At 71.4% G+C, this 57,671-nt stretch carries 45 protein-coding genes and 1 pseudogene (1 of these 46 running past the window's edge); 23 read left to right on the top strand and 23 right to left on the bottom strand.

What is annotated here, in order from left to right:
• The 3 genes from ACFVWD_RS18755 to fxsA all read left to right on the top strand — a co-directional run.
• Positions 1–1,518, top strand: partial view of an amidohydrolase gene (locus ACFVWD_RS18755; RefSeq protein ID WP_389597373.1) — the 3' portion only. It extends 99 nt beyond the left edge of the window; 1,518 of the gene's 1,617 nt are visible here — the last part of the coding sequence; its start codon lies beyond the left edge, outside the window; its stop codon occupies positions 1,516–1,518.
• A 539-nt stretch (positions 1,519–2,057) separates the two neighbouring features.
• Complete coding sequence (locus ACFVWD_RS18750; RefSeq protein ID WP_168489981.1) at positions 2,058–2,852, top strand: polyprenol monophosphomannose synthase; 795 nt, start codon at positions 2,058–2,060, stop codon at positions 2,850–2,852.
• Between the two features lie 129 nt (positions 2,853–2,981).
• Positions 2,982–3,551, top strand: a complete 570-nt coding sequence (gene fxsA, locus ACFVWD_RS18745; RefSeq protein ID WP_389597371.1) for an FxsA family membrane protein — start codon at positions 2,982–2,984, stop codon at positions 3,549–3,551.
• Positions 3,552–3,746: 195 nt separating this feature from the next.
• Here fxsA and ACFVWD_RS18740 read toward each other — a convergent pair whose 3' ends face one another.
• From ACFVWD_RS18740 to ACFVWD_RS18725, 4 genes are all read right to left on the bottom strand, one after another.
• Positions 3,747–4,121, bottom strand: coding sequence for an RNA polymerase-binding protein RbpA (locus ACFVWD_RS18740; protein WP_003977404.1), 375 nt, complete (start codon positions 4,119–4,121; stop codon positions 3,747–3,749).
• 255 nt (positions 4,122–4,376) lie between these two features.
• Complete coding sequence (locus ACFVWD_RS18735; protein WP_389597369.1) at positions 4,377–5,726, bottom strand: MFS transporter; 1,350 nt, start codon at positions 5,724–5,726, stop codon at positions 4,377–4,379.
• A gap of 42 nt (positions 5,727–5,768) precedes the next feature.
• Positions 5,769–6,536: a glycerophosphodiester phosphodiesterase gene (locus ACFVWD_RS18730; protein ID WP_389597367.1), complete on the bottom strand. Its 768-nt coding sequence runs from the start codon at positions 6,534–6,536 to the stop codon at positions 5,769–5,771.
• Entirely contained in the window at positions 6,533–7,222 is a 690-nt protein-coding gene (locus ACFVWD_RS18725; protein ID WP_389597366.1) for a YitT family protein, read from the bottom strand. Before ACFVWD_RS18725 ends, ACFVWD_RS18730 begins: the two co-directional genes overlap by 4 nt.
• Positions 7,223–7,357: 135 nt before the next feature.
• On the opposite strand from ACFVWD_RS18725, the gene ACFVWD_RS18720 reads away from it, so the two are divergent.
• Positions 7,358–8,857: a PLP-dependent aminotransferase family protein gene (locus tag ACFVWD_RS18720; protein ID WP_389597364.1), complete on the top strand. Its 1,500-nt coding sequence runs from the start codon at positions 7,358–7,360 to the stop codon at positions 8,855–8,857.
• A gap of 138 nt (positions 8,858–8,995) precedes the next feature.
• Here the strand turns inward: ACFVWD_RS18720 and ACFVWD_RS18715 are convergent, their stop codons facing one another.
• Positions 8,996–10,555: a hypothetical protein gene (locus tag ACFVWD_RS18715; protein ID WP_389597362.1), complete on the bottom strand. Its 1,560-nt coding sequence runs from the start codon at positions 10,553–10,555 to the stop codon at positions 8,996–8,998.
• Between the two features lie 37 nt (positions 10,556–10,592).
• A complete protein-coding gene (locus ACFVWD_RS18710) occupies positions 10,593–10,787 on the bottom strand; it encodes a hypothetical protein (protein ID WP_235455802.1) in 195 nt (64 codons plus the stop codon).
• Between the two features lie 358 nt (positions 10,788–11,145).
• Between ACFVWD_RS18710 and ACFVWD_RS18705 the strand changes: the two genes are divergently transcribed.
• The 5 genes from ACFVWD_RS18705 (at position 11,146) to ACFVWD_RS18685 (ending at position 16,526) form a co-directional block, all read left to right on the top strand.
• Positions 11,146–11,538 (top strand): ankyrin repeat domain-containing protein, encoded by a 393-nt coding sequence (locus ACFVWD_RS18705; protein WP_168507170.1) that lies wholly within the window; start codon positions 11,146–11,148, stop codon positions 11,536–11,538.
• Positions 11,539–11,838: 300 nt separating this feature from the next.
• Complete coding sequence (locus ACFVWD_RS18700) at positions 11,839–13,257, top strand: HEAT repeat domain-containing protein (RefSeq protein WP_389597360.1); 1,419 nt, start codon at positions 11,839–11,841, stop codon at positions 13,255–13,257.
• A 139-nt stretch (positions 13,258–13,396) separates the two neighbouring features.
• Positions 13,397–14,521: a glycosyltransferase family 4 protein gene (locus ACFVWD_RS18695; RefSeq protein ID WP_385369981.1), complete on the top strand. Its 1,125-nt coding sequence runs from the start codon at positions 13,397–13,399 to the stop codon at positions 14,519–14,521.
• Positions 14,518–15,672: a glycosyltransferase gene (locus tag ACFVWD_RS18690; RefSeq protein WP_389597358.1), complete on the top strand. Its 1,155-nt coding sequence runs from the start codon at positions 14,518–14,520 to the stop codon at positions 15,670–15,672. Before ACFVWD_RS18695 ends, ACFVWD_RS18690 begins: the two co-directional genes overlap by 4 nt.
• Positions 15,669–16,526, top strand: a complete 858-nt coding sequence (locus ACFVWD_RS18685) for an SGNH/GDSL hydrolase family protein (protein ID WP_389597356.1) — start codon at positions 15,669–15,671, stop codon at positions 16,524–16,526. Before ACFVWD_RS18690 ends, ACFVWD_RS18685 begins: the two co-directional genes overlap by 4 nt.
• 27 nt (positions 16,527–16,553) lie before the next feature.
• On the opposite strand, the gene ACFVWD_RS18680 is transcribed toward ACFVWD_RS18685, so the two are convergent.
• The 5 genes from ACFVWD_RS18680 to ACFVWD_RS18660 are packed head-to-tail and all read right to left on the bottom strand — an operon-like array spanning position 16,554 to position 21,038.
• Complete coding sequence (locus ACFVWD_RS18680; protein WP_389597354.1) at positions 16,554–17,423, bottom strand: biotin-dependent carboxyltransferase family protein; 870 nt, start codon at positions 17,421–17,423, stop codon at positions 16,554–16,556.
• Positions 17,420–18,079 (bottom strand): 5-oxoprolinase subunit PxpB, encoded by a 660-nt coding sequence (gene pxpB, locus ACFVWD_RS18675; protein WP_389597452.1) that lies wholly within the window; start codon positions 18,077–18,079, stop codon positions 17,420–17,422. The genes ACFVWD_RS18680 and pxpB overlap by 4 nt, the downstream gene beginning before the upstream one ends.
• Before the next feature lie 23 nt (positions 18,080–18,102).
• On the bottom strand, positions 18,103–18,861 hold the full coding sequence (locus ACFVWD_RS18670) for a LamB/YcsF family protein (RefSeq protein ID WP_389597352.1): 759 nt from the start codon (positions 18,859–18,861) through the stop codon (positions 18,103–18,105).
• 30 nt (positions 18,862–18,891) lie between these two features.
• On the bottom strand, positions 18,892–19,722 hold the full coding sequence (locus ACFVWD_RS18665; protein ID WP_389597350.1) for a putative hydro-lyase: 831 nt from the start codon (positions 19,720–19,722) through the stop codon (positions 18,892–18,894).
• Positions 19,719–21,038, bottom strand: a complete 1,320-nt coding sequence (locus tag ACFVWD_RS18660) for an MFS transporter (protein WP_389597348.1) — start codon at positions 21,036–21,038, stop codon at positions 19,719–19,721. Before ACFVWD_RS18660 ends, ACFVWD_RS18665 begins: the two co-directional genes overlap by 4 nt.
• 172 nt (positions 21,039–21,210) lie before the next feature.
• Between ACFVWD_RS18660 and ACFVWD_RS18655 the strand changes: the two genes are divergently transcribed.
• From ACFVWD_RS18655 to ACFVWD_RS18640, 4 genes are all read left to right on the top strand, one after another.
• Complete coding sequence (locus ACFVWD_RS18655; RefSeq protein ID WP_389597346.1) at positions 21,211–21,915, top strand: GntR family transcriptional regulator; 705 nt, start codon at positions 21,211–21,213, stop codon at positions 21,913–21,915.
• 223 nt (positions 21,916–22,138) lie between these two features.
• Positions 22,139–23,656 carry a hypothetical protein gene (locus tag ACFVWD_RS18650; RefSeq protein WP_168489966.1) on the top strand — a complete coding sequence of 506 codons (1,518 nt, stop codon included), beginning with the start codon at positions 22,139–22,141 and terminating at the stop codon, positions 23,654–23,656.
• 37 nt (positions 23,657–23,693) lie between these two features.
• On the top strand, positions 23,694–24,575 hold the full coding sequence (locus ACFVWD_RS18645; protein ID WP_389597344.1) for a hypothetical protein: 882 nt from the start codon (positions 23,694–23,696) through the stop codon (positions 24,573–24,575).
• A 53-nt stretch (positions 24,576–24,628) separates the two neighbouring features.
• Positions 24,629–29,326 (top strand): hypothetical protein, encoded by a 4,698-nt coding sequence (locus ACFVWD_RS18640; protein ID WP_389597342.1) that lies wholly within the window; start codon positions 24,629–24,631, stop codon positions 29,324–29,326.
• Here ACFVWD_RS18640 and ACFVWD_RS18635 read toward each other — a convergent pair.
• Together ACFVWD_RS18635 and ACFVWD_RS18630 are read right to left on the bottom strand one after the other, a co-directional pair.
• Positions 29,323–29,439 (bottom strand): annotated as a pseudogene (locus ACFVWD_RS18635) (GMC oxidoreductase); the annotation flags it as partial. The gene ACFVWD_RS18640 and the pseudogene ACFVWD_RS18635 overlap by 4 nt on opposite strands.
• Before the next feature lie 68 nt (positions 29,440–29,507).
• Complete coding sequence (locus tag ACFVWD_RS18630; protein ID WP_389597450.1) at positions 29,508–30,071, bottom strand: hypothetical protein; 564 nt, start codon at positions 30,069–30,071, stop codon at positions 29,508–29,510.
• A 637-nt stretch (positions 30,072–30,708) separates the two neighbouring features.
• Between ACFVWD_RS18630 and ACFVWD_RS18625 the strand changes: the two genes are divergently transcribed.
• From ACFVWD_RS18625 to ACFVWD_RS18605, 5 genes are read left to right on the top strand one after another with little or no spacing between them, the layout of a single operon-like run.
• Entirely contained in the window at positions 30,709–33,594 is a 2,886-nt protein-coding gene (locus ACFVWD_RS18625; RefSeq protein WP_389597341.1) for a nitrate- and nitrite sensing domain-containing protein, read from the top strand.
• Positions 33,591–34,031, top strand: coding sequence for a roadblock/LC7 domain-containing protein (locus ACFVWD_RS18620; protein WP_054237190.1), 441 nt, complete (start codon positions 33,591–33,593; stop codon positions 34,029–34,031). Before ACFVWD_RS18625 ends, ACFVWD_RS18620 begins: the two co-directional genes overlap by 4 nt.
• Positions 34,032–34,040: 9 nt before the next feature.
• A complete protein-coding gene (locus ACFVWD_RS18615; protein WP_054237191.1) occupies positions 34,041–34,436 on the top strand; it encodes a DUF742 domain-containing protein in 396 nt (131 codons plus the stop codon).
• Positions 34,437–34,460: 24 nt separating this feature from the next.
• Positions 34,461–38,090 carry a hydantoinase B/oxoprolinase family protein gene (locus ACFVWD_RS18610; RefSeq protein WP_389597339.1) on the top strand — a complete coding sequence of 1,210 codons (3,630 nt, stop codon included), beginning with the start codon at positions 34,461–34,463 and terminating at the stop codon, positions 38,088–38,090.
• Positions 38,071–38,676, top strand: a complete 606-nt coding sequence (locus ACFVWD_RS18605) for an ATP/GTP-binding protein (protein ID WP_389597337.1) — start codon at positions 38,071–38,073, stop codon at positions 38,674–38,676. The genes ACFVWD_RS18610 and ACFVWD_RS18605 overlap by 20 nt, the downstream gene beginning before the upstream one ends.
• Before the next feature lie 118 nt (positions 38,677–38,794).
• Here ACFVWD_RS18605 and glpK read toward each other — a convergent pair whose 3' ends face one another.
• The 5 genes from glpK to ACFVWD_RS18580 all read right to left on the bottom strand — a co-directional run bounded on the left by glpK (position 38,795) and on the right by ACFVWD_RS18580 (position 44,978).
• Positions 38,795–40,315 carry a glycerol kinase GlpK gene (gene glpK, locus ACFVWD_RS18600; RefSeq protein ID WP_389597335.1) on the bottom strand — a complete coding sequence of 507 codons (1,521 nt, stop codon included), beginning with the start codon at positions 40,313–40,315 and terminating at the stop codon, positions 38,795–38,797.
• A 55-nt stretch (positions 40,316–40,370) separates the two neighbouring features.
• Complete coding sequence (locus ACFVWD_RS18595; protein ID WP_389597333.1) at positions 40,371–41,111, bottom strand: MIP/aquaporin family protein; 741 nt, start codon at positions 41,109–41,111, stop codon at positions 40,371–40,373.
• A 424-nt stretch (positions 41,112–41,535) separates the two neighbouring features.
• Positions 41,536–43,161: an EAL domain-containing protein gene (locus tag ACFVWD_RS18590; RefSeq protein WP_389597331.1), complete on the bottom strand. Its 1,626-nt coding sequence runs from the start codon at positions 43,159–43,161 to the stop codon at positions 41,536–41,538.
• A gap of 172 nt (positions 43,162–43,333) precedes the next feature.
• Positions 43,334–44,524 (bottom strand): lipid-transfer protein, encoded by a 1,191-nt coding sequence (locus tag ACFVWD_RS18585; RefSeq protein WP_389597330.1) that lies wholly within the window; start codon positions 44,522–44,524, stop codon positions 43,334–43,336.
• A gap of 28 nt (positions 44,525–44,552) precedes the next feature.
• Positions 44,553–44,978, bottom strand: coding sequence for a Zn-ribbon domain-containing OB-fold protein (locus ACFVWD_RS18580; protein WP_389597448.1), 426 nt, complete (start codon positions 44,976–44,978; stop codon positions 44,553–44,555).
• A gap of 289 nt (positions 44,979–45,267) precedes the next feature.
• Between ACFVWD_RS18580 and ACFVWD_RS18575 the strand changes: the two genes are divergently transcribed.
• Both ACFVWD_RS18575 and ACFVWD_RS18570 read left to right on the top strand, forming a co-directional pair.
• Positions 45,268–46,077, top strand: a complete 810-nt coding sequence (locus ACFVWD_RS18575; RefSeq protein WP_389597328.1) for a M15 family metallopeptidase — start codon at positions 45,268–45,270, stop codon at positions 46,075–46,077.
• 127 nt (positions 46,078–46,204) lie between these two features.
• Positions 46,205–46,741, top strand: a complete 537-nt coding sequence (locus ACFVWD_RS18570) for an NUDIX domain-containing protein (RefSeq protein WP_389597326.1) — start codon at positions 46,205–46,207, stop codon at positions 46,739–46,741.
• 41 nt (positions 46,742–46,782) lie between these two features.
• On the opposite strand, the gene ACFVWD_RS18565 is transcribed toward ACFVWD_RS18570, so the two are convergent.
• Positions 46,783–49,149, bottom strand: coding sequence for a glycoside hydrolase family 31 protein (locus ACFVWD_RS18565; RefSeq protein ID WP_389597324.1), 2,367 nt, complete (start codon positions 49,147–49,149; stop codon positions 46,783–46,785).
• 204 nt (positions 49,150–49,353) lie between these two features.
• Between ACFVWD_RS18565 and ACFVWD_RS18560 the strand changes: the two genes are divergently transcribed.
• Positions 49,354–51,321, top strand: coding sequence for an acetoacetate--CoA ligase (locus tag ACFVWD_RS18560; protein WP_389597322.1), 1,968 nt, complete (start codon positions 49,354–49,356; stop codon positions 51,319–51,321).
• On the opposite strand, the gene ACFVWD_RS18555 is transcribed toward ACFVWD_RS18560, so the two are convergent.
• Positions 51,322–52,641, bottom strand: a complete 1,320-nt coding sequence (locus ACFVWD_RS18555; protein WP_389597320.1) for an aminotransferase class I/II-fold pyridoxal phosphate-dependent enzyme — start codon at positions 52,639–52,641, stop codon at positions 51,322–51,324.
• A gap of 111 nt (positions 52,642–52,752) precedes the next feature.
• Here ACFVWD_RS18555 and ACFVWD_RS18550 point away from each other — a divergent pair, with 111 nt between their 5' ends.
• Both ACFVWD_RS18550 and ACFVWD_RS18545 read left to right on the top strand, forming a co-directional pair.
• A complete protein-coding gene (locus ACFVWD_RS18550) occupies positions 52,753–53,961 on the top strand; it encodes an MFS transporter (protein ID WP_389597318.1) in 1,209 nt (402 codons plus the stop codon).
• Between the two features lie 22 nt (positions 53,962–53,983).
• Complete coding sequence (locus ACFVWD_RS18545) at positions 53,984–54,877, top strand: hypothetical protein (protein ID WP_389597316.1); 894 nt, start codon at positions 53,984–53,986, stop codon at positions 54,875–54,877.
• Between the two features lie 68 nt (positions 54,878–54,945).
• Here the strand turns inward: ACFVWD_RS18545 and ptsP are convergent, their stop codons facing one another.
• The 3 genes from ptsP to ACFVWD_RS18530 form a co-directional block, all read right to left on the bottom strand.
• Positions 54,946–56,616, bottom strand: a complete 1,671-nt coding sequence (gene ptsP / locus ACFVWD_RS18540) for a phosphoenolpyruvate--protein phosphotransferase (protein ID WP_389597314.1) — start codon at positions 56,614–56,616, stop codon at positions 54,946–54,948.
• A gap of 83 nt (positions 56,617–56,699) precedes the next feature.
• Positions 56,700–57,149: a PTS glucose transporter subunit IIA gene (locus ACFVWD_RS18535; RefSeq protein WP_389597313.1), complete on the bottom strand. Its 450-nt coding sequence runs from the start codon at positions 57,147–57,149 to the stop codon at positions 56,700–56,702.
• Between the two features lie 242 nt (positions 57,150–57,391).
• Positions 57,392–57,671 (bottom strand): hypothetical protein (locus ACFVWD_RS18530; protein ID WP_389597311.1); only part of this gene is annotated, 280 nt, incomplete at its 5' end.

Raw genomic sequence — 57,671 nt, 5'->3', positions numbered from 1 at the left:
GGACAGATCGCCTGGGTCGGCTCGGAAGGCGCAGCCGACGCCTTCGCCGACGGGGTCGCCGAGGTCGTGGACCTGGAAGGCGCACTGGTCACCCCGGCGTTCACCGACGCCCACGTCCACACCACCTCCACCGGGCTCGCGCTCACCGGCCTCGACCTGTCCGACGCGCCCTCCCTGGACGCCGCCCTCGCCCTCGTACGCGAGTTCGCCGCCGCCCGCCCCGCCGACCGGGTGCTGCTCGGCCATGGCTGGGACGCGGCCCGCTGGTCCGGCGGCCGCCCCCCGACGCGCGCCGAACTCGACGAGGCGGCAGGCGGCCGTCCGCTCTACCTCTCCCGCATCGACGTGCACTCCGCCGTGGTCACCACCGCGCTCCTGGACCTGGTCCCGGGGGTCACCGCACGAGCGGGGTACGCCGCCGACGGCCCCCTGACCCGGGATGCCCACCACGCCGTGCGCGCCGCCGCGCTCGGCGCCGTCACGCCGGCCCAGCGCACCGAGGCCCAGCGCGCCGCGCTCGCCCACGCCGCCTCGCTCGGCATCGGATCCGTGCACGAGTGCGCGGGCCCGGAGATCTCCTCCGAGGACGACTTCACCGGACTGCTGCGCCTCGCCGCCGAGGAAGTCGGCCCCCGGGTCGTCGGCTACTGGGCCGAACAGGATGTCGAAAAGGCCCGGGCGCTGGGCGCGATCGGCGCCGCGGGCGACCTCTTCGTCGACGGGTCCCTGGGTTCGTACACCGCCTGCCTGCACCAGCCGTACGCCGACGCCGACCACACCGGCACCGCCTACCTGGACGCCGCCGCCGTCTGCGCGCATGTGGTCGCCTGCACCGAGGTGGGCCTCCAGGCGGGCTTCCACGCCATCGGGGACGCCGCCGTGACCGCCGTGGTCGAGGGAGTACGCGCAGCCGCCGAGAAGGTCGGCCTGGCCCGCGTGCGCGCCGCCCGGCACCGCGTCGAGCATGCCGAGATGCTCACCCCGGAGACCATCGCCGGCTTCGCCGAACTCGGCCTCACCGCCTCCGTGCAGCCCGCCTTCGACGCGCTGTGGGGCGGCGAGGACGGCATGTACGCCCAGCGCCTGGGCGCCGAGCGGGCCCGCGCCCTCAACCCGTTCGCGGCCCTGCTGCGCACCGGTGTGCCGCTGGCCTTCGGTTCCGACAGCCCCGTCACCCCCCTCGACCCGTGGGGCACCGTGCGCGCCGCCGCGTTCCACCGCACGCCGGAGCACCGGGTCTCCGTGCGCGCCGCGTTCACGGCGCATACGCGCGGCGGGTGGCGGGCGATCGGACGGGACGACGCGGGAGTCCTGGTGCCGGGTGCGCCCGCCGACTACGCCGTGTGGCGCACCGAGGAACTGGTCGTGCAGGCCCCCGACGACCGCGTCGCCCGCTGGTCGACCGACCCTCGTTCGGGTACTCCTGGACTGCCCGATCTGAGCCCCGGCGGCGACCTGCCGGTGTGCCTGCGCACGGTCGTCGGCGGGCGGCCGGTCTTCGTACGGCCGGGCGAGTGATCTCCCGGGGTGGCGCTGCGGTGATCATCCGTCGCCGCCCCGTCGCGCGACCTGCGCATCCTCCGCGCTGACCAGGCAATTGAGGGAAAACCAGCAGGTCAGACGAGTGTTGACAGCTGGCCTCGGGGGGCCGGTAGGTTCGGCCGGGTCCACCACCGGACGTCCGACCGGAGAACTTCCACGCAGTCGCCGGAGCGCCGCTGGGTCAGGGGTGGTGTGCCGCACCGGCGCACCACCACTGGGAGCCAGGCTCAGCGCCAGTGCGACGGCGAGGGAACGTTCATGCCTGTCGGAAGGGTGTGACCCGGGTGGGGCCCGGACGTCCAGTAGACAACGGCTTTCGGTCGACCCGCAGCCAGCGGGTCCCAGGTCGGCCCGAAGGGCGCCGGGCCCCGATCCGCAGTACGGTGCTCCGGCGCGGCGGGCTCTCTCTTACCCGGCTCTTGCCGAATCGACACCCCCGTACTAACGCGCCGACGCGTCAGTGCAGGCTGCGGCCACTATGGTGGACCCCTGCGTACGGACATGAAGGGGCAGTAGTGAACGACGGCGACGGGACCCTCGCGGCAGGAGCCAAGGGGAGGCAGTTCGGCCCGCTCGGCACGGCCTTGGTGATCATCCCGACCTATAACGAGGCGGAGAACATCAAGAAGATCGTCGGCCGGGTACGAGCCTCGGTGCCCGATGCACACGTTCTCGTGGCGGACGACAACAGCCCGGACGGCACGGGCAAGCTCGCCGACGAGCTGGCCGCCGAGGACGACCATGTCCAGGTGCTGCACCGCAAGGGCAAGGAAGGCCTGGGCGCCGCGTATCTCGCGGGCTTCGCCTGGGGCATGGAGCACGGCTACGGCGTCCTCGTGGAGATGGACGCGGACGGCTCGCACCAGCCCGAGGAACTGCCCCGGCTGCTGACCGCGCTCAAGGGCGCCGACCTCGTGCTGGGGTCGCGCTGGGTGCCGGGCGGGCGGGTCGTGAACTGGCCCAAGTCCCGCGAGTTCATCTCGCGCGGCGGCAGCATGTACTCCCGGCTCATGCTCGACGTGCCGATCCGGGACGTCACCGGAGGCTTCCGCGCCTTCCGCCGCGAGACGCTCGAAGGTCTCGGACTCGGTGAAGTCGCGTCCCAGGGGTACTGCTTTCAGGTGGACCTGGCCCGGCGCGCGGTCAAGTCCGGTTTCCACGTCGTCGAGGTGCCCATCACCTTCGTCGAGCGCGAGCTCGGCGACTCCAAGATGAGCCGCGACATCCTCGTGGAGGCACTGTGGCGGGTCACCACGTGGGGCGTGGGGGAGCGGGTCGGCCGGATCACCGGCCGGAAGCGCACGTCGTAGGAGCACCTCGTGGAGTGGGGGCGGCCCGGGTGGGTCGCCCCCACTCGCACTTCGCCCTCACTTCACCCCACAGCTACGGCTGATCATCCGCTTATCCCATACTGAGCTGTGCCCAGGCACACTGGGTGCATGACGACTGGCGCACCGACTCCCACATACCCCGCGCGGCCGCGGCGATCCCGGCTGCGCACCTACCTGCCGCTCGGCATCGCCGTCTGGCTGGTGCTGGAGATCTGGCTCCTGACCGTGGTCGCGGGCGCGGCGAGCGGTTTCGCGGTCTTCCTGCTGCTGGTCGCCGGTTTCGTCCTCGGTTCCGTGGTCATCAAGCGGGCCGGCCGTCGTGCCTTCCGCAACCTCACCGAGACGCTGCAACAGCAGCAGAGCGGTGTGGCCCCCACGAGCGGGGGCGGCAACGGCAACGGGCTGATGATGCTCGGCGGTCTGCTCCTGATGATCCCCGGGCTCATCTCCGACGCGCTGGGCCTGCTCCTGCTGATCCCGCCCGTCCAGAAGGCCCTGAGCCGTTACGCCGAGCGCACCATCGACCGCAAGATCCGCGAGGCCTCGCCGGGCAGCGTCGGTGACGCCTTCCAGCAGGCCCGCATCCATCGCCCCGACGGCAAGGTCGTCCAGGGCGAGGTCATCAGGGAAGAGAACCCGGCGGCGGACCCGGGCCCGTATCCGCCACTGAACCGCTAACCGGCGCCGGCCATCGCGCCCCTTCAGGGGCGCGGGGAACTGCGCGACCAGCCCCCACCGGCCCGCGGGTGGAAACCCACGGGCTCGGGCCGGGGGCACCGCCACGCGCACAACGCACAGAGCCGCGGGCCCCGTACGACTTGCGTACGGCGCTCGCGGCTGAGTGCGTGGTATGCCGCCCAACCCCCGGAGGGGCTACGCGGACTTGCGGCTGTCCCGCGGATGCACCGCGATGTTCATCGCGCCGGAGCGCAGAACGGCCAGGCGCTCCTCGAGGACCTCTTCGAGCTCCTCTCGGGTGCGCCGCTCCATCAGCATGTCCCAATGCGTACGCGCGGGCTTGGCCTTCTTTTCCTCAGGGCCGTCGCCGTCCACCAGGAGTGCCTGGGCCCCGCAGACCTTGCACTCCCACTCCGGCGGAATCTCCGCCTCGACCGAGAAGGGCATCTCAAACCGATGCCCCTTCTCGCATGCGTACTCCACGGCCTGGCGCGGGGCCAGGTCGATGCCGCGGTCCGTCTCGTAGCTGGTCACCACGAGGCGCGTGCCGCGAAGAGCTCGCTCACTCATGAATCGTGCCTCCCGGGCTTGTCGCCCACAGGACAGGTGTCGCTGTCGTCGTCATCCGGTCAACGTCCGGTCGGCGGTAAAGATTCCCGTTCCGGGTCATGCGTCGCCGTCGTAGCCGCCCCTTGTTGTACCCACCGGCGCCCGGTTTGTCACATCTGGCAGCAGATGTCACCCAACGCTTCAGTATCTTTGACGCGCAGTAACGGTACGCCTGGCAGGCCAAACGCGTACACTACCGGCCTTTGGCCTCAGGTGCTAAATCGTGTCCGGTACGGGATTACCCGCGTCGTGCACGGCCTGCCGCACCGGAACCCTCGCCAGCAGCACGAATCCGATGACGAAGAAGGCCACGAGCGAGATGATCGCGTCCCGATAACTTCCCGTCAGCTGGTAGGTCAAACCGAACAGAAGCGGGCCGAGCCAGCTCATCCCCCGGTCGCTCATCTCGTACGCGGAGAAGTACTCGGCCTCCTTCCCGCTCGGAACCAGATGGGAGAACAGTGAGCGCGAGAGCGCCTGGCTGCCGCCCAGGACCAGGCCGATGCCGGCGGCCAGGACGAAGAACCAGACAGGCGCGCCCGCCGGCAGGAAGTACCCGGCGCCCAGCGTCACGGTCCAGGCGACGAGCGAGCCGAGGATCGTGCGCTTCGCGCCGTACGTCCGTGCGAGCCGTCCCATCCCCAGGGCGCCCCCGACCGCGAGCACCTGCACCAGCAGCACGGCGACGATCAGGGTGGACTGGCTCAGGCCCAGCTCCTCCGATCCGTACACCGACGCCTGCGAGATGACCGTCTGGATGCCGTCGTTGTAGACGAGGTAGGCGAACAGGAAGGCGAGGGTGAGTGGTTTGCCCCGCATGTCGCGAACGGTGGCCGCCAGTTGCCGCCATCCGTGTCCCGACGCCTGACCCGCGGATGCCGTGGGCCGGTCGCGCAGCCGCTTCAGCGGCACGAGGGTGAAGGCACCCCACCAGACGCCCGCCGAGGCCAGACAGATGCGGACGGCCGTCGACTCGGAGACACCGAAGGAGTCGTGGGCCGAGTACAGGACCAGGTTCACGACCAGCATGAGCGAGCCGGCCGCGTAGCCGAAGGCCCAGCCGCGGGACGAGACCGCGTCACGTTCCTCGGGCGGGGCGATCTGCGGCAGGTAGGAGTTGTACAGCACCATCGACACGGCCACCGAGGCATTGGCGACGATCAGCAGCAGACCGCCGAGCAGATAGCGGTCGCCGTCCAGGAAGAACATGCCCGTGGTGGCCGTGGCGCCGAGATAGGCGCAGAGCGCGAGCAGGGGCTTCTTGCGGCCGGTGCGGTCGGCGGCCGCGCCCGCCATCGGCATCACGAAGATCGACAGAATGACGGACGCCGAGACCGAGTAGGCGAAGAAGGAGCCGGCGCGGACCGGGATGCCCAGCGGATGGACGAAGCCGTCCGCGTCCGCCGCGTGTTTGGCGACGGACGTGAGATAGGGGCCCAGGAACACGGTGAGCACGGTCGTCGAGTAGACGGAGCACGCCCAGTCGTAGAAGTACCAGCCGCGCTGCTCGCGCCGCCGTTCGGTGACCTCGTCGGTCTCCTGTGCCCGCACGGTTTCGGTGCCCACCCGTGCCCCTCGCTTCCCGCTGAACGGACCGCGCGAGAGGGCTCAGACCCAGGTGCCCCGGTCCTCCAGGACCCTGCGCAGCGTGTCGATGTGATCGGTCATGATGCCATCGACGCCCAGGTCCAGGAGCCGGTGCATCCGATCGGGTTCGTTGACCGTCCACACGTGGACCTGCAGGCCGCGCGCGTGGGCGGCGCGCACGAAGCGCCGGTCGACCACCGGCACGCCCGACTGGGACTCGGGTACCTGGGCGGCGATCGCCGAGTCGCGGAGCGCGGCCGGGATGCCGTACGAGCGTAGCCGCAGCCCCAGGACCCCCTTGGTGCCGTACGAGGTCGCCAGACGAGGTCCGGCCAGACGCTGGGCGCGGAAGACCCGCGCCTCGGAGAACGAGCCGACACAGACGCGGTCCCAGGCGTCCAGGCGGCCGATGAGGTTCAGCAGGGGGTGGAGGGCGGGCTCGGCCTTGACGTCGACGTTCCAGCGGACGTCGGGGAAGGTTTCGAGGAGTTCCTCGAAGAGGGGGACCGGTTCCTTGCCCGCCACGCGCGCGTGGCGCACGTCCTCCCAGGGGAGGTCCGCGATCCGGCCCGCGCCGTCCGTCACCCGGTCCAGGGTCACGTCGTGGAAGGCGACGAGCTTGCCGTCCGACGTCGCGTGCACATCCGTCTCGATGTAGCGGTAGCCCGCTTCCACCGCGCGGCGGAACTGGGCGACGGTGTTCTCCAGGCCGTCCGCCGCGCCGCCCCGGTGGGCGAAGGGGATCGGACCGGGGTGGTCGAGGTACGGGTGGCGTATGCGCGGGCTCACCCTGGAAGTATCGCTCGCTCCGGTTGACCGGCGGCAACGACGGTGCTGCCGCCCGGTGCCGGGCGGACGGCGAACACACGCAGGAAGAGCTGGGCGAGCGGCCCGATCGCCACGGCGTACAGCACCGTGCCGATGCCGACCGTGCCGCCGAGCGCGAATCCGGTCGCGACGACCGCCACCTCCAGGACCGTGCGCACCAGCCGCACCGAGCGCCCGGTACGCCGGTGCAGGCCCGTCATCAGACCGTCACGGGGACCAGGGCCGAAGCTGGCCGAGATGTAGAGGCCCGTCGCCACGCCGTTCAGCACGATGCCCGCCACGAGCAGCGGAATCCGTACGGCCAAGGTGTGGGCGTCCGGCACCAGGGCGAGGGTGCCGTCCATGGCGATACCGACCACGAACACGTTGGAGACCGTGCCGAGGCCCGGGCGCTGGCGCAGCGGGATCCACAGGAGCAGCACCGCCGCGCCCACGAAGATCGACACCACGCCGATCGTCAGACCCGTCAGTTCGGCGAGCCCCTGGTGCAGCACGTTCCAGGGCTCCAGGCCGAGGCCCGACTCCACCAGCAGGGCCGAACTCGCGCCGTACAGCGCGAGGCCCACGTACAGCTGGGCGAGACGACGAGGAAGCCGTCGCCCGGATCCCTTGTGTTCCCGGTGTGGGGAGTCGGCGTGTGTGGACAAGAGGTGCCCCCTGTGGTGATGACCTGTGATGGCCCGTGATGACCCGCGGTGGTGATAGTGGCCTGGCTCGTGACATTCTGTGGCCTGAAGGAAGGCGCCATCCAAGGCCAATCCGAGGAAGGTGGACTGGGAATCATGACGCAGTGGACTTCGGCGATGGGTGCCGCGCAGCTCGCCCGGCTGCTCAACTCCCAGCAGGAGCGCCCCGCGGGGCCCGGCACCCGCCGTCCGCCCGCCTATCGCGCACTCGCCGACGGCATCCGGCTGCTCGTCCTCGAAGGCCGGGTTCCGGTCGCCGCGCGGCTGCCCGCCGAGCGGGAGCTCGCGCTGTCCCTCTCTGTCAGCCGTACGACGGTCGCCGCGGCCTACGAGGCGCTGCGCGGCGAAGGGTTCCTGGAGTCCCGCAGGGGAGCGGGCAGTTGGACCGCCGTCCCCGCCGGGAACCCGCTGCCCGCGCGCGGCCTCGAACCGCTGCCGCCCGAGGCCCTCGGCTCCATGATCGACCTCGGCTGCGCGTCACTCCCCGCCCCGGAGCCCTGGCTCACCCGTGCCGTGCAGGGCGCCCTGGAGGAGCTGCCACCGTACGCGCACACGCACGGCGACTATCCGGCGGGGCTGCCCGCGCTGCGCGCGATGATTGCCGAGGGGTATACCGCGCGCGGCATTCCGACCATGCCCGAGCAGATCATGGTGACGACCGGCGCGATGGGGGCCATCGACGCCATCTGTCATCTCTTCGCCGGGCGCGGCGAACGCATCGCCGTCGAGTCCCCCTCCTACGCCAACATCCTCCAGCTGATGCGGGAGGCGGGCGCCCGGCTCGTCCCCGTCGCCATGGCCGAGGGGCTCGCCGGATGGGACGTGGAGCGTTGGCGCCAGGTCCTGCGCGACGCCGCGCCCCGGCTCGCATACGTCGTCGCCGACTTCCACAACCCGACGGGAGCCCTCGCGGACGAGGACCAGCGGCGCCGCCTGGTGGACGCGGCGCGGTCCGCGGGGACCGTACTGGTGGTCGACGAAACGATGAGCGAGCTGTATTTGGAGGAGGGGCTGTCGATGCCCCGCCCCGTGTGCGGCTTCGACCCCTCCGGGTCCACGGTCATCACCGTGGGGTCGGCCAGCAAGGCGTTCTGGGCGGGGATGCGGATCGGGTGGGTCCGTGCGGCCCCCGATGTCATCCGCAGCCTCGTCGCCGCGCGTGCGTACGCCGACCTCGGAACGCCGGTGCTGGAGCAGTTGGCCGTGAACTGGCTGTTCAGCACCGGGGGATGGGAGCGGGCGGTGGAGATCCGGCGTGCGCAGGCCCGGGAGAACCGGGACGCGCTCGTCGCCGCGGTGCGCCGTGAGCTGCCGGACTGGGAGTTCGTCGTTCCGCGGGGCGGGCTGACGCTGTGGGTGCGCACCGGCGGGCTGTCCGGCTCGCGGATCGCCGAGGTGGGCGAACGGGTGGGGGTACGGGTGCCCTCCGGGCCGCGGTTCGGGGTCGACGGCGCCTTCGAAGGGTATGTGCGGCTGCCGTTCACCGTGGGGGGTGCGGTGGCCGAGGAGGCGGCGGTCCGGTTGGCCGCGGCGGCGCACTTGGTGAAAGCGGGCGCGACCGGGGGCAACGAAACCCCCCGCACGTTCGTGGCCTAGCAGCCGACCGGACCCCGGGTGGGTTCGTCGGCCGCGGGCCGGTGGGGGCCCGTGCCGCCGCCCCCGCCCAGGGGTGCGGGGAACTGCGCGACCAGCCCCCACTCACCCGCAGCCGAACTCCACAACCGGGGAGCCCGCTCAGCCCTCCGCCACCGCGGCCTCCACAGGGACCGGGTCCGCCTCCGCCGGAGTCGTGCGTTCCGGCAGCAGGTCGAGGACGGCGCGTCGATGGGTCTCGCTGGTGGCGTCGTCGTAGGGGTCCGGCGTAGCCGGAACCTGGAGGCGCAGGACGGGACCCGTGCCCAGCCGGGCGTACCCGCGGCCGGGGGGCACATCCCGCGTAGGAGTGGTGTGCGGCGGCGCGCCGAGGACGGCTTCCAGCTGGACCGGAGACGCCGGACCGAGGACCACGCGCGCGCGGGTGTGCTGCTGCACGGCCTCGCTGAGCGCCTCTAGATCCTCGAACTGCTCGGCGATGACGACCGTGACGCCCGCCGCGCGCCCGTGCCGGAGCGGGACCTGAAGGAGTGCCTGGGGATCGTTGCGGCCGTCGGCGGCGGCGAAGTGGCCGAGCGCGCTCGGCCGGTCGAGCAGGATCCACAGGGGGTTCTTGGTGTCGTCGGGGGCGGGGTGCCCCGCCTGCCGCGCACGGTTGGCGGAGATCAGCCGCCGCTCCGTCTCGTTCGCGGCCCACTCCAGACTCGCGAGCGCCCCGGCGAGGCCGGACTCGACGGCGAGGACGCCGGCCCGGCCGGTCAGGCACGCGTACTCGCCGGTGCCGCCGCCCTCGACGATGACGACATCGCCGTACTGAAGGGCCTGGAGCGCGATGGAGCGCACGAGCGTGGTCGTGCCGCTGCCGGGATCGCCGGCGATCAGCAGATGCGGCTCGGTGGAGCGGATGCCGGTGCGCCAGACGACCGGGGGAACGTCGCGCTGTTCCTCACCGTAGGTGAGGGGGAGGGTGCGCTGGACGTCGGCCGGGCCGGTGAAGCCAAGGACCGTCTCGCCGGGTGAGGTGACGAATCGCTGGGCGGCGATGTCGGTGGGGAGCGGCGGGAGGACGGTGACGGTGAGCTCGTTGCCCTCCTCGTCCCAGTCGAAGTGGTACTCGCGACCGCGGCCCGACTTGGCGTGCAGAAGCTGCTCGATCCGGGTCCGGGACTCCGCCTCGCCGTCCGTGAAGTACGCCGGGTAGCGGATGAGCAGCCGGGACACGCGCCCGTCGTCGTCGAAGTCGTGCGTGGGGAAGGCCTTCTCCCAGTCGCCGCCGTGGGCGTACAGAGGGGCCGGGTCCTCGGCCACGGAGAAGTACGGGACGAGGGCGTCGTACAACGACTGGAGCCGTTGGATCTGCGCTTCGTCGGGGCCCGTGGGCTCCGACGAGACCGGCTGGCGGCCTGTCCACGCTGCCGCCGCCATCAGGGTGATGGCGGCGAGCAGCGGTCCGTACGGCACCAGCGCCACGACCAGGATCACCGAGGCCACCAGGAACAGCAGCGGCCCGCGCCGGTCCTTGGGGGTGGCGGCCCACTTGCGCCCGCCGGCGGCTGCCAGCCGGCGCAGTCCACGGGTGACCGTGATCAGTGGGTGGAGGACGTCGGTGGCGCTGTCGGCTGCCGTTCGGGCCAGCTCCCGGCTTCGGGCGATCTGTGCGCTGCCGTTGCTGAGGATGCGGGGGAGAGGGCGCCGGGCCACTGCTGTCTCCTGAAGGTGCGTGCGATGGGCAGGGACGTCAGAACTTGATCCCGCCGAGGAGGCTCGCCAGGCTCTCCCCGCCCGCCTTGATGCTCGGCGCGATGGCCGTGCTGGCGAGGTAGAAGCCGAAGAGCGAGGACACACAGGCGTGCGACGCCTTGAGTCCGTCCTTGCGGAAGAAAAGGAAGACGATGATGCCGAGCAGGACGACGCCTGACATGGACAGAATCATTTGTGCTCTCCTGGTTCGCGGGGACAGTCACCATGAGTACTTCCAGGATCACAGGATGTATCCATACGATAAAAGGTGCAACTGAGTGAAATTCGGTCGATTTCATTCAGTCGGCGGAGTCGTTCCGGGCCTCCTGGGCAGGTTTGTTGCCCCTGTCGGCTCTCGGGTGGCTTGTGGTGATCTTTGCCTCGGATGGCGCCGGTGATGTGCCGCCGGAGCCAGTACGCTGGCGAATCACCCGTACGGCGGCACACTTCGCTGTCGTACGGACCTGCGCATGACAGTCCATCGCTGTCGTACGCTCCCGCAGTCCCCCATGACGTAGCTGTCGTTGTCCTTGTGAGAGGTGGTCCGGCCGATGAGTGAAGCCCCCGACCCCGAAGTCGTGGAGCTGGCGACCAAGATCTTCGATCTGGCGCGCCGAGGGGAGACCGAGGCGCTCGTGGCGTACGTCGACGCGGGTGTTCCGGCCAACCTCACCAACGACCGCGGTGACTCGCTGGTGATGCTCGCCGCCTACCACGGCCACGCCGAGGCGGTGAGCGCACTGCTGGAGCGCGGCGCCGAGGCCGACCGGATCAACGACCGCGGCCAGACCCCCCTCGCGGGGGCCGTCTTCAAGGGTGAGGCGGCGGTCATCCGCGCGCTTCTGGACGGCGGCGCCGACCCGGCCGCGGGCACCCCCTCGGCCGTCGACACCGCCCGGATGTTCGGCAAGACCGAGCTCCTCGAATTGTTCGGCGCGCGCTGATCCGTCCGCGCTGACCAGCTACAACACCGAAAACGGGGGAGGCGGTACGGGGCCGCCGGAAATACGGTCGCGGCAAGAAGAACTGCCGAGTCATCATGACGTCGTGATTCACGGACGCGATGGCTGGGCAGGTGTTGCCGCACCGCGCGGGCCGTGACGCGGCCCGTATGGGCCACCGACGAGAGGCAGAGGAAGATGGTCTACAGCAAGCAAGAAACGGCGGGCGCTCCGACGTGTTGTCACGCGGCCAGGTAATGCAGGATCCCGGTTGCGTCGACGCTTGATGTGAGGCTGTTTCCCATGTTCGATCCGGTCATAGCGCCCAGCGGTACGCTGCTCGGCCTGCTCCAGAGGGGCCGCGGCGACGGTACGCTGCACGCGCTCACCGCACCGCGCGCCGAAGCGCTCGCGGCACTGAACCACTGTGTGCTGCGCGACCCCCGCCACGACTGGCAGGTGGAGAACCGCTCCCTGTACTACGCCCGTCTCTACCTCGATCTGAGCGGTGAGCTCGACGAGATCGAGCGGCACCTCTTCGACGCCGAGGACATCCTCGACGACTGCGAGTCACGCACGGGGCTCGCCCTCGCGGTCCTCGGCCACCTCGCCTCGTACGGCAGGCGGGACGCCCTGGAACTGCTGCGCAGGTACGCCGCCTCGGGCACCAACTGGGCCTGGGCCCTGGACGAGCTGGCCCTGCGCGACGACGACGCGGGTCTGCGTGCCCTCGCCGTGCCCGTCCTCGCCCGCTTCCCAGCCGATCCGGAGGGCGAGGCAGCGCTCGTCGCCCAGGTGCGCGACGCCTTCGAGCCCCGGCCCTGGCGGCTGTGGGCGGACGACTCCCGCGAATCCATCGCCGTGCGTGTGCGGGCCGCCCAGGAACAGGGCTCCTTCGACCGATGGCAACGGCAACTGCGCCCCACCGGACCACGTCCGGGGTGGAGCGTGCGGGCCGTGTTCGAGTGGGCCCAGCAGGGCCTCGACCGCGGAGCCGCACTCCATGTGCCGGCCGCGCGCTGCCTCACGGCCGTCGCGGGACCCGAGGACCGGCCCGAGATTCTCCAGGCCGCCCGGGACGGTGGCGACGGAGCCCGCTGCACCGCCTTGCGCTACCTCGCCGACAGCAACGATCCGGACGCGCTCGATCTGATCGAGGCCGCCGCGACCGGCGGCACGGCGACCGTCGGGGAGGCCGCCGTCGACGCGTTCGAACGCATGCGCAGTGTCGCCGCCGTCGACCGGGCCCGACGGTGGGCCGGGCGGCCCGACGCCCTCGGCGCCGCCGCGGGACGGATGCTCGCCTGCCGGGGCGGCACCAAGGACAGCGAACTGGTGCTGGGCGCCCTGCGTGAGGCCGTACGCGGCGAAGGCCCCGACGCACCCACACTCTGGACCCTCGTCGACGGAGCCGGACGCCTCGGCATTGTCTGCGCCGCACCCGTACTGCGCCATGTCTACCGGGAGACGGCGTCGTCCCATCTGCGCGGGCGAGCCGCCCGCGCCCTCGCCGCCACCGACCCCTCCTTCCCCGCCGGCTTCGCCGTCGAGTGCCTGTGGGACTGCGAGGAGTCGACCCGCGAGGTGGCCGCTCGACACGCCGAAACCGGTGACGCGCGCGTGGTCGATCAGTTGCGGCGGCTGGCGTCGGATCCGGCCGAAGAAGCGGAAGTACAGACAGCCGTACGCAGCCGGATCGGGCCCGACGCACCCGCGGTATGAACACGAAGTGACTCGCGGGTCAGGAGGATGTGGCCGCGCGCCGACCTGGAAAAGCGTGCAGTACAACGCTCACGGGGCGTTCCTCGGCAGGAAAGATCCACGTTGACGCGGCCACGTCCAGCACGGCGACAACACGGGTATGCGTGTCGTCATCGTGACCGAATCCTTTCCCCCCGATGTGAACGGCGTGGCCCACTGCGCGCTCCAGACCGCCCGGCACCTCGTCGATCGCGGTCACGCTCCCCTCGTCGTCGCCCCGGCCACGGCGGCCGGGCACGGGCCCGACGCCCTCGCGCCGTGCCCCGTCGTCCGTGTCCCCTCCCTACCGCTCCCCGGCTACCCCCAGGTCCGCGTCGCCCTCCCCAGCCGACGCGTCGCCGCCGCGATCACCGAACACCGCGCCGACATCGTCCACCTGGCCAGCCCCTTCATCCTCGGCGTCCGCGGCATGGCGGCCGCCGCCCGGCTCGGCGTCCCCGCCGTCGCCGTCTACCAGACCGACCTCGCCGGTTACGCCCGTACGTACGTGGGCGCGGGCGAAGCCACCGCCTGGCGGCGCATACGCTCCGTCCACGCCGCCGCCGACCGGACGCTCGCCCCGTCCAGCGCGGCCCTGCACGACCTGGAGGCACACGGTGTGCCCCGGGTGCGGCTGTGGCCGCGCGGCGTGGACACCGTCCGCTTCCGCCCCGAGCACCGGGACGAGGCCCTCAGGCGCGAACTGGCGCCGAACGGCGAGCTGATCGTCGGCTACGTCGGCCGGCTCGCCCCCGAGAAGCAGGTCGAACTGCTCGCCGGAGCCTGCGGCCTGGAAGGCGTACGCGTCGTGATCGTGGGCGACGGGCCCAGCGAGACGACCCTGCGCGAGGCGCTTCCCGGCGCTGTCTTCCTCGGGCGTCGCACCGGCGACGAACTCGCCCGGATCTTCGCCTCCCTGGACGTCTTCGCGCACACCGGCCCCTTCGAGACCTTCTGCCAGACGGTCCAGGAGGCCATGGCCAGCGGCGTACCGGTCGTCGCACCCGCCGCGGGCGGACCGCTGGACCTGGTCGCACACGGCCGTACGGGGCTGCTGGTGCCGCCCCGCGACGGGGACGCCGTACGCGACGCGGTGTGGGCGCTCGCCGTCGATCCGGCCCTCCGGGCGGCGTACGGCGCCGCCGGGCGGGCCACCGTCGAGGGCCGCACCTGGGCGGCGGTCGGCGACCAGCTCATCGACCACTACGCCGACGTGCTCTCCGCGCGGACGGTGGTGGCGGCATGAGCCTGCGCATCGTACGGCTGGCCAACTTCGTCGCCCCCGCGTCGGGCGGTCTGCGCACCGCCCTGCGGGAGCTCGGCAGCGGCTACCTGGCCGCCGGACACGAGCCCGTGCTCATCGTCCCCGGCGAGCGTGCCACCGACCGCGCGACCGAGCAGGGGCGGGTCATCACGCTGCCCGGTCCGCTGCTGCCCGGAACCGGCGGCTATCGCGTACTCACGGACAAGCGGCGGGTCGCCCGCCTCCTGGAGTCGCTCGCGCCCGACCGCCTCGAAGTCTCCGACCGGACCACCCTGCGCTGGACCGGGGTCTGGGCGCGGCGCGCCCGGGTGCCCGCGGTCATGGTCTCCCACGAGACCGCCGACGGCGTGCTGCGGACCTGGGGGCTCTCCGAGGGAATGGCCCGCAAGGCCGCCGACGCCCTCAACATCCGTACGGCGCACACCTACGCGCGGGTCGTGTGCACCACGGAGTTCGCGGAGCGCGAGTTCGTCCGCATCGGGGCCCGCAATGTCGTACGAGCCCCACTGGGCGTCGACCTGGTCGGCCGGCACCCCGGGCTGCGCGATCTCGGGGTGCGCGAGCGGTACGCGCGCGCTGACGAGGTGCTGCTCGTGATGTGCTCCCGGCTGTCCGTCGAGAAGCGGCCCGGTACGGCGCTCGACGCGCTGGAGGCGCTGCTGCGGCGCGGCGAGCGTGCCGTGCTCGTCGTCGCCGGGGACGGGCCGCTGCGGGCCAGGCTCGAACAGCGGGCCCGGGAGCGGCGGCTGCCCGTCACCTTCCTCGGACATGTCGCCGACCGCGCGCTGCTCGGCGCGTTGCAGGCCTCCGCCGACGTGTGCCTGGCACCGGGGCCCGCCGAGACGTTCGGGCTGGCCGCTCTGGAGGCGATGGCCTGCGGTACGCCCGTGGTGGCCAGCGCGGTGTCGGCCCTGCCGGAGGTGGTCGGGTCCGCCGGAGCCACCGCCGCGGACAGCGGGGACTCCTTCGCGGACGCGGTACGCCTGCTCCTGGGACGCGCCGAGGCCGCGCGCAGGGAAGCCGCACGCGCGCGTGCGGAGTGTTTCGGCTGGGGCACCGCCGTGGAGGCGTTCCTCGCCGCGCACGACGCGGTGGTCGAGTCCCGGCCCCGCCTCCAGGAGGGCGTCGGATGAGACCCCTTCGGTTCGTCGCCCTCGGTGACTCGCTGACCGAGGGCGTCGGCGACCCCGTCGGCGAGGCCTGGCGGGGCTGGGCCGCGCTGCTCGTCGACGGGCTGTCCGACGGCCAGGAGACGTCCGTGGAGTTCACCAACCTCGCGGTGAGCGGGGCCCAGACGCGCGACGTCCTGGAACGGCAGACCCTGGCGGCGCTGGCCCTGAGTCCGGACGTGGTGTCCGTCGTGATCGGTGTGAACGACACCCTTCGCTGCACCTTCGACATCCACGCCGTGGCCGCGCGGCTCGACCGGGTGTACGCGGCGTTCCGGGCCCAGGACTCCGTCCTGCTGACCGCCTGCCTGCCGGATCCCGGCGCGATGCTCGGGCTGCCGGGGGTGCTGGCCCGGCCCCTGGCCCGGCGGCAGCGGGCCGTCAACACGGTCGTGCACGCACTGTCCGAGCGCCATGGAGCCGTGCATCTGCACGCGGCGGAGGGCGCCTGGCTGACGGACCGCGCGATGTGGAGCGCGGACCGGCTGCACCCGGGGGAGCGGGGGCACCGACAACTCGCCCTGCGTTTCCACGCGTTGCTCGAACAGGAGGGCATCGCCACCGGAGACACCCCCTCGGCCGACCCGGAGTTCCCCGCGCCCACACGGTCGGCCAGTCTGTGGTGGCTGGCCACCGCGGGGACGGGGTGGGTGGCCCGGCGGTGCACCGACCTGCTGCCTCAACTGCTCACCCTGGCCGCCGCCGAGGTGCGCCACCGGGCGCGCGGCACCAGCGCCCGGCTCGACCTCAGCGCCTCGCACGCCGTGGCGTCCGCGCTGGCCGCCCTGTCGGTGGCGGAGCAGCCGGACGCGGCATGACGGTTCGAGGCGGTGGGCCGGAGCCCGTCAGCGGCGGTGTACGACCATGAAGCGCACCGGCGTGCCCGGGACCGCCTGAGCGGCCGCGGGGAGGTCGGCGCCACGGACCACCGCGATCACCGGGTACCCCCCGGTGGTCGGATGGTCGGCGAGGAAGACGACCGGTCTGCCGTCGGGCGGCACCTGCACGGCGCCCAGCACCATGCCCTCACTGGGGAGTTCGCCGGAAACGGCTCTCTCCAGTGAGGGCCCTTCCGTACGCAGCCCTATGCGGTTGCTCGCGGAGGACACCCGGTAGGTGCCCGTCGCCAGGGTCCGCAGGGCCGAGGCCGTGAACCAGTCGTCGCGCGGGCCCGGTGTCACCCGCAGGACCAGTTCCGAGGGTGGACCCGGATGCGGAACCACGTCCACGCGCGTGTGCGCCCCGTCGGGGCGCCCCAGAGGCAGCACCGTGCCGTCCGTGAGCGGCGGCGGACCGAGCCCAGAGAGGAGGTCCGTGGAGCGGCTGCCGAGGACCGGATCCACGGCCACTCCGCCGGCGACGGCCACGTAACTGCGTACCCCCGTGCGGGCCGGGCCGATGTCCAGCAGCGCTCCGGCGGGGACACGCACGGGCGCTCCCCAGGGCGCCGGACGGCCGTTCACCGTGACCGGGCAGGGCGCGCCCGTGACGGCTACGGTGACCACCGAACGCGGACGCAGGGCGCATCCGCTGAGCGTCGTCTCCAGTACGGCCGCCTCGACAGGGTTGCCGACGAGCCGGTTGGCCAGCGCCGCGGCGGGCGCGTCCAGCGCGCCTGAGCGGGGTACGCCGAGGTGGGCGTGGCCGGGGCGGCCCCGGTCCTGGACGGTGGTCAGGGCCCCGGCGCGTACGACGGCGAGGGCCCGGTCGGTCATGAGCACCCCACCGGTACGAACCGGACGCGCGTCCCCGGGGCGAGCAGCGCGGCCGGCACGCGCGCGTGGTCCCACAGCACCGCGTCCGTCGTGCCGATCAGCTGCCAGCCACCCGGCGAGGAGCGCGGGTAGACGCCCGTGTACGGGCCCGCGAGCGCCACGGAACCCGCCGGAACCGCCGTCCGCGGAGTCGCCCGGCGCGGCACGTCGTACCGGGCCGGCAGCCCCGTGAGATAGCCGAAGCCGGGCGCGAACCCGCAGAAGGCGACACGGAACTCGGCCGACGCGTGGATCGCGGTCACCTCGTGCTCGGGCACCCCCCACAGGGCCGCGACATCCGCCAGATCGGGACCGTCGTACCGTACGGGGATCTCGATCGCCTCCTCCGCGAGCGCGGCGTGCGGCGGGATCTCCCACCTGGGGAGCTGCTCCGCCAGCCGCCGGGGGTCTTCCAGACCGTCCAGGAGGACCGAGCGGGCCGCGGGGACGATCTCCGCGACCGAGAGCGAGCCCTCGGCGCGGCGGCGCAGCAGTTCGGCGTGCAGGGCCTGGGCCGCCGCGCCCGAGGAGACCTCGACGAGCAGGGCGTGGTCACCGACCGGCAGCGCCCTCGTGCCGTTCACGTCCAAAGATGCCTTCGCGTCGTCGTCGGCCATGTCGTCGGCGGCCGGGACAGCCCTCATACGAAGGCCTTCACGAGGACGCCCGAGGACTCCAGACGCGTGCGGACCCGACGTGCCAGGTCCACCGCGCCCGGGGTGTCGCCGTGCAGGCACAACGAGCGGGCGCGGACCGGGATGCGCGCCCCGGAGTGGGACGTGACCATGCCGAAGCGGGCCAGCCCCAGCGAGCGTTCGACGACCGCCTCGGCGTCCGTGATCACCGCGTCGGCCTGGGTGCGGGGCACCAGGGTGCCCTGCTCGGTGTAGGCGCGGTCCGCGAACGCCTCCGTGGCGGTGGGCAGTCCGGCCTGCTCGGCCAGTTTCAGGAACCGGGAGGCCGGGAGACCGAGGACGGGCAGGGCGGCGTCGGCGAGCAGCACGCCCTCGACGACCGCCGCCGCCTGCTCCTCGTCGTGCACGACACGGTTGTAGAGCGCGCCGTGCGGTTTCACGTACGACACGCACGCCCCGGCCGCACGTGCGAAGACCTCCAAGGCGCCGATCTGGTAGGCCACTTCGGCCGCCAGCTCGTCGGGCGGCACGTCCATCGCGCGCCGCCCGAAGCCCGCCAGGTCGCGGTAGGAGACCTGGGCGCCGATCCGTACACCCCGCTCGGCCGCCAGCTCGCACACCCGCCGCATGGTGGCCGCGTCCCCGGCGTGGAAGCCGCAGGCCACATTGGCGCTGGTGACGACGGACAGCAGCTGTTCGTCGTCGGTCAGCCGCCAGCGGCCGAAGCCCTCGCCGAGGTCGGCGTTGAGGTCGATCGGGGTCATGAGGTGCAGTCTCTCCTTCGTAGGTCGTTCTCAGGCCACGCGGTACTGCTCGTCGCGGGCGTCGGTGAGGAACATCCGGCCCGGTGCGTGGGTGATCGCGAAGGGTGGCCGGGACGCCATAACGGCTGCCTGGGGCGTCACTCCGCAGGCCCAGAACACCGGGATGTCGCCCGGGGCGGCGTCCACCGGATCACCGAAGTCGGGGCGCGAGAGATCCTCGATGCCCAGGACCGACGGCTCGCCGCAGTGCACCGGGCTGCCGTGCACGGCGGGCAGCAGGCTGCTCTCCCTGATCGCCGCGGCCACATGCTCGGGAGGGACCGGGCGCATCGACACCACCATCGGTCCGTGCAGCCGCCCGGCGGTGCGGCACTCGCGCTCCGTCACGTACATGGAGACGTTGCGGCCCTGCTCGATGTGGCGCATCGGGACGCCCGCCTCGGTCAGCGCCCACTCGAAGGTGAAGCTGCATCCGATGAGGAACGACACCAGGTCGCCGCGCCAGCGATCGACCACGTCCGTGGGCTCGTCGATCAACTCGCCGTGCTCCCACACCCGGTAACGCGGCAGGTCGGTGCGCAGATCCGCACCCTGGGCGAGCGGGGTGGTCCAGGAGCCGGCGTCCGTCACGTCGAGGACTGGGCAGGACTTCGGGTTGCGCGTGCAGAACAGCAGCATGTCGTACGCCCATTCGGCGGGCACCGAGATCAAGTTCGCCTGCGTGTGGCCGGCGGCGACTCCTGCGGTGGGGCCGGACACGCCCGAACGGAACCGGGCGCGCGCCTCCTTGGGGGTCCACGCGTGTGCCTGGCCGTCGATGTGGAGGAGGCTCGAAGGGCGTTCCTGGACGGTGTGCTTCACAGGAGTTCCTTCCCACGCGTCTCGGGGAGTCCGATCAGCGCCAGGGCGGCGAGGGCGTAGCCGATCGCGCCGAAGACCAGGGCGCCGCCCACACCCCAGCTGTCGGCCAGGAAGCCGACGGTGGTGGGGAAGGCGGCACCCACGGCACGCCCGGTGTTGTATGTGAAGCCCTGGCCCGTGCCGCGCACCTCCGACGGGTACAGCTCGCTGAGGAAGGAGCCGAACCCGCTGAAGATCGCCGACATGCAGAAGCCGAGCGGGAAACCGAGCACAAGGAGAAGCGTGTTGGCGCCGCTCGGGATGTTGGCGTAGGTGAGGATGCAGGCCGCGGAGAGGATCGCGAAGAGCAGGATGTTCCGTTTGCGGCCCAGTTTGTCGGTGAGGTAGCCGCCGGTGAGGTAGCCGATGAAGGCCCCGGAGATCAGGAACGTGAGGTAGCTGCCGGTGCCGACGACGGACAGGCCGCGCTCCGTCTTCAGGTACGTGGGCACCCAGGTGGCCAGCGTGTAGTAGCCGCCCTGGACGCCGGTGGAGAGCAGGACCGCGAAGAAGGTGGTGCGCAGCAGGCCGGGGCCGTCGGCCGAGGCGGGCTTGAAGATGGCGGTGAACGAGCCCTTCTCGGCGCTCTTCTCGCGCACGGCGGCCGCTTCCGGGGCGTCCTGCACCCGGCGCCGCACCCATACGACGAGCAGTGCGGGCAGCGCGCCGGTCCAGAACATCACGCGCCAGGCGAGGTCGTCGCCGAGGAACTGGAAGACCAGCGTGTAGACGAGCACCGCCAGCCCCCAGCCGACGGCCCAGGAGCTCTGGATCGCGCCGAGCGTGCGCCCCCGGTGCCTGGCGGTCGAGTACTCGGCGACCAGGATCGCGCCGACCGCCCACTCACCGCCGAAACCGAGGCCCTGAAGGGCACGGAAAGCCAGCAGTGTCTCGTAGTTGGGCGCGAAACCGCAGGCCACCGTGAACACCGCGTACGTGATCACGGTGATCATCAGTGCCTTGACGCGTCCGACCCGGTCCGCGACCACACCCGCGATCGCGCCGCCGACCGCCGAGACGACCAGCGTGACGGTCGTGAACAGTCCGGTCTGGCCGCTGTCCAGGCCGAAGTACGCCGCCAGCGCGACCATGCTCAGCGGCAGCGTGAAGTAGTCGTACGAGTCCAGGGCATAGCCGCCGAACGCGCCGGCGAAAGCCCTGCGGCCCTGCGGACCGAGGGCGCGCAGCCAGCCCAACGCGCCGTCGTCCGAGGTGAGTTCATCCGACTTGGGGTGTGCGCCGGTGGTCAGGGCCTGTGGTGGAGGGGTCGTGCTCATGGGCACCTCGCAGGAGGAGGACGGAGGGTGCTTGAGGACTGAGCCGTGCCGTGCGGAAGCCGTCGGCGCTCGGGCGAGCGAGCGGCGCCGTGTGTAGCAAGGTAGAGGATCGTTGAACGATCCCTCAATACCCGTGTTGTTTCGTTCTTATTTCTGCGATTGAATTCCGGGCATGGCAGAGCTGACGGGACTGGCCGACGATCGCGCCCTGCTGGGCCGCACCAGCACCGCCGAGCGGGTCTCGGACATCCTCAGGAGCCGTATCGCCGAGGGGTACTTCCCGCCCGGGACCCGACTGTCCGAGGACAGCATCGGCGGGGCACTCGGCGTCTCGCGCAACACACTGCGTGAGGCGTTCCGGCTGCTCACGCACGAACGACTCCTGGTGCACGAGCTCAACCGCGGGGTCTTCGTACGGGTGCTGACCGTCGAGGACGTCGAGGACATCTACCGCACCCGCACCCTCGTCGAGTGCGCCGTGGTCCGTGGCCTCGGCGAGCCGCCGTACACCGTGGACGACCTCGCCCAGGCCGTCGCCGAGGGGCAGCGGGCGGCGCGCGAAGGTGACTGGAAAGGCGTCGGTACGGCCAACATCCACTTCCACCGGGAGCTGGTGGCGCTCGCCGGGAGCGACCGCACCGACGAACTGATGCGCAGCGTCTTCGCCGAACTGCGCCTCGCCTTCCATGTGGTGGCCGATCCGCGGCGGCTCCACGAGCCGTACCTCGCGCGCAACCATGAGATCCTCAAGACGCTCCGGGCGGGCGACCGCGACGGGGCCGAGCAACTGCTCGCCGTCTATCTCGACGACTCCCTCACAGGGGTCGTGGAGGCCTACGCGCGGCGGGTCGCCGACGGGGCGCAGGGGATCGGCTGAGCCGGGTCGTGATTCTCAGGGACGGCCGCGGCGACGGTTCGCTCCGCCGCTCTCGCGAGGCGGCGACCGCGAGGCGCTGCGTGGAGCCGGTGTGACGCGTTGCGTGGAGGCGGTGTGACGCGCTGCGTGGAGCCGGTGTGACGCGCTGCGCGGAGGCGGTGTGACGGCGGTCGCTTCTGCGTCGTTTCGACCGTTGTCAGACCGAGGACCTAGTCTGTGCACCGTGACTTCGCCTGCATCGACGGACAGCGTTCCGCCCCAGCTCAGCGCGGGGCCGCGCCCCGCTCCGGGCCCGGCCGCCGACGAGGGCCTGGCGCGGCGGCTGCGCGCGCTCGCGTGCACCGCGCCGCTGCACGACCTCGATGTGCGCAAGGCGAATCTCGCGGGCGAGTACACGGTCTACGGGATGGCCGAGGTGGCACTCGCCGCCATCGACCTCGTCACACTGAACATGGACTTCGACACGGGCGCCGACCACGACCAGATAGTGGCCCGGCTCATCCCGCGCATCGCCGCACAGGCCCCGCAGCGCCCCGTCGCCGAGCACGAGCGCGTGGCCAAGTGGGTCCTGGAGAACCTGATCAACGTCGGCAGCGTCGACCGCGGCTTCCGGGCCGTATACGGCACCTTCGCCCCCGACGGCTCCTATGTGCGCCGCGACTACGACTTCAAGCTGATCGAGGAGGTGCCCGGGTACGGGGGGACCGTCTACCTCCGTACGACGGACGAGGCGGTCAACGTCCTCGTCGGCGCCCTCGACACCGATGTCACCAGCGCGCAGATCGCCGCCGAGGTCAAGCTCGAGGTGCTGATCAGCCGCGGCCGCCTCGCCGACGCCCAGCTCGCGGCAGAGCAGGCCCGGTACCGGACCGTGCAGTACTCGGAGACGCTCCGCAGGGCGCTCGACGCGACCCGGCGCAATGTGCGGGCCGTCGACTGGCTCCAGGCCGTGCCCGACATGATCGCCGAGGCGCTCGACCACGTCGCCGACCGCTACCGCCACGAGAACGCGATCCTCACCAACATCCGCAAGGCCCGCGACGAGTCCGAGGACCCCGAGCAGAAGCGCCGCGCCGCCGAGCTCGTCGACATCGTCAAGGACTGCATCCGCCGGCACACGCAACTGCAGTCCCGGCTCCTGGAGGCCGGGCCCCTGTTCCGCGCCGAGCAGGACCGGCAGGCCTTCGCCACACCCATGACGACCTCGGGGATCGACCTCTACGGCCACCTCGTCGCGCCCGTGCTGCCGCTGCCCGTCGCACAGGCACGGCGCGTGACGGACGCGTTCTTCGCGCGCGGGACGGGGCTGCGTACGCCGGTGGCCGTGCGGGTGGGGGATCTTGTCGAGCTCCTGCTGACACCGCCCCTGGAGCGGGAGCACCTCGGTGCGGAGATGCCCGAGCCGGACCTGATCGCCACGCCGGACGACAGCCGGTTCAGTGAGGAGCAGCTCGCTTCCGCGATGGAGCTGCTGGATCTGCCGGCGGACGCACCACGACGGCTGTCCGGGCTGCTTGCCGAAGCGCGCCGCCGGGATCCCGAACTGCCCTACCTCGTCGCCCTGTTGGCCGTTCACGCGGCCAGTCCGCCGGTCGGTACCGCGTATCGGCAGGGTGAGGAGAAGCTGTTGTTCGCCGTGGATGACGGGGTCGAGCTCGATGATCCCGAGTTCGGCGGGGCCGATCTGATAGTGGGGATGGCTTTGCTGGACGCGGCGGGGATGGCGGCGGATCGGTCGTGAATCCCAGCCTCGTAACTCTGTACAAGGAGCCTCTGTCGTGACCGAGCAGCACGTCGAGTGGAGTGAGCCGGATGCCGTCGCCGCGCCGGCGAACGCTCCCGTCACACCCGCCGACGCCGCCGACGCGGCGCGGCTCGTCGCCTTCGGGCTCCAGCCCAAGCTCCAGCCGGCACGGGACCAGGAGTACGCGGAGCTGTTGCGGCGGTACCGCGAGGACCCGCCGTTCGCCCGGCTCGCCGACGCCGTGGCCGCCGGGCTCGGGCTGGTCGTGCTGGAGGTGTCCCCGCGCGCGGGGATGGCGGTGACGGCCGCCGAGGACTCGGTGTTCGCCGTCCGGATGGGCGACTACGCCCGTCGTACCTCGGCCGACTCCGCGGACCGCTTCCTGCACGGCCTCGCCCACCTCGCCGTCGCCGCGATGGCCTTCCCGCGCCCCGAGGACCTCGCCGACGACGGGTACATCGGGCGTGTCTCGGTCAACGGCGTCGACGCGTTCGTACGACAGGCCTGCCGCCGTCTGGAGGAGCGGGCCGAGGAGCAGGGCGAGAACACCGATCCGGCGACCGAGGCGCCCGGCCTTGAGGCGGCCTGGCGGATCTGGGCACGGCGCAGCTCGACCGGCGCCACCAAGGACGCGCGAAGACTGTCCGGTTCGACGACCGGCATCATCGGCAAGGCCGTCGCGTTCCTCACCGACTCCGGATTCTTCCAGCGGACCGGCGACGACTCCGGAGGGACGTACCGGACGACGGCCCGCTATCAGCTCCAGGTGCGGGACATGGCGGGCAGCGCCGCGATGGCCGAGCTCCTCGAGCTGGGCGTCGTCCCGGTGACCGACGGCACCCCGACACTGCTGCCCGCCCAGCACACCGACGACCTGGAACTGGTGGCCGACGCCGGACTGCCGTTCCACTCCTGACCCTCCCCGACCTTCCGCACGTATCCGAAGACTTACTACGAGAGTCCGCCGCCATGTACGAGCTGTCCCGGGTCCGCCTCTACTCCATCGGGCCTGCTGGGGCGCGCTATGCCGACACCGTCCTTGACCTGAGGGGTGTCGGCGAGCCCGTGCCCGACCCCGCCCCCACCCAGGCGGAGTTCTTCGAGGAGGAGCCCGTCGGGCCGCCGCGCCGGCCCGCGCCCGCGGGCGTGCTCTTCCTGGAGAACGGCGGCGGCAAGTCGGTGCTGCTCAAGCTGATCTTCTCGGTGATGCTGCCGGGCCACCGCAACACCTTGGGCGGCGCCAGCTCCGGTGTGCTGCGCAAGTTCCTGCTCGCCGACGACTGCGGTCATGTCGCGCTGGAGTGGCAGCACACGCTGACCGGCGAGTGCGTCGTGGTCGGCAAGGCCAGCGAGTGGCGGGGACGGCAGGTCTCCAACGACCCGAGGAAGTTCGCCGAAGCCTGGTACTCCTTCCGGCCCGGTCCCGGCCTGAGCCTGGACAACCTGCCGGTCGCCGAGGCGACCGCCGTCCGGCCGTCCGTCGAGGGCGCCTCCGGTGCGCAGGGACGGCGGCGCACCATGAAGGGCTTCCGTGACGCCCTCACCGAGGCCGCAAAGGCGTATCCGCACCTCGAAGTGCACTGGGAGGAGATCCACGACCGCTGGAACGAGCATCTGACGGACCTCGGCCTCGACCCCGAACTCTTCCGCTACCAGCGGGAGATGAACGCCGACGAGGGTGAGGCCGCCGGTCTCTTCGCGGTCAAGAAGGACTCCGACTTCACCGACCTGCTGCTGCGCGCGGTCACCGACACCCGGGACACCGACGGGCTCGCCGACCTGGTCGGCGGCTTCGGCAACAAGCTGGGGCGGCGTGCCGAGCTGATCGCCGAGCGGGACTTCACCGCGGGGTCCGTGGATCTGCTCGGCCGGATCGTCGAGGCCGCCGAGGCGCGGGCACGCGCGCGTGACATCCACGCGGGCGCCGAGCGGCGCACCCGCACCCTGGCCAGGCGACTGTCCGCGCGAGCCGTGCGTGAGCGTGTCCGCGCCGGTGAGCTCGCACAGCGCGTGACCGCCGCCGCGTACGCCGTCACCCACGCCGAGGGCGCACGCGAGCGCAGCGCCCTCATCGCCGCCGAACTCGCCTACCGGCACGCCTCGCTGGCGCTCGCCGGGGCCGAGAAGTCGGCGGCCGCCCAGAAGCGCGAACTGGCCGACGCGCGCACCCTGCACTCCTCCTGGCAGGCCGCCGAGCTCGTACTGAGGCACCGTGCCGCCGCCGACCGCTCCGCGCGCGTGGCCGCCGCGATCCTCGAGGCCGAGCGGGACGCCGCGCCCGCGCTCGCCGCCCGCGCCAAGGCCGCCGTCGACCTCGTCCGCGCGCTGCACCGCGCCGCCGAGGGCGCCGAGGCGCTCGCCAACGAGGAGGAGGAGCGCTCCGCCGGACTCCAGGAGGTCGGCGAGACCGCGTACGCCGACTCCACCGCCGCGGCCACCGCCGCGCAGCGCGCCCGCAGCGAGGTCGGACATCTGCGCCAGCGCCTGAGCGAGGTCGAGCAGGAGACCGCCGAGGCGGTCCGCGCGGGCTGGCTCGACGACAGCGCCCCCGACGCCGACCCGGCCCGCGCCGCCCTTGCCGCCAGCGACGCCGAGAAGACGGCCGTCGCGGCGTGGGACACCGCGCGGGAAGCCTCGCGACGGGCCTCGGAGCACGCCCGCGAGGCGGCGTCCGCCGAGTCCCGCGCCGAGCTGACGGCCGCCCGCGCGGCGGACGCGGCGACGGCGGCCGAGCTCGCGTACGACGCCGAGCGCCGTACGGCCGAGGCACTGGCGGGGGAGGAACGGCTCGCGGAGCTGCTCAGCCTGCCGGGTGCCGTCGGAACGCGGCACGTCGGGGTACCGGTGCCCCGGGCGGCCGGGGACGCCGCTGCCCCCGCCGGCCATGGCAGGGGCGGCGACACCGGCCGAGGCGCCCGCGGCACCTCCGCCGACGTCTGGGCGGAGACCGAAGGCGCCTTCACGCCCGAGGAGTTGGACCAGTACGCCGACGAACTGCGCGAACTGCTCGACGACGCGGTCGCCTCCGCCGAGCGCCAGCTCTTCGAGCTGCGCACCGCCGCGGCCGACGACGCCCGGATCCTCGGCGCCCTCGGCGACGGCGGACTCCTGCCGCCCGGCCCTGACGTGCTGGCCACGGTCGAGTACCTCGGTGAGCACGGCATCCCGGCCCTGCCCGGCTGGCGCTATCTCGCGCAGGCCGTCGACCCCGTCGACCACGCGCGCGTGCTGGCCGCCAGGCCCGAGCTCGTCGACGGCGTGATCATCACCGACCCGGACACCCACGCGCGGGCCCGTGAGGCGCTCAGTGAAGCGGCGCTGCTGCCGCGCTCCGCCGTCGCCGTCGGCACGGCCGCCGCGCTGCTCGCCCCGACCCCGGCCGCCGACGCGGGCGACGGCGGCGTCTTCCTCGTACCGCCGAACCCGGCCATGCACGACGAGCACGCCGCCGACGAGGAACGGCAGGCGCTGCGCACCCGAGCGACCGAGCGGGACGAGGAGATCCGCACCCTCGCGGCCCGGCTCGGCAAGGACCGTGAGCTCGCGGCGCGCCTCGCCTCCTGGCGCACCGGCTGCCCCGCCGGCCGGCTCGTCGAACTGGCCGCGGCCGCCCGGGACGCGCGCGCGTTCGCCGAGGAGGCCCAGACCGAGCTCGCCGAGGCGCGCACCGTGCGGGCCGAGGCCGACGAGACCGCGGCCGAGGCGGCCCTCGTGCGCGACGAACGCCAGGACGCCGCCCAGCGCGCCCGGCGCGCGGCCGACGCGCTCGCCGGACTCGCCTTCCGCCTGCGCGAACGCGCCGGCTGGCAGGTCAAGGTGCGCGAACTCGCCGACGAGGCCACCGAGTCGGAGGCCCGCGCCCAGGTCTGCCTGGAGCGTGCCCGCGCCGCCGACGAGGACCGCCGCGCCGCCCAGCGCGCCGCCGACGACGCCCGTCGTACGGCCCGCGCGCTGCGTGCCGAGCGCGCCGAGATCGCGGGCGCCCCCGACGACGTACCGGAGGACGCGTCGCAGACGGCGAAGTCGTCGCTGCCCGCCCTGCGCGAGGCCTACCGGGCCGCGTCACAGCTGTACGAGAAGGTCGGCGTCGGCGCCGATCTGCGCGCCGAGCAGGCCCGCGCCGAGAGCGACGAAACCGCGGCCCTGGCAGAGCTGGACCGGCTCAGCAACAAGGTGCGCACCCGCGCCGCACAGCTCCTTCAGGCGCCGGACGGTTCCGACGGGCCGTCCCGGCAGGCCGCGGCCGCCCGCGCCGAGGAGCTCGTGCAGCTCCTGGAGACCCGTATGTCCACCGCGAGCGAGCAGCTCGGGCGGCTGCGCGGCGAGGCCGAGCGGCACGCGCCCGAGGACGGCGAGGCCCACACCGAGCTGTCGCAGGAGCTGGTCCCGCGCGACGCCGAGCACGCGCAGTCGCTGCTGCGCACGGCCACCGGTGAACTCGCCTCCCGCGCCGAGGCGCTCGGCCAGGCGCGGGAGGCGCACGCCGAGCTGCTCGACGCGCACCGCGCCGCCGAGGACGCGGCCGGTGGCTTCGACGAGACGGCCGCCCTGCTCAGGGACCTGCTGAGGGAGCACTCCGACGAGGAGCAGGAGGAGCCCGAGCCCTACCCCGGCACCCTCGAAGAGGCCCGGCACTCCGCCGCCGAGATCCGCCGCTCCCTGCGCGGCTGCGCCGCCGACCTCTCCGCGGCCGAGGGCGCCGTGCGCGAGGCGGGCGACATCCTCGTACGGCATGCCAACTCCAACCGCTACGAGCAGGTGCGCACCCCTGCCCGGCAGCAGATCCGTGAGCTGCCCGCGTCCGCGCTGCCCGAACACGCGCAGAAGTGGGCGGACGCCTTCGCGCCCCGACTGCGGGTGCTGACCGACGAGTTGGCGCAGCTGGAGCGCAACCGGGACTCGATCGTGGACCGGCTGCGGGGGCTGGTGGAGTCGTCGCTCGCCACCCTGCGGTCCGCGCAGCGGCTGTCCCGGCTGCCGGAGGGGCTCGGCGAGTGGTCCGGGCAGGAGTTCCTGCGCATCCGCTTCGAGGAGCCCGATCAGACCACGCTCGCCGAGCGGCTCGGCGAGGTCGTCGACGAGGCCACCCGCGCGGCGGTCAAGAAGAACTCCGACATGAGGCGCGACGGCATGTCACTGCTGCTGCGCGGAGTCAGCGCCGCCCTCGAACCGAAGGGCGTCGCCGTCGAGATCCTCAAGCCGGACGCCGTACTGCGCGCCGAGCGCGTCCCCGTCGGACAGATGGGTGACGTCTTCTCCGGCGGTCAGCTGCTCACCGCGGCCATCGCGCTGTACTGCACGATGGCCGCGCTGCGCAGCAACGACCGGGGCCGTGACAAGCACCGGCACGCCGGCACGCTCTTCCTCGACAACCCCATCGGACGTGCCAACGCGACCTATCTCCTGGAGCTGCAGAGGGCCGTCTCGGACGCGCTCGGCGTCCAACTCCTCTACACCACCGGCCTGTTCGACACGACCGCGCTCGCCGAGTTCCCCCTCGTCATCCGCCTGCGCAACGACGCCGACCTGCGCGCCGGGCTGAAGTACATCAGCGTGGAGGAACACCTCCGGCCGGGACTGCCGCGTGAGGCTCCCGCCGGGGAAGCCGTGCATACGGAGATCACGGCGACGCGTATGTTCAAGCGCCCGGCGCCTCAGGGGAGCTAGGTCCGGTCCTCCTTCAAAAGGTCCGCGCACTTCTCGCCGATCATCATGGTCGTGATGCAGGGGTTGACGGAGATGAGATCCGGCATCACCGAACCGTCCGCGACCCGCAGACCCGTGAGCCAGGCTCAGTCACGAGCCGGGCTCAGCTGCGAACCGTGCCGTACTCAGCCGCGAGCCGTACTCAGGGGTGCGACAACTGCCCGGTGCCGCCCTGCCGCCGTATTCGCTCCTGAGCGCGCTCCGTCGCGCGTGCCTGCCGTCGGGCCCGGCGCCGCTCGCGCCGCAGGGCCCGTGCGGTGCTGCTCGGTTCGGACACCACGCCGTTGCGCTGGTTCCACACCTGGCGGGTGACCCAGACGTCGAGGGCGGCCCAAGTGGCCACCACCGTGCTGGCCACGCTGCTCAGGACCATCGGGAAGGCGAGCCAGGACTCCGCCACTGTGGACAGGAAGGCGATCACGGCCTGGATCAGGGTGACCGCGATGATCAGCACCGCACGCACGGCCGCCGTACGCACCGGATCGGGCAGCCGTCGCCGACGCGCGGGCTCCTCGATCCACAACGGCCGGTAGTACGCCTGCTCTTCGTATTCGTCCGCGGGCCCGACGGCTGCCCGAGCCTGACCGTCGGGGCGCCGCTGACCGGCGGCAACGCCCTGGTCGCCCGCCCGCTCATACCTACCGGCGGCCGTGCCCCGCCCGCCCGTCGGCTCGGGGCCGCCCTCGGCGACGGCCCGGGCGCTCATGTGCTCGCTTCCGTCCCCGGCACCCGCCCGCTCGTTCTCCCGGTCGCGTTCCTCCCGGGCCACGCTCTGCCCGCTCGCCCGATCGCGCCCGTCCGCCGGAATGTCGCGATCCGGTGTCCGCGTGGCCGATCGCACCGCCACAGGCGCCGCAGTACCCACCCCTGGCGCCCCGCCCCGCTCCGCCGTGCCCATCAACTTGTCACTCCCCACCGCCCAGCAGACCCTCGCACGGGTGTCATACGACACCTGCTCCCCAGTGGCTGCCCGGCTTGCGCTGTTTTACGCGGCCTGGACGCGGCATGCGGCCCCTGTGGCCGATTCCGCCCCCATTTCCCATAGAGAAGGACGAACAATGTGCCCTGAAGATTCCCAACTAGCGAAAAATTCCGGCCAACTGACCAAGTTCACCGGTCCGATGAGCTTCGGCTCGCCATGCCGGATTCGGGGCGGCAATCTCCCCCAATGAACGGACAACTACCCATCTCCGGTTCCCTCAAGAGCCCGGGTTCCACCCTCTTCACGCCGGGCGGCGGCCCGGACACGTCTTCGAGTTACCTGTGCGTCAGTAGTAGGCTCACGCCGTTTGTTGACGCACAGGTGTACCCCCGGGCCAGCGGGGGTCGAGCTGGGGGAGGCCATGCGCTTTCGCGGGAAGTCCATCCGCCGGAAGATCGTGGCGCTGCTCCTCGTGCCGCTCCTCTCCCTGACGGGGATCTGGGCCTTCGCGACGGTACTCACCGGCCGCGCGGCCAACCAGCTGTTCAACGTGTCGGACGTCGTCGAGAAGATCGGCTACCCGACCGAGGACGCCGTCAGCGTTCTCCAGCAGGAACGCCGCCAGACACTCGTCTATCTCGCCGATCCCCGTGCCTCCGACGCGCTGGCGGCGCTGAAACGCAGTCGCACCGCGACCGATCGGGCCGTGGCGAAGGTCCGCAAGAACGCCAAGGACGAAGACGTACGGGAAGAGATGAACGGGGGCACCGCACAGCGCCTCACCACCATCCTGGACGCCCTCGACGGCGTCGACTCGCTGCGCCGCAGTGTCGAGGAGGGCACCGTCAACCGGGCCCAGGCCCTCGACCTCTACAACCGCCTCGTCGACCCCTGTTACACACTGTTGGCCAACCTCCACGTCGTGGACAACGTGGAGATGGACAAGCAGGGCCGCGCCCTCGTCAACGTCGCCAACGCCCGCGAACTGCTCTCCCGCGAGGACGCCCTCCTCGGTTCCGCGCTGGTCGCGGGCCGCGTCACCCGCGACGACATCCGCGACATCTCCGATCTCATCGCGCAACGCACCCTGCTGTACAACATCAGCCTGCCGCTGCTGCCCTCATCGGAACGCGGCCGCTTCGAGCGTTACTGGTCGAACGCCGACACGGCTCCCCTGCGCGTGGCGGAGCAGGCTGTCGTCACCTCCCCGGCCGGATTCCCGCACGGTGTCACCGCGCAGAGCTGGGACCGGGCGGCCGGACACGTGCTCAACGAACTCGCCGACCTCGACGACAAGGCCGGCGACCGCTACCAGGACCGCGTGGGCCCCGTGGCCACGGGCGTCATCGTCAAGGCGGTCATCGCGGGTGTCCTCGGACTCATCGCCCTGCTGGCCTCGCTCGTCATGTCCGTACGTATCGGCCGGAGCCTCGTCCGCGACCTGCGCCGACTGCGCCTGGAGGCCCACGAGGCGTCCGGCGTGCGGCTCCCCAGCGTCATGCGCCGCCTCTCCGGCGGCGAACAGGTCGACGTCGAGACCGAAGTGCCCCGCCTGGAGTACGACAAGAACGAGATCGGCGAGGTCGGCCAGGCCCTCAACACCCTTCAGCGCGCGGCCGTCGAGGCCGCCGTCAAACAGTCCGAACTGCGGGACGGCGTCTCCGAGGTCTTCGTCAACCTCGCCCGCCGCAGCCAGGTCCTGCTGCACAAGCAGCTCACCCTCCTCGACACCATGGAACGCAGGACCGAGGACACCGACGAACTCGCCGACCTGTTCCGCCTCGACCACCTGACCACACGTATGCGCCGGCATGCGGAGGGCCTGGTCATCCTGTCCGGCGCGGCCCCGTCCCGACAGTGGCGCAAGCCCGTCCAGCTCATGGACATCGTCCGCGCCGCCGTCGCCGAGGTCGAGGACTACGAGCGTATCGAGGTACGCCGACTGCCCCGCGTCGCCGTCACCGGGCCCGCGGTCGCCGACCTCACGCACCTGGTGGCCGAACTCCTGGAGAACGCCACGGTGTTCTCGCCCCCGCACACGGCCGTGCAGGTCGTCGGCGAACGCGTCGCCAACGGTTTCACCCTGGAGATCCACGACCGCGGTCTGGGCATGGCGGCCGAGGCGCTCCTCGACGCCAACCTGCGGCTCGCCGAGACGCCCGAGTTCGAACTGTCCGACACCGACCGGCTCGGTCTCTTCGTGGTCAGCCGGCTCGCGCAGCGGCAGAACGTCCGTGTCTCCCTCCAGCCTTCCCCGTACGGCGGCACCACCGCCGTGGTGTTCATTCCCGACGCGCTGCTCACGGACGACGTCCCGGACACCAACGGCATCGGCTTCCGTCTCGACCGAGCGCTGCCCTCGAAGGAGGGCAAGATCGAGGAGGACCGCAAGGCGGCGCTCTCCGACGTACCGGTGCGCCTCCCCGGCCTGCCTGCCGCGATCCTGGACGGGCCGGTCGAGCTTGAGGCGCCGGTCGATCTGGACGCGCTCGGCGGCTTCCCGGGCGCCCTCGACGACGAGGACGCCGAGCAGGGCGGTCTGTTCAGGCCGCGCCGCTCCATAGCGGGTGTCCCGGTCGAGCAGCACCGGCCCCACCAGCAGCCCCGCGCAGGCGGCTCGGAGACGGCCCGCTCCGGAGACGACGACCACGCGGGCGCCCCGGTCCCCCTGCCGCGCCGCAGAACTCCCAAGCTGGTCAGCTCGCACGGCCGTCCCGTGACCCGGCGCCCTCGGCGCGGCGAGGCGGGCGAGGAGCCCGCCGAGGCGCTGAAGCCGGTGGAGAGCCTCGAACCGGCCCTCGAACCGGTGGAGAGGCAAGGCGTGGCGGAGAGGGCGAGCGCACAGTCGTCGACCGCCCGGCGTACCGACCGCACCGAGACCTCCGGGCGCCGCAACGGCGAACGCCCCGAGACTCCGGGCCTTCGCTCCGAGGCGTCCGGCCTCCGAGAGGCCCCCGCTCTCCCCCGGCGTACCCGCTCCGCCGGCTCACCGTCGGGCAGGGCCGGGACCACCCCGGGCTCCGCCGCCGCGACACAAGGGGCAGAATCGGGTGCGAGTCCGCTGCCCCGCCGCGTCCGACAGGCCAATCTGGCCCCGCAGTTGAAGGACGGACCCGAACGGCGCGCCGAGCGCGACCAGGCCCGCACCCCGAAGGGGCCGGATTTCGCCGATCGCGACGCCGACGAGGTACGCAGCCGGATGGCCTCGCTCCAGCGGGGCTGGCAGCGGGGCCGCGACGAGAACGCCGCGGGCGAAGGGGCCCAGGGCGGCACAGCACCAGGAACGACGAAGGGGGACGGTCGATGACCGCACCGAAGGCCACAGGGCCCACCGCGACCAGCAAGACGTCGGGAGAGCTGAACTGGCTGCTCGACGACCTGGTGGACCGCGTGGCCAGCATCAGCAAGGCGATCGTGCTCTCCGGCGACGGCCTTGCCACCGGGGCCTCCAAGGATCTGACCCGGGAGGACAGCGAGCACCTGGCCGCCGTCGCCTCCGGCTTCCACAGCCTCGCCAAGGGCGTCGGCCGCCACTTCGAGGCGGGCGGTGTCCGGCAGACCGTGGTCGAGCTCGAGGAGGCCTTCCTCTTCGTCACGGCCGCCGGGGACGGCAGCTGCCTCGCCGTTCTTTCGGACGCTGACTCCGACGTCGGGCAGGTCGCCTACGAAATGACGCTCCTGGTGAAGCGGGTCGGCGCACATCTGGCCGCCGCTCCGCGCACCGATCTGCCCTCGGGCGGGTAGTGGGATGGCATGAGCGGAGACGGTCAGGGAAAACGCCACTGGTTCGACGACGACGCCGGACCGGTGGTCCGTCCTTATGCCATGACACGCGGGCGCACCACCAGTCCGGCCCAGCATCGCCTCGACCTGATCGCGGTGGTCGTCACGGAGCCCCACGCAGACGACCCCGAGGCCGACCATTCGCTGTCCCCGGAACACGTGGACATCGTCGAGCTCTGCCGTGACACCCCCCAGTCGGTCGCCGAGCTCGCCGCCGAGCTCGACCTGCCCATCGGAGTGGTCCGGGTCCTCATCGGGGACCTCGTGACCGAGGAAATGGTCCACGTGACACGTCCCGTACCCCCTGCCGAGCTGCCGGACGAGAGTATTCTGCGCGACGTGATCAGCGGCCTCCGGGCGCTCTGAGCTGGGCGGAAGCGGGGAACAGACGTGACAGGCTGGCAGTTCTGGGTCGACCGAGGCGGCACTTTCACCGACATCGTCGCGCGACGCCCGGACGGCCGCCTGCTCACGCACAAACTGCTGTCCGAGAACCGGGCGAGGTACGCCGACGCAGCGGTGGCGGGTGTCCGTGAACTCCTCGGCAGCGGCCAGGACACCCACGGCGCGCGGATCGACGCCGTCCGCATGGGAACCACCGTCGCCACCAACGCCCTCCTGGAACGCAAGGGAGAGCGCACCCTCCTCGTCATCACCCGAGGCTTCCGCGACGCCCTGCGCATCGCCTACCAGAACCGCCCACACATCTTCGCCCGCGCGATCGAACTGCCCGAGCTGCTGTACGAACGCGTGGTCGAGGTCGACGAGCGGATCGCCGCCGACGGCACGGTCCTGCGCGCCCCCGACCTGGACGCCCTCGCCGGGCCCCTCCAAGAGGCGTACGACTCCGGGATCCGGGCCGTCGCCGTCGTCTGCATGCACAGTCACCTCCACCCCGCCCATGAAGAGGCCGTCGGCGAGCTGGCGGCGCACACCGGCTTTCCGCAGCTCTCGCTCTCCAGCGAGGTCAGCCCGCTGATGAAGCTCGTCCCGCGCGGTGACACGGCCGTCGTAGACGCCTACCTGTCGCCCGTGCTGCGCCGCTACGTCCAGCACGTCGCCGAAGAGCTCCAGGGCGTGCGACTGATGTTCATGCAGTCCAACGGGGGCCTCGCCGAAGCGGGTCAGTTCCGCGGCAAGGACGCCATCCTGTCCGGCCCGGCGGGCGGCATCGTCGGCATGGCCCGGATGTCGCAGCTCGCCGGCTTCGACCGTGTCATCGGCTTCGACATGGGCGGCACCTCCACGGACGTCTCTCACTTCGCGGGCGAGTACGAGCGGGTCTTCACCACCCGGATCGCCGGGGTCCGGCTGCGGGCGCCCATGCTGGACATCCACACCGTCGCCGCGGGCGGCGGATCGGTGCTCCACTTCGACGGCTCCCGCTACCGGGTGGGCCCCGACTCGGCCGGCGCCGACCCCGGCCCCGCCTGCTACCGCGGCGGCGGCCCACTCACCGTCACGGACGCCAACGTCGCACTCGGCCGCATCCAACCCACACACTTCCCCGAACTGTTCGGCCCCGACGGAGATCAGCCCCTCGACGGCACACTCGTCCGCGACCGGTTCGCCGCCCTCGCGCGCGAGATCCGTGAGAAGACCGGCGACGACCGCACCCCGGAGCAGGTGGCGGAGGGATACCTGCAGATCGCCGTGGCCAACATCGCCAACGCGGTCAAGCGGATCTCGGTCCAGAAGGGCCACGACGTCACCCGGTACGCGCTCACCACCTTCGGCGGCGCGGGCGGCCAGCACGCGTGCATGGTCGCCGACTCGCTCGGCATCCGCACCGTCCTCGTTCCGCCCATGGCCGGCGTCCTGTCCGCCCTCGGCATCGGACTCGCCGACACGACGGCCATGCGCGAGCAGTCCGTGGAGGCACCCCTTGAGGTCTCCGCGATGCCCGGCATCCTCAAGACCGCCGACGACCTGGAGCGCGCCACCCGCGCCGAACTCCTCGCCGAGGACGTGCCCGAGGACCGCATCCGCGTCACCCGCCGCGCCCAACTCCGCTACGACGGAACGGACACGGCGCTCACCGTCGAGCTCACCGAGCCCCACACCATGACCCACGCCTTCGAAGAACGCCATCGCGCCACCTACTCCTTCACCCTCGACCGTCCGGTCGTCGTGGAAGCCCTCTCCGTAGAAGCCACCGGACTCACCGAACCCCCCGATCTCTCCGCCCTCGCCACCCCTTCGTCCGCCCGAGGCGCGACGGAGACGGTCAGCCTCCACACGGGCGGCGCCTGGCGCGACGTACCCCTGCACCGCCGCGAGGAACTGCCCCCCGGTGAATCGGTCACCGGCCCCGCGATCATCACCGAGGCCAGCGCGACGACCGTCGTCGACGACGGCTGGCGGGCCGCGACGACCGACGACGGGCATCTGGTCATGGAACGCGTGGCGGTTACGCAGAGTTCCGATCTCGGCACAGAAGCGGACCCGGTTCTCCTCGAGGTCTTCAACAACCTCTTCATGTCCATCGCCGAACAGATGGGTGCCCGTCTGGAGTCCACGGCCCAGTCGGTCAACATCAAAGAACGCCTGGACTTCTCCTGCGCGCTCTTCGACCCCGACGGCAGTCTTGTCGCCAACGCCCCTCACATCCCCGTCCACTTGGGCTCGATGGGCACGAGCGTGCAGGAGGTCATCCGGCGACGCGGCGACAGCATGCGCCCGGGTGACACGTACGCGGTCAACGACCCGTACCACGGAGGCACCCACCTCCCCGACGTCACCGTGATCACCCCGGTCTTCGACACGGAGGGTGAGCACATCCTGTTCTACGTCGCCTCGCGCGGACACCACGCCGAGATCGGCGGCATCGCCCCGGGCTCCATGCCCGCGAACAGCCGCAGCATCGAGGAAGAGGGCATCCTCTTCGACAACTGGCTGCTCGCCGAGCACGGCCGCTTCCGCGAGGCCGAGACCCTTCGCCTGCTCACCGAGGAGCCCTACCCCTCGCGCAATCCGAAGACCAACCTCGCCGACCTGCGTGCCCAGATCGCCGCCAACCAGAAGGGCGTCGACGAAGTCGCCCGTATGATCGACAACTTCGGCATCGACGTCGTCCAGGCCTACATGCGGCACGTGCAGGACAACGCGGAGGAAGCCGTACGCCGCGTCATCGACGCCCTGGACGACGGTGAGTTCGCCTACGAGACCGACTCCGGGGCGGTCATCCGCGTCCGGGTCTCCGTAGACCGCGAAAACCGCTCCGCCACTGTCGACTTCACGGGTACCTCCCCGCAGCTCGACACCAACTTCAACGCACCCTTCGCGGTGGTCAACGCCGCCGTCCTGTATGTCTTCCGCACCCTGGTCGCCGACGACATCCCGCTCAACGACGGCTGCCTGCGCCCGCTCGACATTGTCGTGCCGCGTGGCTCGATGCTCGCTCCCGAGGCCCCTGCCGCCGTGGTCGCGGGCAATGTGGAGACCTCTCAGGCGATCACCGGCGCACTGTACGGAGCCCTGCGCGTGCAGGCCGAGGGGTCCGGAACGATGAACAACGTCACCTTCGGCAACGAGCGCTACCAGTACTACGAGACCGTGGCCTCCGGATCCGGCGCGGGCGACGGCTTCCCCGGCGCCTCCGTCGTACAGACCCACATGACCAACTCGCGGCTCACCGACCCCGAGATCCTGGAGTGGCGACTGCCGGTCCAGCTCGACGAGTTCGCGGTCCGGCCGGGCAGTGGCGGAGCCGGGCGCTGGATCGGCGGGGACGGTGCCGTGCGCCGCATCCGGTTCCATCAGCCCATGACCGTTTCCACACTGTCCCAGCACCGCAGGGTCCCGCCCTACGGCATGGCCGGCGGCGAGCCCGGAGCGCTCGGCGCCAACCGGGTGGAGCGCGCGGACGGCACGGTCACGGAACTTGGCGCAAGTGATACGGCGGACGTCGGCCCCGGCGACGTACTTGTCATCGAAACTCCCGGCGGCGGGGGCTACGGCCCACCGTCCCACGACCCCCATCAAGCAGGAGAAGAGATCGATGATCTTCGGGCGTTCTGAGCGCGGCAAGCCCCCGGTCGAGCCCGTCACGCTCAAGATCCTGGTGGCCGGTGGCTTCGGGGTGGGCAAGACGACCCTGGTCGGCGCGGTCAGCGAGATCAAACCACTGCGCACCGAGGAGGTGCTCACCGAGGCGGGCCGCCCGGTCGACGACACCAGCGGCGTGGAGGGCAAGCACACCACCACCGTCGCCATGGACTTCGGCCGCATCACGCTCCGCGAGGACCTGGTGCTCTACCTCTTCGGGACGCCCGGACAGGACCGCTTCTGGTTCCTGTGGGACGAGCTCGCCTCCGGCTCCCTGGGCGCCGTCGTACTCGCCGACACACGCCGCCTGGAGGACTGTTTCGCCGCCGTCGACTACTTCGAGCGGCGCTCCATACCGTTCGTGATGGGCGTCAACTGCTTCGAGGGATCGGCCCAGTACCCGGTCGACGAGGTCCGCCAGGCACTCGACCTCGACGACGACGTTCCGGTCGTCCTGTGTGACGCGAGAGACCGGGACTCCGCCAAGGAGGTCCTCATCGAGGTCGTCCAGCACGCCATGGCGTACGGAGCCGAACGACGCGAACCGGTTACCACCTGACCCACGCATGCGGTCCGAACCGCGCATACGGCCCGTACCCCCGCCGACCGGGGTACGGGCCGCCGTCCCGCACGCGCGTGTGGCTCACGCGAGACGCACGCGCGCGTGGACCCCTGTTTCAGCTGACGTCGTCCTCGTGCCAGCCGAAGCTCTTCTCCACCGCCTTGCGCCAGTTGTGGTACTCACGGTCGCGCACGGAGGCCTCCATGGACGGTGTCCACTCGACGTCCTTCTGCCAGTGCGACTTCAGCTCGTCGAGGTCGTTCCACACACCGGTCGCGAGCCCGGCCGCGTAGGCCGCCCCCAGACACGTCGTCTCGGACACCCGGGGACGGATCACCGGCACGCCCAGGACATCCGCCTGGTGCTGCATCAGCAGATTGTTCTTGGTCATGCCGCCGTCCACCTTCAAGGTGGTGATCTGCACGCCGGAGTCCTGGAACATGGCGTCGACGACCTCACGGGTCTGCCAGCTCGTCGCCTCCAGGACCGCGCGGGCGAGGTGCGCCTTGGTGACGTACCGGGTGAGACCGGTGACGACACCGCGCGCGTCGGAGCGCCAGTAGGGCGCGAACAGGCCCGAGAACGCGGGCACGATGTACGCGCCGCCGTTGTCGTCGACGCTCGCGGCCAGCGTCTCGATCTCGTCGGCGTTGCGGATGATGCCGAGCTGGTCGCGGAACCACTGCACCAGGGCGCCGGTGATCGCGATCGACCCTTCGAGGCAGTAGACGGGCGCCTCGCCGCCGATCTTGTAGCCCATGGTCGTCAGCAGCCCGTTCTTCGAGGGGACGGGCCGGTTGCCGGTGTTGAGCAGCAGGAAGCTGCCGATGCCGTACGTGTTCTTGGCGGTGCCCACGTCGTAGCAGGCCTGCCCGAAGACCGCTGCCTGCTGGTCGCCGAGCGCCGAGGCGACGGGGACGCCCGCCAGCTGGCCCACGGCGGTGCCGTACACCTCGGCCGACGACCTGATCTCGGGCAGCACCGCCTCGGGGATGTTCATCGCCGAGAGGATCGACGGGTCCCACTGAAGGGTCTCCAGGTTCATCAGCATGGTGCGCCCGGCGTTGGTGACGTCGGTGACGTGCCGACCGCCGTCCGTGCCGCCGGTCAGGTTCCAGATCAGCCAGGAGTCGATGGTGCCGAAGGCGATCTCGCCGCGCTCGGCACGCGCGCGCAACCCGGGCACGTTGTCGAGCAGCCAGGCCGCCTTGGGGCCGGAGAAGTAGCTGGCCAGCGGCAGCCCGGTCTGTTCGCGGAAGCGGTCCTGGCCGTCCGTGCCGCCCAGCTGGTTGCAGAGCGCCGAGGTCCGGGTGTCCTGCCAGACGATCGCGTTGTGCACGGGCTTGCCGGTGGCCCGGTCCCACAGGACCGTGGTCTCGCGCTGGTTGGTGATGCCCAGCGCGCTCAACTGGTCGGCGCGCAGACCCGCCTTGGCGATCGCTCCCGCGACGACCGCCTGCACCTTGGACCAGATCTCGGTGGCGTCGTGTTCCACCCAGCCCGGCTTGGGGAAGATCTGGCGGTGCTCGCGCTGGTCGACGGCGACGATCGCACCACCCCGGTCGAAGATGATGCAGCGGCTGGAGGTAGTGCCCTGGTCGATTGCGGCGACGTACTTCTCGGCGTTCTCCGTCATGACGTCCCCTTACGCCTTCTTCGTCAGAAGGCTGCGTGAGAAGGCTGCGTTCTCGTCAGAAGGCTGCGTTGTAGATCGCGGCCCCGATGGCGGCACCGGCGATCGGACCGACCACCGGGATCCAGGAGTAACTCCACTCCGAGGTGCCCTTGTTGGGAATCGGCAGCAATGCGTGGGTGAGGCGCGGTCCCAGGTCACGGGCCGGGTTGATGGCGTACCCGGTGGGGCCGCCCAGTGAGAGTCCGATACCGACCACGAGGAACGCGATGAGCTGGACGGGCAGTCCCGCGTCGCCGATCCCCGCCACGTGTTTGTGGCCGCCGACCATGGCCAGAATGGGCAGCATCAGGCCGACGGTGGCGATGGTCTCGGTGATGAGGTTCTGCACGGGATGGTTGATTTCTGGCCGGGTCGAGAAGATGCCCAGCGTCTCGATGGCCTTGTCCTCGTCGGCATTCAGGTTGAACTGGCCGAGGTAGAGCAGCCAGCAGAGCACGGCGCCGATGATGGCGCCCGCGAACTGGCCCAGAATGTAGAAGGGCACGTCCTCCCACTTCGTCGAACCCTCGATGGCGAAACCGATGGTCACGGCCGGGTTGATCTGACCGCCGGACAGCGGCGCCGCGGTGTAGGCACCGGCGAGCACGCCGAAACCCCATCCGAACGCGATGACGACCCAGCCGGCCCCCTGCGCCTTGGACTTGTTGAGGGTGACCGCGGCGCAGACCCCCGCTCCGAACAGAATCAGAATCGCAGTGCCGATCAACTCGCCGACAAAAATGTCGCCGTTGCTCATGGCGGCTCCTAGGCCTCGCCCGGAGCGGTCCGCTCCGGGCCACCGTGCGGGGTGCGTTTCCCATGGCTACTTCAGCCGAAGGCAGGGAGGTCCCGCGCCCCGCCCGGCGTCCGTGACGAGCGTGCCGTCGCAGCGGAATCGCCCGTGGGGGCCGGCCTTGGGAACAGGTCGGGAACCCGAGCGGTGCGGTGCCTGAAGACGCCCGAATGCGGCGATGCCGACTGACATCCGGAAGTGTTCACCGGAGCCCAGAGGGCGTCAAGGTCGCCGACGGCAACGGTTGAGGGCCGTGAACGAGCCGGGATCGGGGCGCGGTACGGGCCTGCGCGGGGCAAGGACCCCGGGCAGGCCGCCCCTTCGCCCTCACCCGTCACAGGGGTCCCGGACGGCACGGCCGTTGCTCAGAAGCCTCCTGGTCCGTCGCTCAACCGACCTGTGCCCGCTCCGCCCCCGAACCACGCAGCACCTCATGTCCCGGCAGCCCCGCCTGCCCCAGCACCCAACTCGCCCCGCTCAGAGCCTTGGCGGCCTGCTTGAGTGGCGCCAGGCAGGCCGCCGCCTGTCGGTGGTCGGTCACGCTGCCCGGCGCGCACAGGACCGTGGCCAGCGACAAGGTGACGGGACGTCCGCCCGCCGACCAGGGCGCGTCAAGTACCGCGCCGGCCAGCGGGCCGAGAGTCTCCGGGTCCGCGAGCACCAGGAAGTCGTCGCCGCCGATGTGCCCCACACGGGTCGTCCCGGAAGCCGCGTGCTGCAGCGTCCGCCCGACTGCCCGGATCAGCTCGTCGCCCGCCGCGAACCCCGCTCCGTCGTTGACCTGCTTGAAGTGGTCGACATCGAGCCAGCTGAGCACGAATGTCCGGCCGTCGGCGATCCGCCGGTCCACCTCGCCGGTGATCGCGTCCGAACCGGGCAGCCTGGTCAGCGGGTTGAGCCCGGCCGCCTCCTCGACCCGGCTCTCGGAGAGCGCTCGTACGAGATCGGCCAGGCGTACGACCCCCACGCACCGCCCGTAGTGATCGACGACCGCGACATCGTCCGACGTACGGTCCCGCTCGCCGTCCGCCACCACGTCGAGGACCTCCCACGCGGTCGCGTCGGCGCCGACCGTTCGCGGCGGATCACCCAGCTTGGCGGCCGGCCGGTCGGCGTACAGGGCATGCCCGTACGGCCCCGACATCGACAGCAGAAACCGTGACCGGTGCACTGAGCGGACCGGGATCCCGGAGGGGTCCACGAGCAGCACACCGGACACGTCGGGCGAACCGGTGAGCAGCGCCCGCACCTGCCCTGCGGACGCCGTCGCGGGCAGCAGCGCGGCGGGCCGCACGAACTGCCGCACCGACGGACCCGAGCGGGGGGCCGCCGCGACGCCGGGGGAGAGGGCCGGAACGTATACGTCCGCGACGGGCAGCCGAGCGGGCGGCGCGAACAGCTCGCCCTGTGCCAACTGCGCCCCCGCCGACACCGCGGCCGCGCACTGCAGCTCCGTCTCGACGCCCTCCACGGACAGCAGCGCGCCCAACTGCTCGCACAGCGTCCGCATCGCCCGGACCGCCGCAGGCCGCGTCAGCAGGGACACATCGAGCTTCACCAGCTCGGGTGCGAGGTCCGTGAGCAGCCGCAAGGGAACGTCGCCGTCGCCCACCCCGTCCGCACAGATCCGGAAACCTTCGCTCCGCACGGTGGACACCGCCTCCAGCAGGGCCTGGTGCGGCACGTGGGTGTACGGCGGACCGATGTCGATCGTCACCTCCCACGGCAGCCGACCGGCCTCGCGCACGGCGTCGCGCAGTGCCGCGAGCCGCCCGAGATCGGCCAGTGTCCCGGCGAAGACATTCACGTGCAGCGGCAGCATCGTCTCTCTGCGGGCCGCTGCGCGGATCGCCAACGCCGCCAGCCGACCGTCGAGTTCGGGGTCGCGGCGGGCCTGTGCCAGGATGTCACCGGATTCGGGACGAGCGAGTATCTCCAGCGCCGCAACCCCTCCGGTCGTCAGGTTGACGACCGGCTGGAAGGCGAAGCGGACAGTATCCGTCCAGGAGGGCACGGGAGCATACTGGCCCCGCCCGCGCACGCCCGGGCGCGATTCACGAGCTGTTCACGCAGCATTCCGGGGTCGTCACACCGAGTGCTGACGGCCGCGCGGGTGAGCGTCCGTGGACGGCGATCGTCGCAGCACACGCCGCCCCTGGACGCGGCGCATTTGACCGTCCGCCGACTCAGCGGACGGCGATGACCGACGACCCGTGTCCGAACAGCCCCTGGTTCGCGGTGATCCCCACACGCGCGCTCGCGACCTGCCGGTCGCCCGCGTCTCCGCGCAGCTGCCATGTCAGCTCGCAGACCTGGGCTATGGCCTGCGCCGGTACGGCCTCTCCGAAGGAGGCCAGTCCGCCGCTGACGTTCACCGGTATGCGCCCGCCCAGCGACGTGGCACCCTCCCGCAGCAGCTTCGCGGCCTCGCCCTCCCCGCACAGCCCCAGGTCCTCGTACCACTGCAATTCCAGGGCCGTGGACAGGTCGTACACCTCGGCGAGCGAGAGGTCCTCGGGACCGATGCCCGCCTCCTCGTACGCCGCCCGCGCGATCGAGGCCCGGAAGGTGCCGGCCGCGGGTTCCACCGCGACGGCGGAGTCCGTGGCGATGTCCGGGAGATCCAGCACGGTGTTGGGGTAGCGCGGTGTCACCGTCGACACCGCGCGGATCCGTACGGGGTCCGCCGCCCCGTGCCGTCGCGCGAAGTCCATGCTCGACAGCACGAGGGCGGCGCCCCCGTCGGACGTCGCGCAGATGTCGAGCAGCCGCAACGGGTCGGCGACGACGGCGGAGCCCGCCACCTCTTCGGCCGTGACCCTCTTGCGGTACCGCGCGTTCGGATTAAGCGCCCCCAGAGCGGCGTTCTTCACCTTGACCTGCGCGAACTCCTCCAAAGTGTCCCCGTATACGGCCATCCGCCGCCGCGCGTACAGCCCGAAGTACGTCGGATTCGTCGCTCCGAGGACCCGGAACCGCAGCCAGTCGGGATCGTCCGGCCTGTCCCCGCCCGCCGGACGGAAGAATCCCTTGGGCGCCGCGTCGGCGCCGACCACGAGGACCACGTCCGCGAGGCCCGAAAGGATCTGTGCCCGCGCCGTGTTGAGAGCCTGCGCCCCCGACGCGCACGCGGCGTACACACTCGTGACCCGTGCTCCCTGCCAGCCCAGCGCCTTGGCGAACGTCGCTCCCGCCACGTACCCCGGATAGCCGGCGCGCACGGTGTCCGCGCCCACGACCGAGCCGACGTCCCGCCAGTCGATTCCCGCGTCGGCCAGCGCAGCGCGCGCCGCCACGACCCCGTACTCGACGAATCCGCGCCCCCACTTGCCCCACGGGTGCATGCCCGCGCCGAGCACCGCCACCTCACTGCTCATCCCGTCACCCCCGTACGCCACATGCCCTTCATGCCGTCACCCCCGTCGGCCGCCAGTGCCACGTCGTCCAGGTCGTCCCCTCGTCCTCGTTCAGCACACCGGGGACGACCTCCACCTCCATGCCCACCGCCAGGTCGGAGACGGTGATCCCGGGAACCGTCTGGCCGAGTACGACGATCCGCTCGGATTCCAGTTCCACAGCGATCAACGCATAGGGTTCCCACGAGAGTTCCGGATCGGTCACATACGGTGACGGAGGCCGGTACCGGCTGTCGGTGTACGACCAGACGCGACCGCGCCGGGACAGCGGTACCTCGGTCAGCTCGCCGCCCTGGCACCCCGGATTCCGGCAGAAGGCGTCCTCGCGGGGGAAGAAGACCGAGGCGCACGCGGAGCAGCGCGTGCCGAGGAGACGGAAGTCGTCCCCGTCCCCGGCGAACCATCCGGTGATCACGGGTGTGCGTGGACGCGACAAGACCCCTCCATGGCGCTGGATCTGACGGAACGTCAGAAGTGTGCCACGGGCATCGGGAAATGGGCAGCGCGACGGAGAGAACCGTGGAGGCCTCCCGGGCGTCGGAGTACCGGGAGGTGCGGCCGGGGCCTACGGGGGTGGTTCCGGCCGCACCTCCCGGTACGGCTCCAGGACCCGTTGGGCAAGCCGGTGGATCCCTCACTCGATGGTGCCCGACCGCACGCGATCCCTTCCCTGGCGGATCCCGCACCTGATAAATGCAGGCGACATGACACGACTCTCCACCGCCGTACGCGGTCTGGTGACCACGCTCGCCGCCTTACTGGCCGTGACCGCCGCCTCCGCCACCGCCCGGGCGACGCCCGAGCCGAAGGCTCCCGAGGACTTCGTGGCCCTGGGATCCGTAGACCCGACGATCACCCAGGAGATGCGCTACTTCACGCCGCACAACTTCGTGGGCGAGCGCATCGACGGCTACCGGCAGCCGATCTGCATCCTGACCCGGCCCGCCGCCGAAGCCCTCCACAAGGCCCAGGTCACACTGCTGCACGAGGGCTACACCCTCAAGGTGTACGACTGCTACCGGCCGCAACGCGCCGTCGATCACTTCGTGCGCTGGGCCGAGGACCTCGACGACCAGGCGATGAAGCCCGAGTTCTATCCACAGGTCGACAAGACCCGCCTGTTCGAGGACGGTTACATCGCCGGAAAGTCCGGACACAGCCGCGGCTCGACGATGGACCTCACGATCGTGCGGCTGCCGGCGAGGCCGACCCGCCCGTACGTCCCCGGAGAACCCCTCGTGCCCTGCTACGCGCCCCAGGACGAGCGCTTCCCGGACAACTCCGTGGACATGGGTACCGGCTTCGACTGCTTCGACACCCTCGCCCACACGCTGGACCCGCGCATCCAGGGCGTGCAGCGAGCCAACCGGCTGCTCCTGAAGAGCACCCTCGAAGACCTCGGATTCGTCAACCTCGCCGAGGAGTGGTGGCACTACACGTACAAGCCAGAGCCCTACCCCGACACGTACTTCGACTTCCCCGTGTCCAAGAAGTCACTCACTTCGTCCCCCTGAGCCGGGCCGGTCCGCCCCGTGACGGCGAGGCGGACCGCATCTCGAGACGCACTTCCACAGGCGTTCGGGCCCGCATCTGATGAGGCACCCGAAGACGAGCGAGAAGTGATCGGCTACAGTCCGCGGCGTGTCCGCAACCCCGCACCCACCCGCCGACTTCGCGCCGAACTCGCACTGTTCGAGCTGCGGAGCACCCTACGGAGAAGGCAACTCCGGCTGGCCCCGCACCTGCGCCGTCTGTGGCGGCGTCGCCTACCGCAATCCGCTGCCGGTCGCGGTGGCCCTGCAACCCGTGTACGACGACAGGGGCACCGCCCTGGTCGTCATCACCCGGACCATCGCCCCCGCGCGCGGAGGCATCGCGCTGCCCGGAGGGTTCATCGACCACCGGGAGGACTGGCGGCACGCCGTCGCCCGGGAACTCAAGGAGGAGACGGGAATCGACGTGGCGAGCCGCGAGGTGCGGCTCCCCGACGCGATGAGCTCTCCCGCCGGTCACCTGCTGCTCTTCGGGCTCCTACCCGAGCGCCCGGCCGCCGAACTGCCACCGTCCGCCGCCACGGACGAGACCGAGGGCTGGCACCTGCTGCGCCGGCCCGCCGAGCTCGCCTTCCCGCTGCACACCTTGGCGGCGCGCGCATGGTTCGAGGGACGCTACGTCTGAGGGTGGTACGTCTGAGGGGCCCACGGGGTTCTCGGAGGCCGTCATCGCGCACCGAGGCCCCGCACCCGGACCGGATACTCCGGCTTGCCGGGTCCGCCCTCTCCGTCCCGCCGCACGACCACCTGCTGCCCCTCCCAGCGCGTCACATAGCGTTCGAGCTCGGGCTCGTCCCAGCCGTCGCCGCGGTCCGGCACGGCGAGCCCGCCCCCGACCCGCCCGCGCGCCGGAGCCCACGCCTCCAGCTCCAGGCCGCCGTCGTCGCCCCGGACGGGCACGACGGCACCCGCGCGCGCCAGCACCGGAATCCGCGACAAGGGGGCATCGAGCAACACCTGGGCCGGCCCCTCGTACGCCTCCTCGGTGACCGTGTCGTACCAGCGTCCCCGGGGCAGCTGCACCGCACGACGGTCGGCCCCGTGGTCCAGCACTGGTGCCACAAGGAGGCAGTCGCCCAGCATGAAGGCGTCCTCGTAGTCCCTGAGCGCCCGGTCCTCCGGCGCCGCCCACCACAGGGGCCGCACATAGGGTGCGCCGGTGCGGCGCGCCAGCAGCGCCAGCGTCATGAAGTACGGGAGCAGCCGCCGCCGCTCGACGAGCGCCGCGCGCGCGTGCTCCAGTACGTCGGCACCGAACTCCCAGGGCTCCCGGCGACCCGCCCGCAGACTCGCGTGCGTACGGAACAGCGGCAGATACGCGCCGAGCTGGAACCACCGCAGGTACAACTCGGGAGAAGGGCTGCCGTCGAAACCGCCCACGTCGGGACCCGAGTACGGAACCCCGCACAGCCCGAGCCCCATCACCAGTGACAGCGAGGCCCGCAGCCCGGGCCAGCCCGTGGCCACGTCTCCGGACCAGGTCCCTCCGTAGCGCTGCATTCCGGCCCACCCGGAGCGCGAGAAGAGGAACGGCCGCTCCTGGGGATCCAGCTCGCGCAAGCCCTCGTACGCGGCTCGGGCCATGCCCAGGGCGTACACGTTGTGCGCCTCACGATGGTCGCCGCCGCGTCCCTCCAGGGAGTGCCGAGCCGACCTCGGCAGCGTCGACTCCCCGAACGCCGTGAACGACGTCGGCTCGTTCATGTCGTGCCAGAATCCCGCGAACCCCTGCGCCAGCCGTTCCTGGTAGAGGCCGCCCCACCACTCCCGCACACGCGCGTGCGTGAAGTCCGGATAGACCGACTCCCCGGGCCATGCGACTCCCCGCGCGAGCCGGCCCGAGGCATCCCGTACGAAGGCGTCCTCGGCGAGACCCCTGTCGTACACCGCGTTGCCCGGCTCGGCCTTGACCGCCGGGTCGACGATCGACACCAGCCGGATGCCGTCGCGGCGCAGTTCCTCGGCGAGCACCGGCAGCTTCGGGAAGCGCTCCCGGTCCACCGTGAACACCTGGTGGGCGTCGTAGTGATCGATGTCCAGGTGGACCGAGTCGAGGGGAAGACCGCGCTCCTGATAGCCCGCGACGACGCGCCGCACCTCCTGCTCGCTGCCGAAGCCCCAGCGCGCGTGATGGTGCCCCAGAGCCCATGCGGGCGGCAGCGCGGGCGCCCCGGTGAGCGAGGCCCAGGCATGCAGCACGCGCGCGGGAGTGCCCACCATCATCCAGCAGCGCAGCGGGCCGCCGTCCATCCGTAGCTCGCACGTTCCCGCCCGGTCGTGCCCCGACCCCGCGCCTTCCTCTCCCTCGCGCAGGTTCACCGTGCCGTCCCAGGAGGTGTCGTGGAACACGAGATGCGTGCCCGCGTCGGAGACCACCATCTGCACGGGCATCGTGATGTACAGCGGATCGTCGCCGGGCGCGAAGGCGTGCCCGGGATCCGTGTTCCACAGCCGGTACTTCCCGTCGCGCAGCCTGGGACCGGCCGCGCGGCCGCCCAGGCCGAAGAACCGAGCGTCGGCGGCCACTTGCGAGCGCTGCATCCAGCGCGCGCCGCCCCCGTCGACCGGCTCCCACCAACGGGGCGGCAGGTCGCGGCGCAGGATCACACCACCAGGGGTTCGCACCTCGACGGCGCCGTGCCGCGAGACGACGACCGTCACCCGTTCGGCCACCACCCGCCAGCCGCCGTCCTTGTCGGGCTCCAGGACGGCCCGCGGGTCCGGCTCCGGGCAACGGCCCGCGAGCGCGTAGGACGGCTCCGGACCGGCCCCGTCCCAGCCCCAGAACACCGCTCCGCTCACCGCGACCATGATCCGCAGCTCGGACCGCGCGAACCGGACGACCCCACCCCCGGGCGTCGGCTCCACCCCCTCCACCTGGCCGGGCACCCGCGCTCGCTCGGCCCCCCGCTGCGGCAACCCAGCGGCGTCGGCACGCCTCCTTCGCCATGCGGCCCGCACGGTACGCAAGCCCTGGGCCGCCCCCGTCGAACCGACCGTCTTCACCGAACGCACCAGGTCACGACCGTCCATGCTGCTCACCCTGCCATTGCCTGCGCCAAATGAGTGAGTCGTTCAACTGCCGTTCACCCGCGGCGGGGGCACATCTTCACGTGGACGACCATCTGTGGCACACCCTGGTGCGGAAGTCGATCACATGGCATCGTCCGTGTCAGCCGCGTGACGCGCACACCCCAGCTCGTGCGCGACCGACGCACACAGTCCGGGAGCCGATTCATGTCCACCGCGAACCCCTCAGCGCTCTGGCAGCCCGACCCAGGGCGCATCACTCAGGCGCAGGTCACGAAGTTCCAGGCCTGGGCGGCCGAGCACCACGGAGCCCCGTCCGACGGCGGCTACCCGGCACTGCACAGCTGGTCGGTACGGGAACTGGACACGTTCTGGAAGGCCGTCACCGAGTGGTTCGACGTACGGTTTTCGACCCCCTACGCGCGCGTGCTCGGTGACCGCTCGATGCCCGGTGCCGAATGGTTCCCCGGGGCGACCCTGAACTACGCCGAGCATGCCCTGCGCGCGGCCGAGACCCGCACGGACGAACCAGCGCTCCTGTACGTCGACGAGACCCACGAGACGACCCCGGTGAGCTGGTCCGAGCTGCGCCGCCAGGTCGGCTCCCTGGCCGCCGAGCTGCGCGCTCTCGGGGTACGCCCGGGAGACCGCGTCAGCGGCTATCTCCCGAACATTCCGCAGGCCGTGGCCGCCCTGCTCGCCACGGCCGCCGTAGGGGCCGTGTGGACGTCCTGTGCCCCCGATTTCGGCGCGCGCAGCGTCCTCGACCGCTTCCAGCAGGTCGAACCCGTCGTGCTCTTCACGGTCGACGGCTACCGCTACGGCGGCAAGGAGCACGACCGCCGGGACGTGGTCGCCGAGCTGCGCCGCGAACTGCCGACCCTGCGCGCCGTCGTCCACATCCCACTGCTCGGCACCGAAGCCCCCGATGGCGCCCTGGAATGGTCCGAGCTGACCTCGGCGGACGTGGCGCCCGTCTTCGAAGAGGTCCCTTTCGAGCACCCTTTGTGGGTGCTCTACTCCTCCGGCACGACCGGCCTCCCCAAGGCCATCGTCCAGTCCCAGGGCGGCATCCTCGTCGAGCACCTCAAGCAACTGGGCCTGCACTGCGACCTCGGCCCCGAGGACCGCTTCTTCTGGTACACGTCCACCGGCTGGATGATGTGGAACTTCCTCGTCTCCGGCCTGCTCACGGGCACCACGATCGTCCTCTACGACGGCAGCCCCGGATACCCGGACACGGGCGCCCAGTGGCGGATCGCCGAACGCACGGGAGCGACCCTCTTCGGCACGTCCGCCGCGTATGTGATGGCGTGCCGCAAGGCGGGCGTCCACCCCTCCCAGGACTTCGACCTCACGCGCGTGCGGTGCGTCGCGACGACCGGCTCGCCCCTGCCGCCCGACGGCTTCCGCTGGCTGCACGACGAGGTCCGCGACGATCTTTGGATCGCCTCCGTCAGCGGTGGCACGGACGTGTGCTCCTGCTTCGCGGGAGCGGTGCCGACGCTCCCGGTGTACATCGGGGAACTCCAGGCCCCCGGCCTCGGCACCGATCTCCAGTCCTGGGACCCCGGTGGCAAGCCCCTCACCGACGAAGTCGGTGAGCTGGTGGTCACCAACCCGATGCCGTCCATGCCCATCCGCTTCTGGAACGATCCCGACGGCAGCCGCTACCACGACAGCTACTTCGACACGTATCCCGGAGTGTGGCGCCACGGTGACTGGATCACCCTCACCTCGCGCGGTTCCGTCGTCATCCACGGCCGCTCGGACTCGACGCTCAACCGCCAGGGCGTGCGCATGGGGTCGGCCGACATCTACGAAGCCGTCGAACGCCTCCCCGAGATCAAGGAGTCGCTCGTCATCGGTGTCGAACAGCCCGACGGCGGCTACTGGATGCCCCTCTTCGTCCACCTCGCCCCCGGAGCCGCGCTCGACGAGGCCCTCCTGAACCGCATCAAGCAGACCATCCGCGAACAGCTCTCCCCGCGTCACGTCCCCGACGAGGTCATCGAGGTGCCCGGCGTCCCGCACACCCTCACGGGCAAACGCATCGAGGTTCCGGTCAAGCGCCTTCTCCAAGGAGCCCCTTTGGAGAAGGCGGTCAACATCGGCTCCGTGGACAACGTCGAGTTGCTGCACTTCTACGAAGAGCTGGCCCGCAAACGCGGCTGATCAACCTCCGTAGGTGGCCTCGGACTCGCCGAGCACGACAGCGAAGTCCGAGGCCAGGCGCATCGCGTCGGAGGGTTCGAGTTCCGCGACCGAGATCCGTACACCAGGCGCGGAAGCGATCCTGAACCGCGCACCCGCCGCGACCCACCACCCGTAGGACCGCAGTCCGTTGACGACGGCCGACTCGTCCCGGACCGGTACCCAGACATTCATTCCGCTCACGGAATGGGACGGGATCCCACGTTCCGCGAGTTCGTGTCGGAGTGCGTTCCGCCGCAGCGCGTACGTGTCCTGTGCGCGGGCGACCAACGCGCGCGTGTCGTCGTCCGTCATCAGCCCGTACACCGTCTCCTGGAGCAGGTGGCTGACCCAGCCGGAGGTGAGCAGCATCCGCCCGTCGTGCCGGGCCAGTGTGATCGGATCGCAGGCCGCAGCCGCCCACCGCAGGTCCGTCCCCAGGAACTTGCTCACGGTCCGTACATGCACCCAGCGCGCAAGGCTGCCCGCGGCCAGCGCATGAAGAGGCGCGTCGGCGACGGCGGACGCATGGTCGTTCTCCACCACAAGCACATCGGGCTCTTCCTGGAGCACGGCGACCAGAGCGTCCCGGCGCTCCACCGAGAAGCGACCGCCGTACGGATTCTGCGCCCGTGGGCTGCACACCACCGCTCGTGCGCCGGCCCGTAGTGCTTCTCGCAAGGCCTCGGGTTGCATCCCCTGGTCGTCCACGGCGACCGGGACCGTACGCAGCCCCAGAGCCGTGACCAGGTCCAGCAGATGGTGATAGCCGGGGTCTTCCATGGCGACGGCGTCACCCGGACGCAACTCCACCGACAGCAGCCGCCCGATCAGATCGAGCGCGCCGTGCGCGAAGGTCACGTGTTCCGTCGGCACCCCGTCCGGTCGCAGCCAGTCGCGCACGGCGTCCTCCAACCGCGCCAGACGCGGCGTGCTGCGGTGCGACCGCGCGCCGGGGGAGAGCCGCGAGGGTGGCACCAGGTGCGGAAGCAGCCGAGGGTCGGGATGGCCACCCGCCAAGTCCCGCAGCCCGTCCGGCACCTTCGGTGGTCGCCGTGACGCCACCGCGGGAGCCGGGGCGACCACGGTCCCGCCCCGCCCGCGCGTCACGACGATCCCACGCCGCCGCAGTTCCTTGTACGCCGTAGCGACCGTCCCCGGGCTCACCCCGAGTTCGTCGGCAAGCCTGCGTACCGGAGGCAGCGCCGCTCCCGGCCCCAACGCGCCTTCGGCCACGCCGCGTTCGACGGACGAGGCAATTCCCTTGGCCGTCGCGCCACTGATCCCATATTGTGTTGCCACGTTACCAAGTATGTATCAATACATAAATGGAAGCAAGGGGGAACGGTGGGACCGATCAGCCGCACAGCCGCATGGTCGACACGCATTCCAGGAGGCCCCGACGGCCGAAGAATGCTCTGGATCGCCCTCGTCGACCGGACCGGCAGCGGCCTGTGGGCAGCCGTCTCGGTCCTGTACTTCACCTACGTCACCGGCCTGTCCGTGGCGCAGGTCGGCACCCTTGCCGCGGTCTCGGGGGCCATCGGCATCGCCGGCGCACCGCTCGGCGGCCGCGTCGCCGACCGCCTGCCCCTCACCCGCGTTCTGATCTCCCTGCAGATCCTGCGAGCCCTGGCCTCCCTCGCACTGCTCACCACCGACAACTACGCCCTGCTGCTGGCCTTCTCGGCCGCCGGCAGCTTCGGCGACCGGGCCGCCAACGTCCTCACCAAGCTGTACGCCACCCGCGTCTCCGGACCCGACCGCGTCCGCTACCAGGCCGTCACCAGAACAGTCGCCAATGCCGGATGGGCCCTGGGCGGCCTCACCGCAGCGGCCGCTCTCACCATCGGCACCACCACCGCCTACCAGTGGCTCCTGACAGGAGACGCGCTGTCCTTCGTCGCCGCCGCCCTCCTCACCGCGCGCTGCGCCGAACCGTCGTCCCCCGCACGCACGATCGCCACGTCCAAGGACCCGGCCCCCACCACCAGGCCGGCCAACCCCTGGCGCGACCGCGGCTATCTCGCGTACGTAGCCACCGAGACCGTCCTCTGCCTCGACGACGCCGTGTTCAAGGTCGGCCTGCCGCTCTGGATCGCCCACTCCGACCAAGCCCCCCACGGCCTCGCCCCGTTGCTCATGGTCCTCAACAACCTGATGGTCGTGGCCCTTCAGGTTCCGCTGGCCCGCTTCGGCGCCACGACGGCCGCCGCGCGCTCCCTGTTGCTCCCGCTGTCCGCCGCCTTCGCTCTCGGTGGCGTCGCCATGGCACTCTCGGCCACGGGCGGAGCCTTCACCACCACGCTGTTCCTCACGACCTCGGCCGTCGCCTTCACCGTGGCGGAGATGCTGCACGCCACCGTCTCCTGGGAACTCTCCGTCGCCCTCGCGCCCGGGACGGCCCAGGGCGCCTACCTCGGCGTCCATGGACTGGCGCAGTCCTGCCAACGCAGCATCGGACCACTCGCCGTCACCGCGGCCATCGCGACCGGCCCCCTCGGCTGGACGGCCTTCGGCACGACCATCGCTGTGACCTGCGTTTTTCAGCACAGACTGGTGCGCGACCAGCTCTCCCGCACCACGTTGTCAGTGCCGCCAGTTACTGTGAGTGAGCATTGATCGACTGCGCACAGGGGGAAACATGGCGCACACCGAGCACCAGACCATGCGACGCGTCCTGCGCCGCGAAATCGCCGGCACCATCGGTCTGCTGACCGACGAGCACGACTTCACGGTGATGCGGCGCTACCGCACCTTCACGTTCAACGACCACACGACCTACCTCCAGCAGGTGGAATCCCTGCTCAGGACCCTGGCAGCCCAAGGCAGCCACACCACGGTCGCGCTCTTCGACCCCGAGGAGTACGCGGAGTTCTGCGCCCACAACGGCCTGGAACCCGACACCGCCGCCAGCCGCACACGTTTCACCGCCGAACTCGCCGCCACCGGCCCCACCGTTCCGTACGAGGGACAGCCCCTCGCCGAACTCGTCCCCGACCTCGTCGACGAAGCCGTCCGCAAAGCGACCTGGGAGTACGCGACCACACTCCTGGCCCGCATCGGCAACTGCGCGTCCTGCGGAGAGGACATCGGACGGGCGTCCTTCGCCCGCGCCTCCCACCTGCTCACCCGCGTCCTCGACACCGCGAGCCCCGGCGAGCGCCATCTCGTGTGCAGCGTCTCCGCGGCACCCGAAACACTCGTCGCGGTGCTGCGGGCCGACGACGACGCCGAGGGCACCACCCGCCTCGACGAGGCGGAAGCCCTCGAATTCACCACCGTCCTGGCCCTGGGCCTTGCCACCGGCAGCGCCGGAGGACTCGTCATGCGCACCACCGCCCCCGACACAAGCGATCGCGTCTACGGATGGCGGCTGCGCGGAGAAGGCCTGCAACCCCTCACCGCAGGCGAGGTCTTCGACGCCTACTGCACCGATGTCGCATCCGGAGACCTGGTCTCCCCGGAGTCAGGCGTCGACTACTGCGTACCACCCGACCTCGGCAGCGGAGAGGAGGCGACACGCCACACGCACTGAACGCGAAGGGGCGCCCCACCCGCAGGTGGAGCGCCCCTGACCAACCGTCGCTCGGCGAATGGTCCCGGCTACTCGCCGGACAGCACCGCCTGGGCCGCCGTGCGCGCCTCGTCGGCCGTGTCCGTGGCACGTGCCGCCGCGGCGGCACGCTCGCACTGCGCCAGCGTGTACTTGGCCAGCGTCGCCCGGACGTAAGGAATCGACGCGGCACCCATCGACAGGGAGGTGACCCCCAGACCGGTCAGCACACACGCGAGCAGCGGATCGGACGCGGCCTCACCGCAGACACCACAGCTCTTGCCCTCGGCCTTCGCCGCCTCGGCGGACACGGCGACCAGGTCGAGCAGCGCCGGCTGCCACGGGTCCTGCAGTCGGGACACCGCACCCACCTGCCGGTCGGCGGCGAAGGTGTACTGCGCGAGGTCGTTGGTCCCCAGTGACAGGAACTCGACCTCCTGGAGAATCGAGCGAGCCCGCAGCGCGGCCGACGGAATCTCCACCATCGCGCCGAACTTCGCCTTCAGCCCGGCGGCACGGCACGCGTCCGCGAACGCCTTGGCGTCGATGCGGTCGGCGACCATCGGCGCCATGACCTCGAGGTAGACCGGCAGCCCCTCCGCGGCCTTCGCGAGCGCCGTCAGCTGCGTACGCAGGACATCGGGATGGTCGAGCAGGGTGCGCAGACCCCGTACACCCAGTGCCGGGTTCGGCTCGTCGGCCGGAGTAAGGAACTCCAGCGGCTTGTCCGCGCCCGCGTCCAGCACCCGCACCACGACACGCCCCTCGGGGAACGCCTCCAGCACCTGCCGGTACGCCTCGACCTGCTTCTCCTCGGACGGCGCCTGCTTGCTGTCGTCCAGGAAGAGGAACTCGGTACGGAACAGACCGACACCCTCGGCCCCGGCCTCGACGGCGGCCGGCACATCGGCGGGACCGCCGACATTGGCCAGCAACGGCACCTTGTGTCCGTCGGAGGTGGCACCCGGTCCGGTCGAGGCCGACAGCGACGCCTTCCGCTCGGCCGCCGCGGCCTCCAGCTGCGCCCGCTTCTCGGCGCTCGGCTCCACGAAGATCTCGCCGGTGCTGCCGTCCACGGCAATCACCGTGCCTTCGGCGAGCTCTCCGGCGCCGGGGAGCGCGACAACGGCGGGCACTCCGAGCGCCCGAGCCAGGATCGCGCTGTGGCTGGTCGGCCCGCCCTCCTCGGTGACGAAGCCGAGGACGAGTGTGGGGTCGAGCAGCGCCGTGTCCGCGGGCGCAAGGTCACGAGCAATAAGGACGTACGGCTCGTCGCTGTCCGGGACGCCCGGCATGGGCACCCCGAGCAGTCGGGCGACGATACGATTCCGCACATCGTCGAGGTCGGCCACACGACCGGCGAGATACTCACCGGCACCCGCCAGCAGCGCGCGATACGAGGCGAACGCGTCATAGACGGCACGCTCGGCGGTGCTACCGACCGCGATACGCCGATCCACGTCCGCCATCAGCTCGGGGTCCTGGGCCATCATGGCCTGCGCCTCGAGCACCGCCTGGGCTTCGCCCCCCGCCAGATTGCCGCGCGCGATCAGATCGGCCGCCACAGCCTCGACGGCCTGGCGGGCGCGCCCCTGTTCGCGCTCCGCGTCCTCCGCCGGGATCTGCTTGGCAGGCGGCTCAAGCACCGCCGTTCCCATGTGCCGAACCTCGCCGATCGCCACACCGTGGCTCACGCCGACGCCTCGCAGCGTTGTCTCCATCTCACCCGTCTCCGGTAGTGCGGCGCGTCCCGCCGCCGCGGTGGTTTTCGAGCCTGCCGTCTGTGACAGCAGCGCTGTTGATGTCACAGCCAGCTGAAAAGGGCGTCGCCGGCCTTCACATCGCCGTCCTCGCGGAGATCGGAGAGGGAGTCGGCCGTCGCCTCGAGCGCCACGATCGGGCAGATCGGGGACTTGCCGGCCACCTCGACGGCGGCCGGGTTCCAGCGCACGACGGCCTGACCGCGCGTCACGGTGTCACCCTTGTTGACGAGGAGTTCGAAGCCCTCGCCATTGAGCTGGACTGTGTCGATGCCCAGGTGCGTGAGTACGCCGTGGCCCTCAGAGTCGACGACGACGAAGGCATGCGGGTGAAGCGAGACGATCACCCCGTCAACGGGGGAGACAGCCTCCCCGGGCTCACGCACGGGGTCGATCGCCGTGCCGGGGCCTACCATCGCTCCGGAGAAGACGGGATCCGGTACCGCGGCGAGTCCGATGGTGCGTCCTGCAAGCGGGGACGTCACGATGGTCATGGGAAGCCTCCCAGGGGTGGAGATTCATATGGGCCGTCACTGCCTGTACCGGACGGCGCACTGTTGAGCAGGGTATGTCATACGAACTACCGGTTCCGCATGAGAGGTCCCGGTTGGCGGCCCTAGAACACCACGCAAACGATTTGCGCGCGCTCCAAACCCCCATGTAGAGTCGTACACCTGCTTGAGGCTGAGCGACGCGACCAAGCGTCCTTGCCTGGCAGCACCCAACTTGTCAGATCCTATCTCGGGGTCTGGTTCTGCATGTCCGCAGAACCGTGGTCAGAGAGACGGAAAAACGCTGATAGTGTTTGGACCGCCGGAAAGGGAAACGCGAGAGCGGGAACCTGGAAAGCACCGAGGAAATCGGATCGCGAAACGGTCTGATAGAGTCGGAAACGCAAGAACAAAGCAAGACAGTAAGACCGAAGGGAAGCGCCCGGAGGAAAGCCCGAGAGGGTGAGTACAAAGGAAGCGTCCGTTCCTTGAGAACTCAACAGCGTGCCAAAAATCAACGCCAGA

The sequence above is a fragment of the Streptomyces sp. NPDC058086 genome, from assembly GCF_042885015.1.
Taxonomy (GTDB): Bacteria; Actinomycetota; Actinomycetes; order Streptomycetales; family Streptomycetaceae; genus Streptomyces.
The sequence above is the reverse complement of the archived record's forward strand: the minus strand, read 5'-3'. Positions and strand labels throughout refer to the sequence as shown.

Excerpts from the sequence above, each read along its gene's own strand:
- ACFVWD_RS18640 (WP_389597342.1), top strand. The coding sequence starts at position 24,629 with ATGTACGAGCTGTCCCGGGTCCGCCTCTACTCCATCGGGCCTGCTGGG.
- ACFVWD_RS18680 (WP_389597354.1), bottom strand. The coding sequence starts at position 17,423 with ATGACCGACCGGGCCCTCGCCGTCGTACGCGCCGGGGCCCTGACCACC.
- ACFVWD_RS18685 (WP_389597356.1), top strand. The coding sequence starts at position 15,669 with ATGAGACCCCTTCGGTTCGTCGCCCTCGGTGACTCGCTGACCGAGGGC.
- fxsA (WP_389597371.1), top strand. The coding sequence starts at position 2,982 with ATGACGACTGGCGCACCGACTCCCACATACCCCGCGCGGCCGCGGCGA.
- ACFVWD_RS18710 (WP_235455802.1), bottom strand. The coding sequence starts at position 10,787 with ATGATTCTGTCCATGTCAGGCGTCGTCCTGCTCGGCATCATCGTCTTC.
- ACFVWD_RS18605 (WP_389597337.1), top strand. The coding sequence starts at position 38,071 with ATGATCTTCGGGCGTTCTGAGCGCGGCAAGCCCCCGGTCGAGCCCGTC.
- ACFVWD_RS18535 (WP_389597313.1), bottom strand. The coding sequence starts at position 57,149 with ATGACCATCGTGACGTCCCCGCTTGCAGGACGCACCATCGGACTCGCC.
- ACFVWD_RS18550 (WP_389597318.1), top strand. The coding sequence starts at position 52,753 with ATGCTCTGGATCGCCCTCGTCGACCGGACCGGCAGCGGCCTGTGGGCA.
- ACFVWD_RS18560 (WP_389597322.1), top strand. The coding sequence starts at position 49,354 with ATGTCCACCGCGAACCCCTCAGCGCTCTGGCAGCCCGACCCAGGGCGC.
- glpK (WP_389597335.1), bottom strand. The coding sequence starts at position 40,315 with ATGACGGAGAACGCCGAGAAGTACGTCGCCGCAATCGACCAGGGCACT.
- ACFVWD_RS18620 (WP_054237190.1), top strand. The coding sequence starts at position 33,591 with ATGACCGCACCGAAGGCCACAGGGCCCACCGCGACCAGCAAGACGTCG.
- pxpB (WP_389597452.1), bottom strand. The coding sequence starts at position 18,079 with ATGGCCGACGACGACGCGAAGGCATCTTTGGACGTGAACGGCACGAGG.
- ACFVWD_RS18655 (WP_389597346.1), top strand. The coding sequence starts at position 21,211 with ATGGCAGAGCTGACGGGACTGGCCGACGATCGCGCCCTGCTGGGCCGC.
- ACFVWD_RS18700 (WP_389597360.1), top strand. The coding sequence starts at position 11,839 with ATGTTCGATCCGGTCATAGCGCCCAGCGGTACGCTGCTCGGCCTGCTC.
- ACFVWD_RS18565 (WP_389597324.1), bottom strand. The coding sequence starts at position 49,149 with ATGGACGGTCGTGACCTGGTGCGTTCGGTGAAGACGGTCGGTTCGACG.
- ACFVWD_RS18740 (WP_003977404.1), bottom strand. The coding sequence starts at position 4,121 with ATGAGTGAGCGAGCTCTTCGCGGCACGCGCCTCGTGGTGACCAGCTAC.
- ACFVWD_RS18660 (WP_389597348.1), bottom strand. The coding sequence starts at position 21,038 with ATGAGCACGACCCCTCCACCACAGGCCCTGACCACCGGCGCACACCCC.
- ptsP (WP_389597314.1), bottom strand. The coding sequence starts at position 56,616 with ATGGAGACAACGCTGCGAGGCGTCGGCGTGAGCCACGGTGTGGCGATC.
- ACFVWD_RS18670 (WP_389597352.1), bottom strand. The coding sequence starts at position 18,861 with ATGACCCCGATCGACCTCAACGCCGACCTCGGCGAGGGCTTCGGCCGC.
- ACFVWD_RS18705 (WP_168507170.1), top strand. The coding sequence starts at position 11,146 with ATGAGTGAAGCCCCCGACCCCGAAGTCGTGGAGCTGGCGACCAAGATC.
- ACFVWD_RS18595 (WP_389597333.1), bottom strand. The coding sequence starts at position 41,111 with ATGAGCAACGGCGACATTTTTGTCGGCGAGTTGATCGGCACTGCGATT.
- ACFVWD_RS18615 (WP_054237191.1), top strand. The coding sequence starts at position 34,041 with ATGAGCGGAGACGGTCAGGGAAAACGCCACTGGTTCGACGACGACGCC.
- ACFVWD_RS18585 (WP_389597330.1), bottom strand. The coding sequence starts at position 44,524 with ATGAGCAGTGAGGTGGCGGTGCTCGGCGCGGGCATGCACCCGTGGGGC.
- ACFVWD_RS18625 (WP_389597341.1), top strand. The coding sequence starts at position 30,709 with ATGCGCTTTCGCGGGAAGTCCATCCGCCGGAAGATCGTGGCGCTGCTC.
- ACFVWD_RS18575 (WP_389597328.1), top strand. The coding sequence starts at position 45,268 with ATGACACGACTCTCCACCGCCGTACGCGGTCTGGTGACCACGCTCGCC.
- ACFVWD_RS18630 (WP_389597450.1), bottom strand. The coding sequence starts at position 30,071 with ATGAGCGCCCGGGCCGTCGCCGAGGGCGGCCCCGAGCCGACGGGCGGG.
- ACFVWD_RS18545 (WP_389597316.1), top strand. The coding sequence starts at position 53,984 with ATGGCGCACACCGAGCACCAGACCATGCGACGCGTCCTGCGCCGCGAA.
- ACFVWD_RS18720 (WP_389597364.1), top strand. The coding sequence starts at position 7,358 with ATGACGCAGTGGACTTCGGCGATGGGTGCCGCGCAGCTCGCCCGGCTG.
- ACFVWD_RS18695 (WP_385369981.1), top strand. The coding sequence starts at position 13,397 with ATGCGTGTCGTCATCGTGACCGAATCCTTTCCCCCCGATGTGAACGGC.
- ACFVWD_RS18690 (WP_389597358.1), top strand. The coding sequence starts at position 14,518 with ATGAGCCTGCGCATCGTACGGCTGGCCAACTTCGTCGCCCCCGCGTCG.